Source organism: Marinomonas shanghaiensis (assembly GCF_003259175.1).
GTDB classification, from domain to species: Bacteria; Pseudomonadota; Gammaproteobacteria; order Pseudomonadales; family Marinomonadaceae; genus Marinomonas; species Marinomonas shanghaiensis.
This window is the reverse complement of the sequence record NZ_QGOK01000010.1, coordinates 1-57,671: the sequence shown is the minus strand read 5'-3', so window position 1 is coordinate 57,671 and position 57,671 is coordinate 1. Positions and strand designations below refer to the sequence as shown.

Genomic DNA, 57,671 nt, shown 5'->3' with positions numbered 1-57,671 from the left:
GAGCTTGCTCGCGAAAGGCGGTCGTTTGTTGGCCTGTGGCATTGGCTTCGGTGTGCGTATTGGCGTATAGCGGTAAGACATGTTGACGAATGGCGTCTTCGATAAAATCCAGACTGCGGCCTGATGCGGTGTAGTCGGCGTACGTTAAGGTTCTGGCGCCAAAAGGTGTTTGTATTTGCGTGTCTTTACCAATAATGCCATCACGAATACGGGCAAGCAAAGCGTCTTGCTCAAATGATGTATTGGCTTCTAGGGGCGTTGTTTTTTCTGCGGCCGTAATGGACATGTTTCTTTCCTCATTTCGTTTGCCGCACCAATCAATCTGTTATCCCATCCCTTATTTTGTCAGGGCAGGTAAAGGCAACTGAGTTGTCCACTTGATCTGCTCCATGGCGAAATTGGAAGTGACGTCAGTTAATGCGGTGGCACTAATCAATCGTTTGTAAAATTTGTCGTAAGCTGGGATGTCTTTGACCAGCACGCGTAATAAATAATCGTATTCCCCCGCCATACGATAAAATTCCACCACTTCAGGGAATTCCGCAACAACGCGAGCAAATTCATCGGCCCAATGGGCATCATGCTGATTGGTTTTCACTTGCACAAAAACCGATACACCTAGGCCAAGTTTATCTGCGTCTAACAGAGCGACACGACGTTTGATAAAACCCGCGTTTTCAAGCTTTTGAATGCGTCGCCAGCAAGGGGTTTTTGATAGGCCAACTTGTTGCGCCATCGACTCTGTAGAAATACTATCATCACTTTGAATTAAGGCAAGTAGTTGCAAATCTATCTCATCTAAGTGCATTTTGTTCTCTTTTTAGTGAATTAATTAGGAATATGTTTCTAATTGTCGTGTTTTTTTTCGCTTGCTGCAACTAGGTTCCTTGACCTTGTCTAATGGAGGAATTTGGTTTTTCACCTGATGGAAAAAAAACGCTCAAAAAGACAGATATTTTTAAAAAATGAGGCTGTTGATCGTATTCGTGAGAGAGTTTTGTGTAAGATTTCCCCGTTTTGAAGTGCGTTAATAAGTGACAGGGAATGTTCGGTTTAAAATTGCTAGGCTTGCTTTTAGTTCGATAGAGAGTTCGATAGAGGTTGCAGCGCTCGCCAATAAATCGCATAGAAAAGCCAAGAGACCCTTGAATAAATCGGGTCTCTTGGCCTGTTTGTTTTACTCGCCTTCGTTAGCCGGTTCCAAGGTTTCCATTGTCTTATGTTTTAATCGGTGAATGAGCTGATGAACATCTTCTTTTATCATCAATAATACAGGGATCAATATGAGCGTGATTACCGTGGCAAACATGATGCCGTAGGCGAGGGATACGGCAGCAGGTATGAGCATTTGCGCTTGTCTTGAGGTTTCCCACAAAATCGGAATTAAGCCCGCGAAAGTCGTAAATGACGTCAGCAATACCGCCCGTAGTCGACTACGACAGGCGAGGCTTATGGCCTTTTTGACATGGCTGGTTTCATGTCTAAGGTCATTGAAGCGTGACACCAGTAACAGACTGTCGTTGACCACCACACCGCTGAGCGCAAGAATGCCGTTTAGGGAGAAAATCCCCAACGCTAGATTGTTCATCCAATGACCAAGTAACGCACCGATAATGCCAAATGGTATCGCCATCATGATAATCAGCGGCTGCGAGTAGGATTTTAACGGTATAGCCAAGAGACCATAAATGATTAACAGGGCAATAAGGAACATTTCCGACATAGAGGATTGTGTCTTCTCCCTTTGTTCCGCTTCTCCTGAGAAGTAAATGGAAACACCAGCAAACTGGCGCAGCATTTGCGGTACCACGGCGTTTTGTAAATACTCAACCACCTCAGTAGAAGACATGATGTCTTTGTCTACCTCCGCTGAGAGGTATTGAGATCGTTTGCCATCAATACGGATAATGCGAGTCTCGGCATCTTCTTGAGAGAGCGTGGCGACAGTCGACAGTGGGACTCGGGTACCGTCTGCTAAGACGACTTTTGTGTTCATGACGGCAGCAGGGGACTCTTTCTGTTCGCTTGGGTAGCCTAAGCGCACTTCAACCTCGGAATTGTCACGTTGGTATTTTTGCACAACCTGACCGTCAAAATTACGGGCAACTTGGGTGGCTAATTCACTGGAAGATAAGCCCAGTAGTCGACCTTGATCCGTCAGTTTAAGGGTAAGGCGCGATTCGGTTGGTTCGTTATTTTGCTCGATGCCCGTTACCGCAGGCAGGGTATTCAGTTGTCTTAATAGCTCTTCCATGGCGCCATTAAGCACACTGGTATCGTTGCCACGAAGTTCTATTTTTAGAGCGTCCACGGTTTCACGCGCGCTGCGAATTCTGAGGTTTTTCACGCCTTCCGGCATACCTGATAGCTGCTGCCATTTATTGGCGAACTGTTCTGAAGTGTAAGGTCTGTCATCATCAAGTTCGATACGGATATCACCGGATTGATCATCACTTGCTGTCACTTGAATGTTTTTGATAGCCACATCGCCTTTCGGCTGCGCTGATTTTGTCGCGTTGTTTTCTCCTAGACTGGCACTGGCCGCTGTTTTTTGTTTCGGGGCTTCCTCTGCATTGGTCATAGGGCGACGGCGTTCGCTGGTTTCACTACGCAATGCAATATCGGCTTGATAAGCCTTTTCTTCCAACTCTAATAAGACCTTGTTGGTTTGTCCGTAGCTGACATCGTTATACATAGTGAGTGAACCACGGACAGTATCGCCTGGAATTTGGGGGAAGAAACTCATGCGTATGGCGCCCGTAAACGGCATGGAGATTACCAAGACAAAAATGGCGACAAATAAGAGACAGATTGCGTATCTATGGTGCAGCGAGAAGTCTATTGTCGGGCGATACACTCGTTCACTAAACCATTGCAAGCCAAAATCGGCGCCTTGTTGTACCATAGCCCAAGCCTTGGAGAGTGGATTGGTGCGAGTTGATTTCTGGGTGTTGATATGGGCAAGGTGAGCCGGCAGGATGAGTTTTGATTCAATCACTGAGAGAATGAGGCAAATAGCCACAACGGTCGCAAATTGCGAATATAACTGACCTAAACGACCTTCTATGTTGGACAACGCCCAGAATGCTGCAACCGTGGTAAATACCCCAAAGAGGGTGGGTATCGCTACTGTCATGGTGCCTTTTATGGTGTTACCAATGGTGTCACCTTCTTTAGAGCGAACGGTATAGACGCTTTCCCCCACGACAACGGCATCGTCTACCACGATTCCCAGTGCCATTATAAAGCCAAATGTAGTAAACATGTTCAGCGTTAAGCCAATGCTTTCGGTGCCCATAAAAAATAGGGTGCCAAAGAAGATAAAGGGCAGGCCCATTGCCACCCAGAAAGCGACAGTCACGTTGAGAAAAATGGCCAGTAAGATAAAAACCAATAACACGCCTGTAATGGCGTTTTCTACCATTAACTCTAGACGTTGGTTTATGGACTCACTGCGATCATACCAAGTGCCGAGTTTCACATTGGCGGGCAGTCGTCCATTGTCTTGCCAATCTTGAATCACCGCTTTAGCGCCGAGTACGGAATTAGATATGTCACTGATGCCAGTGGTGAGGACTTGAATCGCGAGGCTGTTTTCACGATTGAAACGCGATAAAACAAAGTCATCGTCATCAAAGGTGTCCCGTATGTTGGCGATGTCACCAAGCAAAAGTTTTCCGCCTTTGTCATTGGTAAGAACAGGGATGCGGGCAAATTCACTTTTTATATAGGCCTGTTCTGATGCGCTGATTGTTAAATAAATATGTTCATCGCGCAGTGTTGCCACTTGCGCGGGAGACGATTCTGCGTTGATGGCCGTGGCTATATCAGACAAGGTGAGTCCATAGGATTCGAGCTTGTTTTTGTCAATGTCTATCATGATGGTTGGGTCTAACCAACCAGAGACAGAGGTGGCACTGATGTTTTCATTGGCTAGCAAATCGGACTCCAGTTCATCCGTTAGTTTTTGCAACGTGCGTCGATCAACATCGCCATAGAGTTGAATCCAAATAGAATGTTCCTCCCGTGTGGCTTTGGTGACAACGGCTGGATCGGCTTCATCCGGAAAAGACGAAATCTGATCTACTTTGTCTTTGACGTCCGCGAGCAAGATATCTATGTCATAGCCATCTAGCATTTCGATGCTGGTGCTGGTGGCACTGGCTGTTGAAGATGTGGTGATGTTTTTGATGCCAGAAACACCTTGTAAGGCCTGTTCTAATGGAATCGCAATGCCTTCTTCGTTCTCTTTGGCCGACCCAGTGTCATTGCTAACAGAGATAGCCACGCGGTTGGGTGTTAAACTAGGGAAGGCTTCTTTATTCAAAGAGCCCATGTTTAGAATCCCTAAACTGATGACCAAAATCAGCAGTAAATTTGCCGCAACTGGGTTATTAGCAAACCAAGGAATAATGCCTTTAGGTTGATCCATTGGGCTCATGGTTGCACGCTCTTGTTGGTTGCGTTTGCAGTATCATGTGTTTTCACTAAAGTGCCCTTTAAATAACTGTTATAAGGTTGAATAAGGACCTGATAGGTTCTGTTACGCATAGACTCGGGCACTTGAATATAAACGTATTTAGTGTCGACAAAGCGCGGTGTGGTTTCAAAAGCAGCCAATCGACTGTCATCATCCACATACCAAATTTCGCTCTTTTGGCTTAACGCAGTATTAGGAAGGCGCCACAAATTGTCGAGGCGTTTGCCTTGAATAGAAACGTCAACAAAGGCCCCAGGTATCAGCGGTGGGGTTTGTTTCAAGGGATGATCAACACTGATGGTAAGGCTGCGCATTCTTGTTGTTTCATCTATATGCTGGTTGATGCTTAATACCTTACCCTGCCATGTTTCGTTGCTATCAATGCTGGATACTAAGACAGGCCAGTTTTTCAATAATGTGTTTGTATCGGGGAGCTTCAGCCAGTCGCTGTTAGAGAGATCGAGTTGGATTTCGGCTCGGTCTGTACTGTATAAAGTGGCTATTTCACTGCCTGTACTAAGGTACGAACCTGGGGACACATTTCGCGTAATGACCAAGGCATCAAAAGGGGCGATTAATTTTGTATAGGCTAATTTGGTTTGCGCATTGTCTAGGGCGGCTTTTGCGGCTTCTACTTCAGTCTTGGCGGCCGCAAGTTGAGGGGCTCTCAGTACTAAATCTGAGTCAGGTTCCCCTGCAAATCCCGCCGCTTGCCATTCGGCTTTGGCCTGTTCTCCTTGGCGAATTTCTTCTTTAAGGGCAAGCTCAGCGGCAGCTAGTGTATTTTTTGCGCTGGCGACTGAGCTATTGAGCTCACTGTTTTGCAGTTGCCCTAGCTCTTGGCCTTTTTTAATCACTTGGCCTGATTCAAATTGGTTGGAAAGACGAATGACTTCACCACTCACTTGGCTTGTCATCGTGAGTGAATATCTTGGTTTGACTAGCCCTGAAGCGTTAATGGTAGCCGCATAGCTGCCTGTCGTAGTGGTGAGAGTTGAAAGCTCTACCGCCTGTTCTGGCGCGGCTGGACGGGGTGTTTGTATTCTATTTTTTTGGGCTTCCATAGCGTGAGTTACATAAAAATAAACGCCCGCAATGGCGATGCCAGCCAGCAGTAAGGTGATCCACTGAGAAAGGTACTTCATTCCGATTTTACTCCAAGCCCAAGTGCGAGCCCTAAATCGACTCTGTTAGATAAGTGTTGGTAAATTAAATTGTCCAATTGCGCTTCTAAATCAAAGGTGGTTTCTTGGACGTTGATCAAATCGTTTAATTCAACGAGGCCAGTACGATATTTTTTCTCATACTGATTGAGGTTTTTTTGCGAGCTGGCAAGAGCGTCCTGTATATGGCGCACTTGTTGAGACAAGACGCGTTCTTGTCCTAGGGTATTTTCGACTTCATTAACCGCTGTTAACAGCGTATCGCGGTATTCTTGATAGGCTTGGGCGGTTTCTAACTTGGCGATTTCTGCGGCGGCTTTTAACTGTCCTCCTTGATAAAGCGGCTGAGTAATTTGCCCCAATAAAGACCAAATGGGAGAGCCAAATAACGCGGTTCTTGGTGAGGCTGCCGTTTCGCTCAAGGTTGCGCTGAGACTGATACTGGGCAGCATGTCTTTGTAGGCAACAGAGGTGTTTAAATCCGCTGCTTCAATGGCTAAATACGCAGACTTTAAGTCAGGCCGGCGTTGCAAGTTTTGGTTTGGGAAATCACTAAGGGTAAGATTTACCCTGGGGTAATCCGCATTTATTACAAAATCTACAGGGTCAGTACGGCCTAAATACAGCTGTAAATTACGTATTTCGATGGCCAGATTTTCTTGGTATTCCACTAGGTCTGCTTTCGACTGGGAGGCGGAAGTGCGCGATTCATCTAATGCTTCTAAATCCCCTAGACCATTTCTGAAGCGTTTTAAAATGAGTTTTTCATTGGCTTCCAACAGGGCGAGGCGTTTTTCTTCGATGGTGATGGCGTGTTGCTTTGCCGTAATCGCAAGCCAAGATTTAATAACATTGGCGACCAAGGTGTCTCGACTGGCCTGAAAAAGCGCTTCATCGCTGGCGAGGGTTTTTGCTGTGGCTTGTTCTGCTTGTGCAAGTTTTTGCCACAAGTCGGCTTCCCAGCTAATGCTCAGATCGGCCTTATAGCTGGTACTCTCGCCTTCTGACTTATTGCTTGAAAAGCCGGCTTCAACACTGGGGAGTGAATCGCCTTGTTGGCTTTTTAGGCTCCATAGACTGGCTTGCAACGTAAGCTGTGTTTTTTGTAGGCTCGGGTTGGCCTGCAGGGCTTGTTGAATTAAGCCCTCTAGTTGCGGGTCGTTGATCAGATCTGTTAAGTAACTTGCTGGCGCGATTTTGTCCATTGTTTGCCAATGGGTGGCTTTGGATTCGCTGACTGCGTCTAGATCGCTTTGTGCCAAACTCGCGAAGTCTTCACGTGTTTGTGTAGGGCTACAGGCGATCAGTGCCATGCTTAGGCAGAGTAACCCTATTATGTTCAAGCAAGGTCGAGTGATCATTCACATTCCTAGTTTCAAGAAGGCTGAGTACATAGCATTATGCTCTGTAGATGACATTAGATGAGCAAGGTATTGGATTATTGCGTTTTTACATCAAGGCTTTAAGTGTATTTGCGTTTCTTTACAAGACGATGTCGCAAACGTGGCTCGACTATTGAGTTGATATTTGTTTACTACGCAAAAGCAGGTGGATTGGTTCACCCGACTTTTGCTCGTAACTCAACGCCCTGTAAAATCGTTGCTAACGTTTTGATTGCCCATTCACGTTTTTCGGCGCTTTGTTCACTAAAGTTGAGTCGGAAACAATTGCGATATTTACCCGTAGCAGAGAAAAGTGGGCCGGGAGCAAAGCCGACGCCTTCTTCACGGCAGTGTTCTACCAATTTCATGCTATCAAGGTGGGTGTGAAGCTCTACCCATAAAATAAAGCTGCCGTCAGGGTAGCTGACTCTGGTATCACTGGGCAGATAGGTTTTAATGGCATTAAGTAGATGGTCACGTTGTTGCTCGTAGTGTTGCCTCATTTGACGTATGTGCTTGGCGTAGCCGCCTAGACGAATGAACTTCGCGATGGCGAGTTGAGGGAGTACTGGGCACATAGAGCTGCTCACGTATTTTACGTGTGTTACTTTATCTCTGTAGCGACCGGGAGCGATCCAGCCAACACGCATACCGGGAGCGATGGTTTTGGAGAAAGAAGAGCACAACAGTACTCGGCCATCGGTATCAAACGATTTGATGGTTCTAGGGCGAGGGAATTGATAAGAGATATCACCGTAGATATCGTCTTCAATAATAGCGATATCATAGCTTTGTGCTAACCGATAGAGCTGCTCCTTTTTATCCTCTGGCATGGTGTAGCCCATGGGATTGTTGCAGGTCGGGGTGACAAAAATCGCTTTGATTGGCCATTGATCTAGTGCCAATTCCAAAGCCTCTAAGCTGATGCCTGTTTCGGGATGGGTTGGGATTTCCATGGCTTTTAGGTTTGCGGCTTTAATGGCCTGCATAGAACCATAAAAGCTGGGGGATTCAATCGCGATAATATCACCGGGTTTTGTCACGGCTCTAAGGCAAACCGATAAGGCTTCTTGGCAGCCAGATGTCACCACCACGTCATCTGGGTGTAATTGGCAGCCAGAGGCGACGGCAAGCCGGCAAAGCTGAGTCCGTAGCTCTTCCGTGCCACGAATATCGGCATAACCCAAGCCAAGCTCTGGTTTTTGTTTGGCAAGATCCGCTAAGGTCTTCAGCAAGGGCTTTAATGTTGGCGCTGTCATGTCTGGCATCGCGTGCTGTAACTGTACGCCTTTGTGATTACTGCGAATCATCAGCATATTGAGTACTTCTTCCCACTGCGACACTTCTAAAGGACGCTGTGGGGGTCTAGAAACACTGGGTAAACTGTCTTTTTTGCGAGAACAGACAAAGTAACCCGATTTAGGTCGCGCCTCTACAAGGGCATCTTGTTCTAGTTGGCGATAAGCTTCTTGGACCGTAGAGATGCTTACACCATGTTCTTGAGCCAGCTGTCGGACTGATGGGAGCTTGTCACCAGGCTTATAGAAATCATGCTGTATGTGCTCTCGTAGGCGATTGGCTAAATTTTTATAGAGTATCATGGTGTGTTCCCTTTCGATGGCGACGCTTAAACTAATATACCCCTTGATTGTAGGTCTTTTTCTGTATGGATTTAACCATACAGATTGGGGTTTATTGGATCATACAGTATGCTTTCTATGTCTTCTGTATGTTTGGTTAGAGTATTTTCTGAGTCTGTATTGCTTTTATTACATGCTTTAAAGTAACTACTCATACACATACCACATTTGAATTCTACAATGTGATTAAAAAGGAGCGTGTCATGCTTATCGTTAGCCTATTGGTTTCTATTCAACACAGCGTAGTGCGTTTTAAAACACGTAAAAAGATGGCTCTCTTAACGGCTCAGCAGAGGATGGATATTGGTTTGACTGTAGAGCGTCAACAGGCAGAAATCTCGCGAGCGACTTGGCTGGGTTTTTTGAAAGATCTGCGGTTAACCATAAAAGAGAAAGGACGATCACTATGATAGACGTGTCTTTTTTCTTAGCACTTGCCATGTTTGCTTTTGTGACCTCAGTGACGCCTGGGCCGAATAATATTATGTTGTTAGCATCAGGGGCTCAGTTTGGTTTTCGCCGAACCTTGCCGCATATGTTAGGTATTGTGTTAGGGGTTGCTACGCTATTGTTGTCTACCTTGCTTGGCCTTGGAGCACTATTTACCTTGTATCCTCCTTTGTACAGTGTATTGAAATGGGTAGGCTGTGCGTATTTATTGTGGTTAGCATGGAAAATTGCCAGTGCACCAGTGGGCAATCTAGACACTAAAAAAGCGTCTTCTTCTCCGATGTCATGGTGGCAGGCTTTGCTGTTTCAATACGTCAATCCGAAAGCGTGGATGATGGCGATTGGGTGTGTGAGTACCTTTTCGATTGCGGGTGACCTGTATGCTCAGTCTGGCTTGTGGATGATTGTTTTGTTTGCTGTTGTAGGATTTCCTGCTATTGCTATGTGGGCTTGGGCGGGGGTGAGTATTCGTCGTTGGTTGACGGATCAAAAACGTCAGCGTTTGTTTAATCTTTGTATGGGCATGGCTACTGCGTCCACCTTGTTGTTGATTATTGCTCAGTAAATGCTTTTGATGGAGTGTTGACGTGACAGAAAAACAAAATGAAAACGGCCTTTTAAGAGAAAGTGAGTGGAGTCTTTATATGATAAAGACTCGTTTAAATACGCTTTACACAGGCATTAGTACGGATGTTGATCGTCGCTTCAAAGAACACTCTGGTGTCAGTAAGCGGGCCGCTCGCTATCTCAAAGGTAAGGGCCCATTGGAACTAGTGTGGCAGCAACCAGTAGGTTCAAAAAGTGAGGCGCTGGTACTGGAATATCAAGTAAAAAAGCTGAACAGACGTCAAAAGCAGAATCTTATTGACGGTGAAATGGCGCTGAAATCATTGTTGGATTAGGCATTAACACTTGTCATTGAAAGCAATCATTCGTAGCATGACAGGGTTTAATAATCGCTCAAACCATAGGGGAAGGGAGTCATGATTCAACGTTTTGATCACATTGTTTTGACTGTAGCGAACATAGAGAGAGCGGTCACTTTTTATGAAAGGGTTTTAAAAATGGAACCTATTACGTTTGGTGAAGGCCGCAGAGCCGTTCGTTTTGGTCAGCAAAAAATCAATTTTCAATTGCTTGGTCAAGAATTGCGCAATCATGCTATGGAAGGGTCTGGTGATGTTTGTCTGATTACGAGCTGGGCAATTGATAAGGTAATGGCTCATTTAAAAGCCTGCAAAGTGACTATTTTAGAAGGCCCCGTTACAAAATCTGGTGCTTTGGGGCCTATCCAATCCGTTTATTTTAATGATCCAGATAACAATCTCATTGAAGTGAGCGTATACAAAGAAAACAGCAGTACCGATTCTTAGTGCCTTTGGAATGTGTCAGCGTCAATTAGAAAGGTGCTGTTTAACGGCGTTTAATACGCTTAAATAACCTTGTTCCTCATACACACCGAACCCGCTTAGCTGGCGGGCTTTTATCTTGGTGAAGATAGGTTGTGTTAATCCAGTCAAGAAACGCGTTATTAACACGGCGGTAATGGGTGTGGTTGGGCTTTTCTTTTTAATATGCTGAACACATTCCTGAACATATTGCGCTAGGTTCTTCTGCCACTCTCGGTCATTGTTTGTCGTTGACGGCTGAAAAATGAGAACATTTCCTCGACAAACTGAGCAGTGTCCGCAATGCTCTGGCGAATTCTGATCCCCAAAATAACGTGCCAGATTGTGATTTAGGCAGCGATCTAGTTGAAAGAAACGAATCATGGTGGCGAGGCGTTCAATCTCTGCACTTTGTTTTTCTTCAACATAGTGCTGTAATTGGTTTGCCAATATTGGATGATGAAAGTGATCAGGGTGTGTTTGGAACACCTCGGTAAGCGCCTTACTTTCCAGTGTGAGAACGTGTTGGTCGGCAGCAAACTCTAAGATTTGCAAAACGTCGCTTCGAGTTAAACCCGCTTCATTAAATAGCTTTTCAAAATGGGGGGTCCCCCAGATTTTTTTGTACTGAATGCCTTTTAATATGGCCTGATAGCCGGCTTGCCATTGATTGGGTATTTGGCTAGCAAAAGCATTTCTATCGCCTTCCCATTTTAAGCGAACATCGGCGTAATAGCTGTATTTTGGGGTAATCGCGCCGCACAGTTCAAGTTGAACTAAAAGGGTTTTCAATGGCAGAGCGCGTATGTTCGTGTGCTGTGATAACCCGTACCCTTGCATTTCCCATTCGTTTTCATGGTCTTGTTCGACGGTTTGCGTTGCAATGTAATGCAGTAAGCTCTCGATTTCATGAGCTTCTGGTGTATCACCATAGACGAAGTTTTCTAAGGTGCTTAATCCTTCCAAGCTAGCAAGCAGTACACAACGGCTGGGGTTGTTGTCACGGCCCGCACGGCCGATTTCTTGACTATAGTTTTCAATGGACTTGGGCAGGTCAAAGTGTACCACGAGCCGAATATCGGCTTTGTCTATCCCCATGCCAAAGGCAATAGTGGCAACGATAATACGGGTTTTGCTCGCCATAAAATCTGATTGGATGGCGCTGCGAATCTCGCTGTCTAAACCCGCATGATAGGCGATGGCTGAGTAGCCGTCAGCTTGAAGTGCATGAGCAACTTCTTCGGCGGTTTTTTGTTGAGTGACATAAACAATACTCGCACCTTGGGTTTCATTGAGAATATTTTTTAAGGCGTTTAGCTTGTTATGGTTTTGTACTGGAATTAGATCAATGTCTAAGTTGTGTCGATAAAAGCCCGTTTGCACTATATGTTCGGGAAAAATAGCAAATTTTTGTGCCATATCTCGTTGTACTCGACGAGTTGCCGTAGCGGTTAACAGCAAGACCAATGGAATGGCGAGTTCTTGTTGATATGACGGTAATTTTAAATAGTCTGGTCGAAAGTTATGCCCCCACTCAGAAATACAATGAGCTTCATCTACTACGAGCATGGAAATGGGAATGTGTTTTATAAAGCGTCGAAAACGCTCGTTTTTAAAACGTTCAACCGAAATCATTAAAATTTTGATGGTGCCGCTGCGTACGCCCGACATGACCGCTTGGCTTTCTTCTTTGCTCTGACTAGAGTCAAGACAAGCCGCTGGAATGCCTTTGGTATTTAAAAATGCCAATTGATCGTGCATTAAGGCAATTAAGGGTGAGATGACCAATGTTAAATGGGGGAGTTGGGTCGCTGTAAATTGATAACACAGGGATTTTCCGGAGCCTGTCGGAAACACCGCAAGCGAGGAGTGTCCTGCGAGCAATTGTTCTATTGTTTGTTGTTGTCCTTCTCGGAATTCGTTGAAACCAAATACATTATGCAGTCCTTGCGCTAATGATATCATTTAGACATTTCTCCCCATTCTAGTTCACAGTTTTTCAGTTCATTAAGATGGTTTGTCCAGTACTCCTCACTGCCAAACCATGCGAAAGCCTTATTAAACGCTGGGTCATCCCAACGACTTTGTAACCAAGCCGCGTAGCTGATCACACGCGTACTTTTGAAAACATCTATTAAACTGAGTTCTCTTCTATCGAAGGGTAAATAGGTCTCATACCCTTCAATTATTTCACTCAACTGCTGTTGTGGATTTTCTGTTTGAGTGATGTGTAACCATAAATCTTGCACAGCGACGCCGTTTTGGCAATCGTCAAAGTCTAACAAATGAAATTGTTCATTGTGTAGCATCAGATTGCTGCGATGGCTATCGCCATGTATAGGTCGTAAAGATACTGGCCAGTATGCGTTTATCGTAGCTTGGCTCATATCGCGCAATTTGGCGATTTGCTGTTTGTAAATAGGCTTGAGTTTTTCAGGTAGCTGGCATTTTGTAGAAAAAGTATTCCCTACAAGAATCTGGTTGGCGGCGTTATCTATTTGCGTTAAAGGGTAAACTGTAATGCGCTCTAGAAAAGGTGATGACATGGTATGGTGTAACTGACCAATTAGCTCACCAAGCTGATACAGCTGATCCAAATTATCCGCTTCAGGATGCTGTCCAATTAACCGAGGAGACAAGCAAAAGAACATGCTGTTATGACGCAATACACTGTCGCCGTTAAATTCCAATGGAGCGACAACAGGTACCCCTGCCGCTTTTAACGTTAGTAGTGTTTGATGCTCTTCTCGAATTTGTGCTTCTGTCCAGCGTTCTGGGCGGTAAAATTTAGCAATGACAGGTGTGCCATCTTCAATGCCGATTTGATAGACACGATTTTCATAGCTGTTAAGTGGGTAAATACGCGAGTCACTCCACAATCCGGTGGATTCGACTGCGTCTAAAATGGCATCTGGCACTAAGGTCGAAAAAGAATGGGTAGCCGTCATAGTCTGCTGCTCTGGCGTAATAAAAAATGAGCGCATGACGATAACGGTGTCGCAGGATTATAGCAAGCCGAGGCGCTTTTTAAGCGTATACTTTTGAGCATCACTGAGTGGGGAAGCATGCCCAGATTTAATCAATCGATTCCACTGTTTCCAAGATTTAATGGCTTCACCTAGGTGGTCACGAGTTAGGTATTGTTGTATCTCCGCGCGGAAAGAGTTGGACACGGCCGCTGGATTGCCTTTTCCGAATGTACGTAGGCGAATGAGAGTACGTTTAAATTTATCGGCTAATTTTGAGTTATCTGCGCTGCTTGCCATCATGTTTGTTAAGCATTTTAAATAGTCGTAGTAGAACTCGACTTTTTCATTGCTGGTTTCTCGCGTTAGGCGAATGACCCGAGAGTAGGCTTGTTCAGCGCAGGGCCAATCTTCTAGCCGCATGCTTATCTGTGCAAGTCTAAGGGCTCTTTCATATGATCGGGGCGACACTTCCAAGACACTTAGCATTGCGGACTGAGCGGCTTCTAAATTGCCTAGACTTTCTTGTGCGTCAGCAAGTAGATCGTAAGCGGATAAAAAGTGTCGGCTTAAGCTGATGGTGTGTTCGAATTTTTTTATCGCCGCAGCGATCGTGCCAAGTTTTAACTCACACAAGGCGATACCAAAATGCGCCCAAGCCAAATTTTTGCTTTTTTGAGTGATCAGCATATAGTGGCTTTTTGCATCCTTGTAGCGACCCCGAGCATAGAGTGACTCACCAATGACTTTTAGGCATTGGCTCGCAAAATGCGGATATTGCACCATGACGGATTTAGCTTGAGATTCCATGGTCTCAAAATCGTTTATTTTTCGTGCGTTGTTTATACTCTCAAAAGTTTTCTTTTGCGTTTCGACCCGCTCAAAGCGGCGAAAAAAAGCAGCTGGGGGAAAGGGTTTCACCAAATAACTATCAGGTTGATATTCCAACACACTGACCACACTTTCGTAAGCGGTGTCAGCCGTAATCATAATGAAAATAGTGGAGTGATCTTGTGAATAGTTTTTACGAGAGGTCTCTAGAATTTGCTGACCATCTATGGTTCCACCTAAATTATAATCGGATAACACCACATCATAACGCTTTTCCAAAATGCGTTTTATAGCGGCCTGACCAGAGGGTTCTACATCAATATCGGAATAGCCCATTGATGTCATTAAGGATTTGAGCATCAATCGCATTTCACCAATATCTTCAATGATTAATACCCGTTTTTTGCTGGTATTTATCAGCTTTCGCTGAACGTCATTGGTGTTTTCAACGCCTAGAATGATTGCATCTGTCAAAGGGACTACCTGACTCTAATAAGCTCTGATTAAATCTGATTTTCCATTTATATCATTTGAGAAATTAAAAAACTTATAGTTATCGTAAATTATCGTTTTAATTTGTATTGATTTTAAAATTTTCCTTTTAAATCAGTATATTATGTTTTTTTAAAATTGTTACAGAATGTAATTGTATTTTTTATACATCACAATGAGGAGCGAAGCAAGCTGAGCTTTTTTCGTTAAGTTGTGTTCTTTGCGGTACCATTTTTTATAAACGAAGCTTCTTTAAAGTGACGTGCCGAAGCGCAAAAGAATATGTCTTTTGCGCTTGCGAATCAAAACAGTCCCAGTCGCTTTTTTAGTGTCAATTCTTGCTGATGAGTCATCGATGAGGCCTTCCCAGACAATATTAATTGTTTCCATTGTTTCCACGATTTTATAGCATCATTTTTTCGTTCTCTGTGAAGATGTTGCTGAACTTCGACACGAAAAGAGTTTGAAACAACAACAGGATCGTCTTTTCCTAACATGCGTAACCTTGTTAAAGAGCGTTGGAGTTTCTCAGTTGTTTGTGGTGTTGGTTCCTCATTTTCTTGCAATGCGATCAGGCATTTAAGGTGATCGTAATAAAATTCTATTTTTTCGTGCTGAGTATCCCTAGTTAAACGAATCACTCTTGAATAGGCTTGTTCTGCCGTTTGCCAGTCTTTTAGCTTTACGCTGATTTTTCCCAATCTTTTTGTTCTGGCCAGCGAGCGTGGCGTGATCTCTAGACTTGCTAAGATTGCCTTTTGAGCGGCTTTAAGATTGTTTAATTTTTCTTGCGCGTTAGCAAGTTCATCATAAGCTGGTAAAAAGTGGCGACTGATGCTGATGGTTCTTTCTAAGCTTTTCACTGCAGAAAGTGGTTGATCTAGACAGAGATCTGCCTGCGCGACACCAAAGTGTGCCCAAGACGTTTCTTGGTTATTTTTGAGTACGCGCATGTAATGGATTTTGGCCGCTTTATAGTCTTTTCTGCTGAGCAGGGATTCTCCAATCGCTTTTAGACATAAACTGATGTATTGAGGGTGTTGGGCCATTATGGCTTTGGCTTTGCTTTCCATTGCCTCAAAATCCAGATTGCTGCGATGCTCATCTACTTCGGAAAAGATGCTTTTTTGCAGTTTTATACGGCTCAATCGACGATACAGGGTGGCAGGAGTAAAAGGTTTGACCATGTAGCTGTCAGGGTGGTGTTCGATGGCACTGACTACGCTGTCGTAGCCTGTATCCGCAGTAATCATGATGAAAATAGTCGTGTGAGCAAGAATATTATTTTTCCGAGCAATCTCTAAAACTTGTTGGCCGTTAATCCGGCCACCAAGGTTGTAATCAGACAATATAATATCAAAGTGCTTAGCGGCGATACGCTTTAGCGCGCTCTGTCCTGATGCTTCCACTTCTATATTTGTATAGCCTAATGAGAGCATCATGGATCTCAACATTAGGCGCATTTCGTTCATGTCTTCAATGATCAATACGGACTTTTTACTAAGATTTTCCGTACTGTTTCTATCTTTTTCCGGTGTGGTATACGTCTTTGTCACGAAGGTCTTTCCTTGTTGACTCACAGAGTTGGTACAAAAAATTACAAATGTTTACATTTGTGCTTTATACCACGTATCCTGCTTTCCTCCATAATGCTTTTTGATTGATTTAACAAGGAAAATAAGCGTAAACCAGAGTGTTGCGTTTGCTTCGCCAGCGTTGTTAATGCACTAAATTTGCCGTAAGCACAAAAATGTCCATGTAACCTTGCTCACCATCCCTCGGCTTTATAGGCTGTGCACTGTGGAAAAATCTACGGTCATTCAAGACAACAAATTCGCCTTTATCGAAATCATGACTGATCAGGGCTGGGCTATTTTTATCGAGGTGAACATTGATGTGGCCACCATCGATATTATGTCGCTGCATTACGTAAATACCTATGCGATCAAAGCCATCTTGGTGAACGCCTTCCGGGGCGACTTCAACACTTTTATGATCTGCAAAGATTCGCAATTGATGGACTTCAATGGGGGTATTGTCGGCGACATTAGCCATTGTTTGAAAATGCTCAAACAGTTCTACGAAAGCAGGGTCGTTGACTATTTTATCGTCGATCTCTTCATAACGGCGCACAACGTTGCCTTGGAAATGATTAATGCTTTCGTCTTGAACAAACGCCTGAGACGGCAAACGCTTAATCCTATTTTGAGTGACGGTAAAACGTGAATAACGACGTAATCGAAAGGCGCCATCGGCATAGGGGTTAGGAGGAAGGTGGTCAAAAGAAGGAGTAAGGTGCTTAACGCTGTCTGCGGTTAATTGACCTAATTCTAGATAAAAAGGCGCTGGCGTGGTTTTGTTGACGATCATGATGTTGTCCTCAATGTCTTCATCGGCAGATTGTGCGCGATGATGTGATTATTTTTATAACACCTTTTGAGTGCTCTTTGAGTTTAGCTGTATTTTGATAAAAAGTGCTACATTTATAGTGTGATTATCTGAACAGGACGAGGCGGGAAAGGGCTTTTAAATAACCAAGGGGCGTTATATCAAGTTTTTGTCAATGTTATACAACTTTAGTCGTAGGCTTCTTGTTTTAAATTGATCTTTCGCAGGCATCGTTCAACACTAGCAAAAAAATAATAGTCAATAAAAGGGAAGACTGATGTTTTATCTCCGCTTAGGTAGTGTTTTAGGACTGTTTGCACTCTTTTTTTTGGGGTACGAGCAAGATGGTATTTCCTCTCCTTATCTTATTGCCGGATTATTGCTAAGCAGTGTCCTTGGTGTCTTGTTGCTATTGCAAACAAAACACTTGTCTCAAACGCCTAAGTTTGCGGCAGAATCCGATTTAACCGAGGCGTTTTCCGACGTCAGTAAAACGGTCACTCGTGCTACCTCTAAGATGGCGATGGGAGCGGCAGAGGTCTCGCATTTTGTGGACACGCTTAGCAAGGACATTCACCTTACCCGTGACGACAGCCAGCAAATTACACAAGCGGTTGGAACGCTTTCAGACACAGGATTGACTCTTTCAAATCATTTGGGGCAATTAGCTCAGACCATGAGTGTGACGGCCAAATCCAGTCAGACAGCACAGCGTGCGCTTTCACAGAGTGCGGAGCAAATCAATCAGCTCACACAAAAGGTACAGACTGCCAGTCAACAATTAGCGTTATTAACCCAAAGTGCCGATGATATTGACAGTATTACGGCGGTGATTAAAGGGGTGTCTGAACAGACCAATTTACTGGCATTAAATGCCGCTATTGAGGCCGCTCGGGCTGGTGAGCAGGGTAGGGGCTTTGCTGTCGTGGCGGATGAAGTTCGCGCATTAGCTGGTAAAAGTGCTCATGCATCGGAGCAAATCTCAAGCTTGTTAGCGGACGTACGTCGCAACAGTGAACTGACAAATCATGAAATGGCAGCGCTACAAGAGTTAACTGAATCCTTGTCCAATACCTTGCTGGGGGAAACTCAGCGTTTCCTCTCGTTAACAGAAGAGGTTCAAAATGCGTCCATGGTGTTGTCCGAAGTGGAACAAGCAGGGGAAGATCTAGGCACGACAAGTACGCAAATTAATGGTTCTATTTCACGCATTAGTCAGTCTTTACAGGATATTTCTGAACGCAGTGACCGCCTTTCAAAAGAAGCTGCTCATCTGAGTAAGGGGACGGAAGTGGTGTTTAGAGAGTTAGATAAAGTCGATCAGTCGTTGTTTTTCTCAGAATTACTTAGCGTCGGCAAGGCGTCTGCTCAAGCAATAGGTCACTTATTTGAAGACGCCATTGCTAGTGGCGAGCTGACTCAACAAGCGGTTTTTTCCACTGATTATCAACCGATACCAGGAACAAAACCTCAAAAATTTACGACGCCTTATGACAAATTTAGCGATCGCACCTTTCCTGCTATCCAAGAAGCCGTGCTAGAAAATCATAAAGAAGTCATGTTTGCTGGGGCGGTGGATATAAATGGCTATTTTCCAACTCATAATAAGAAATTCAGCCAGCCGCTCACGGGAAACTACGACAAAGATTTACTCAGTAACCGAACTAAACGAATATTTAACGACGCCACAGGGCGCCGTTGTGGCGCTCATACAGATTCTTTTCTGTTGCAAACCTACAAACGGGATACTGGCGAAATTCTACATGATCTTTCCGTGCCAATTTTTGTCAACGGTAAGCACTGGGGTGGGTTTCGAATGGGATTCAAATCCACTGCCGAGTGAATTTGAATCCAGACTTTTTGCATGATGGTTAAAATTGACCGACAAAGACTCCTCGGTAAGCGCAATAAAGTGCGCCATCCTTTATAGATAAGCCAGGCGTTTGGTAAAGCGGTTTTATTGAGTGGCTTTCTGCTGGAAATGCCACGTTGAGCGGCGTGTCGTCACTGTAAAAAACAATCCAAAAACGGCTAGACAGATCCGCTGGTATTAGAGTGAAGGCAATGAAATGTCGGCTGCCATCGGCCCAATTCTCTATTGTCATTGCTTCGCTTTGCTCATTAAGCCACTGAATTTTATCTGGGGTTGTGTGCTGATAAAGAGGATCATCCTCTAGACGAATTTCGGCCAATATTGGGTAGGTTTTGCGCAATGTCATTAAAGTAGAAAGGGTATTCTGAATGGCGTCTCTCGCAAGGCGTGTTTCCTTGTCTATATCCTGCCAAATTTGCCATGTCATGTCGTTGTCTTGGCAATAGGCGTTGTTATTGCCTTGTTGGCTATGGGATAGCTCATCCCCCCCTAGAATATGTGGTGTGCCTTGGCTCAATAGCAGTGTCGCCATAAAGCAAAGTTGCTGATTAAGGCGCTGTTGTTGAATATTTATGTCGTCGGTGTCGCCTTCTGTACCAAAATTTTGGCTAAGGTTGTTGCTGTGTCCATCACGGTTTTCTTCCATGTTGGCAAGATTATGGCGTTGGTGATAGGACACCAAATCTTTCATGGTGTAGCCGTCATGGTAAGTTATGTAATTGACTGAGGTAAGGGCGTTCTTTTGCCCTTTATGGAATAAGTCTCTCGAACCTAAAAGGCGTGTTGCAAACTCAGGCACCATACCTTTGTCTCCACGCCAAAAACGGCGAATGGTATCGCGATATTGATCGTTACATTCCAGAAAACCTCTAGGAAATTGCCCAACTTGATAGCCATTTGGGCCAATATCCCATGGTTCCATAACAAGACAAGTTTCACTTAAAATAGGGTCTTGAAGAATGGCTTGCAGCAAAGGGGCCTTGGCTGAAAAGTCGTGATCGGTGCGACCAAGGTCGACGCCCAAATCAAAACGAAAGCCATCTACGCCCATTACTTCTACCCAATAACGCATGCTGTCGCAAATAAGGCGAATGCTGTTTGGGTTGTAAGTGTCAATGCAGTTTCCACATCCTGTGTAATTCAAATATTGGCCATCTTGGTGTCGATAATAGTGAGCATTGTCTAGGCCTCGAAAACAGACGCTCGAGTGATCTAGTTCGCTTTCTGCTGTGTGGTTATAGACGACGTCTAGAATGACCTCAAATCCCGCTTCTTTTAGCCCATTGACCATTTGCTGAAACTCTACAACGGCGTCTTGTTTGGCGTAGGATGGTTCAGGCGCGAAAAAATGGATTGGGTTGTAACCCCAATAATTATTGAGCCCTAGTAACTCCAAATGACGTTCGGTCATAAAGCTAAAACAAGGCATTAATTGGATCGTGGTGATGTTAAGGCTTTTTAGATGCTCGATGCCGACGGCAGAAATAACGCCAAGGTAAGTGCCTCTAATGGCTTCGTCAATGGGAAGGTTCTTACTAAATCCTTTTACGTGCAGTTCATACAACGCGCGGCTAGAAGGTGTTACTTTGACTCTTGGTGGGCGTTTCGGGCTGGCTGTTACGCGGCGAACAATGGATTTCGGCACGCAATAAGCCGAGTCTGTGGTGTGGCGTTGACCCTCTTTGGTCATCGCTGATTGATCTTCATGCCAGACAAGCTTGTCACTAAGATCTTTGGCGTAAGGGTCTATCAGTAACTTATGTTTATTAAAAAGTCGCTGCTGTTGTGGATTGAATTCGCCATCAGCGCGTAAACCATAGTGCTGACCCTCTTTGAGGCCAAGAACTTCCATGTACCAGATGCCTTTGTGTTTATTGATAAAAGGCAGCGGTTCTTGTTCTTGCCCCTCTTGATCAAACAAACATAAATACAGCTGGCTGGCGTCCTCGGAGACGACTGCGAAATTAACACCGTTGTCGGTCACGGTCGCACCTAGAGGAAAAGAAGAGCCATTGGAAATTGGGTACGTTTGGTTCATTAGTGCCTCTAGCTGCTGTGATCGTTACTGTCTAGTGTGTAGAAGGTTAGGGTTTATCAAGCCATTTTAACAAAACGCCAGCAAGTGGCGGGACTTGTAGCTCAATGCTCTGTTCGCGACCATGACTGGCGACGGTTTGGGTCTTGTATTCTTTGATCTTGGCATAGCCACTCCCCGTATAGTCTTTATCATCCGTGTCCATGAGAATCGCATAACGGCCTGTTTTGGGTACGCCGATGCGATAGCGACCATGAGGCGTTGGTGTAAAGTTAATGACGGCAATCACATGTTCGTCGCTGTCTTTGGCTTTACGAGCAAAAGCCAAAATACTATTTGCATTGTCATCGTAGCTGATCCATTCAAAGCCTTGATAGGAATGATCATACTGTAAGCATGGCTCGTTTTTATAAAGATGGTTTAGGTCTTTTGATAAAGTTTGTTGGGCTTTGTGAAAGTCGGTTTCTAATAAATGCCAATCCAAAGATCGCTCATGACTCCATTCTTGACCTTGTGCAAATTCATTGCCCATAAAGTTGAGCTTTTTACCCGGGTGGAAGTACATATAGGCAGAGAAAGCACGTAAGTTGGCGAATTTTTGCCAAGCATCACCTGGCATCTTGGTAATCATGGAGCCCTTTCCGTGGACGACCTCATCGTGAGAAATCGGTAATACAAATTGCTCGTCAAAGGCGTACACCATACTAAAGCTGAGTTCGCCTTGATGATGCTGACGATAAATCGGATCACGTTTGATATAAGCAAGCGAGTCGTTCATCCAGCCCATATTCCATTTGAAACCAAAGCCTAGACCATTCATATAAGTCGGCTTGGACACACCCGGAAAAGCGGTGGATTCTTCGGCCACAGTGAAACAGCGTGGGTGATTCAAGTAAACGGTTTCGTTTAAGCGACGCAAGAAATCGATGGCTTCGTAATTATGGTTGCCGCCGTCCTTGTTTGGAATCCATTCACCGTCTTCGCGAGAATAATCCAAATACAGCATAGAGGCCACTGCATCCACACGAAGACCATCTATGTGGAATTCTTCTAACCAATATACCGCATTACTAATGAGGTAATTCACTACATGATCTTTACCAAAGTCGTAAATGAGCGAGTTCCATTCAGGGTGCCAGCCTTTTTTCGGGTCTGGGTATTCGTATTGCTTTGAACCATCAAAGTTTGCTAACCCATGACTGTCCGCAGGGAAATGCGCTGGAACCCAATCCATAATGACGCCAATGTTGGCCTGATGGAGTGCATCAACTAGGGCTTTAAAGTCTTCTGGTGTGCCGAAGCGCGACGTTACCGCATACAGGCCTACAGGTTGATAGCCCCATGAACCATCAAACGGGTATTCCGTAATAGGCAGTAGCTCGACATGGGTGTAACCCATTTCAATCATGTATGGCACCAGCTGGTCTTTGATCTCTAAATAAGTCAGAGGCTGGTTGTCTGCCTTGCGACGCCATGAGCCAATGTGCAATTCATAAATGCTCATGGGTTGTTCGTAGAGGTCTTCAATAGGGCGCTTAACCCAAGCATCGTCCTGCCATTGATGTTTGTCATCAAAACACGTCACGCTAGCGAAAGACGGATATTGCTCAATGCGCTGGGCATAAGGATCACTTCGATGAGGCAAGAGATCACCCGCGTTTGAGCGGATTTCGAATTTATAACGCGCACCATGGTTAACATCCGGAATGAAGAGGCGCCAGATACCGTCACCGTTGCTTGACATAGGGTGAATACGACCGTCCCAAGCATTAAAATCGCCGACCACAGACACGGAACGCGCTGCTGGCGCGTAAACTGCAAAACGAGTGCCTTGAATCGTCAGTTGATCGTTTACTTTTGCACTTGCCCGTATTGCCCCTTGGCTTTTGTAAAGGTTCGCTTGGTGGTGATCAGGATCCACAAAGGTAGTATTTGGGAATTGGTATGGATCGACCAGTGTATAAGTGCTTTTATCTTTGTAAGTTATTTCAAGTCGATAGTGGAAACGAGTACTTTCTTTTGGCCATGCCGCGTAAAACATGCCCTTGTCTTCTGTTTCCTTCATTGTGGCCAGTACTTTGTCTGAGTCGATGGCCAATACGCGAATAGAAACCGCTTCGGGTTGCCAAACAAGCAGTGACAAGCCTTTTTTAGAAGGGGATGATTGAAGTCCTAAACAGCCAAATGGGTCTGAGCAGCAAGTGCTCAATACATCATTAATTAGGGCATTTTTTATTAAATCCATTCACTTCTCCAGCATGAGTGAGCGTGTTAACTCAATGAGTGTTGGTGCTGATGACTGTGAAGTTTGCTCACGGCCCAACGCAAATATTGATTGACTTTATTTGGTGTTATTTGGGCGAAGTCATCCAGTGCCGCTTCCGCCCAGTTTTCTTCTACATGCTCTGCTTGGTGTTGTCTAGCATGGTCAAGCGCCGCTTTTGATACCAAAACAGGCAGATTAATTTCTTGTTCAAACTTACAGTGTTTGTGCTGTTTGCAGAACTGTATGAAGGCATATAAGCCTTCAAAAATAAGACTTTTATACCAACTTGGATGAATGTCTGAGGTTAAAGACTCAATCAACAAGGCAAAAGTATCTTCTCCTGGCGTCATGGAGCTCAGCGCGCGTTTACAATCCAGAGCGGTATTGCTTTTTAAGTCACCAAACACAATGGTGTTTGCATGGCTTAAACTGTCCCAAAGTTGCAGCAGCATGGACTCGGGTAGCTTAGTGATCATACCCTGCTCAGAACGCCAGTCAAACCAGTCTACGTCTTTCATCTTGCTTTGTGCGTCAGTACTGTTGTGATAACGCATGTTGTTTGCCACATGAGCAAACTCGTCGTGCTTTTGTTGCAGCACTTGTTTGAGAGATTCGTAAAGCTTGCTTGGTGACACACCGGACAAGGTTTCAAAAACAGGTGCATCATCTTCTGGGTCAAATTGACGTGCACACAACATTGCTAAGTTGTGAATGCGTATCGTGCGAACGCCAGAGAAGAACTCAGGATGAACCTTAATCAAGGTGCCAGCGATAGCAATGAGTTCATGACAAATAACCAGGCCAATCGGCGAAGATGAAACGCTTCTCAGCATCTCCAGAATAACGTCTTGGTGTAAAGGCGAACTGATGTCTATCTCTGTTTCCGGCGTTTCACCAATAACGAGCAAACGCTGACGCACCGTGATATCGGCAATATAAGTGGCGAGATCCGTAGTAGGTTTTAAAATCAGAGAATACAGTTGTCGAGCACTGTGCCAATTCTCAGAAAGTAAGGCTTGCAGATACACACTGTTCAACACTTTATAGGCCGTAACCGCTGGTGTGGAACCGGGAATAGTGTTCATTAACGCACGACGACTGCCCAATTCCATTAGGCAAGCAATGGCTTCGTTAATGCCTGGCTGTTCGTTGAAGCGAGTCAGTAAGCTATCTGTTTCGGCGTTTTTGATCGCTTGTAGATCAAAGGCTTTTGGTTTAGCGGACAGTGGCCAAGGTGTATCATGAATCGGCAGTTTGGCACCCAGCTGATTATGGTCCACAGCATTGATCATGATGGTACGACGGTTACCCGATTTAAACGCGTTTTTAGCCGATTGTGGAATGACACGAAACTCTTCGTGTTCGCGTTTTTGCAACAAGCGAATGAACTCAAACAGTTCGTCACTGCCTTTCATGTCACTGATCGCTTCGTCAATCAGTATGCTAAAAACCGCATTGGCTTGGTAATACCAATGGTCTGCAATGTTTTTTAATTCGTTACGAATGTGTGCTTGGAACAGTGCTGGGTCAATTTTTCGATAATCTTTGTCTTCGTTCTGAATCCAGGACAAACACAAGTAGCTTTCGTTGTTTATGCTGAAGGCTTGGGACGTCGCTAAACTGTTTAATGCACGGTTTGGTCGTCCGGTTAAGCCTAGGGTCTCAGAAGCCCCGAGATGTCGATAGGTAGCAACGAGCTGTTCAGCACTGATGGCTTTCAGTGGTAAAATATCCTCGAGGGTTTGGCATAGACAACCCGCATCAAGAAGTTTTTGTTTCACTTTATCATTTTGGGCCAAGATAACCATGGAGGTCGTGGCTTTGTGGGGTTTGTATTGAACGCGGTGTAAGCCCAGCGGATCAAGGTCATCGGTTTTGATTAGCTCTTCGTCGAGCATTTTCCCCACTAAAAACAGACTCTGTGCCCACACTAATGGGAGATTGTCATTGGGAACACGTTTTTGAGACCCCGGTTTTTCTTTTTCGGCCAGAATATTTTCTTGTGGCACATAGTAGAGTTCGGGAAGCAGCATTTGACCGTCTTTTTCGACCATTAGAGACTCTAGTTTGTGTCGATAAAAGTTAGCGCTTTCCCAGTCACGGGCAAACAATCGGTCAATATAAAGATACGTGAAGAACAACGGCCATTCAGACTCTATGTGTTCAAAATTAATCAGTTCATTGTACTCATAGTAGATTCGGCTTTGATCTTCTAACTCCGACTGATGTCCGTCTAATAAGAAACGTTTACAGCCATATTCGCCGCCCAGCTTGTTGATGATTTCTTTGCGAGTGCGTTTGACGAGCTTTTCATCGTTAACGGCAAATGCTGGAAAGCCAATGATGCTGAGGATCGCGCTGTCGACTTCTTTAGAACGCGATTCTTTAGGTAATAGAGACTGCAATACTGAACCAGCACGGGCAACCGCATCAGCAAAAGAGTGGACAACAGCCCATTCTGGACCCTCTTCGCCAAATAGGTTTAATCCATCCAATGCTTCCATGGCGGCTTTTGCCATACCCACAGAGCTGGCATTGATTTCGGCTTTGCCGTTATTGACTTTGTTGCCGCGTTCCCAAATACCGTAATCGGGTGTTCGATAGGTACGAGAAATATAATAAATAAGATTTTGGATGAAGTTAAATTCGTCACGGGAAAAGATCAACTTGCTGCCCGCTTTGGTCATTTGTGCCAGCATCAATAAATAAAAGCTGGTGGCATCAATTTGCAAATGCCCCCACGCGTCGTCTGCCACGGCTTCAAGGCCCGTTTTGGTGTCGTATTTGGCGTGCAAAGCGTCTTTAGGGTCCAAACTATGCTTAAATGCTTCCACTTTGTGGGATTGACGCATCATGGCAAAGAGCAGGCCACGCATCATCTTAATACAAGCAAACTCTAGCTCGTGAGCACGTTTTTGTGGATTGGAGGCACGCTTATAAGCTAAATGTAATGCCCAGACAGCTTGAATGCTGTAAACGTTATCTCGTACCCATGCGTCTGTGTAATTGCCATGATTGTTGATGCTGGTGCTGGCAGGGAAGAGTCCTGTGACTGGATGTTGGCGGGACAGAATGACCGCTTGAATGTGTTGATAAAGGGAATCTAGCTTATCTTGTGTATCAGACGCCATGTTTGATCCTTTGTGTTCGAGACTTGTTGCTTAATTTACCTTGGTTTTCATTTACCGTTAAAACCACTATACCCAAACATAATGGGAGTCTCCAAGAAGTTAAAGTAGTAAAGAGTCTTCTTTTTGACTTAATTTTTAAAAACACGCTTTTTTTCATGAAATCAGACGTCTATGCACATATTCAGAGCATAGATTGAGGCTTAAGTTTGATTTAAGAACATTGATCCCTTCACTTTTATGAAAGGAGATAGGTTTGCATTCTGTGAAAATCTAGAATCACCATGGTTCAGCACTGGCAGGGTGATTCTAGGTTGTGTGGCTACAAAGCAACAATATGAGAGAAAACTAGGTGCTAAACTGATGAACTAACTGACGTAGTCGGCTGGCGCATTCTTGTAGATTATTGACTGAGGTCTGAATGTCTGTCGAGTTATGGTTGGTTTCTTCACAGACATTGGCAATGCTGTCTAGTGTCTGGTGAACCGTTTGAGAAGACGCGTATTGACGATCTGCGGCTTGGCTAATATTGCTGTTCAATTTAGATATTGATAAAACACCGTTTGCAATTTCCGTAAAAGCTTGGCCGGCTTGTGACGTTTGCTCTGCACCTTGATTCGCCGTGTTGCGAGCTGATTCCATGACTTCTACTGTGGTCAGTGTTTGTTGCGTTAATTGATCGATAAGCCCACCAATTTCCGTTGCTGCAAGCTGTGAACGCTGGGCCAGATGACGGACCTCGTCTGCGACAACGGCAAACCCTCGTCCTTGCTCTCCTGCACGAGCGGCTTCTATGGCCGCATTGAGTGCTAATAAATTGGTTTGGTCAGCGACTTCTGCAATGATGCCTAAACGTTCGTTAATATGCGTCACGTCTTCGCGCAATTTTTGTATTTGCTGTGCAGCATCGCCGACTTCAATGGAGAGCTGTTGAATGTCTTGGTTGGCTTTGTTCATAACGCCAAGACCTTGCTTGGAGTGTTGTCCAAGTTCTTGTGTGGTGGTATTTGCTCGTTCCGCAATGGCCAGCGTTTCTTCCACAGACGTCATCACACTTTGCATCAGTTCAGCGGCTTTGCTGGTGTGAGACAATTGCTTCGCAACGCCTTGGGCGGTTTTATTCGTCGATTTATTAGTTTGTTCTACTATGCTGTCTAACGTTTCACTGGAGTGGCTAACGTTGCGAACAATCGATTGGAAATCGTTCATCATGCTGTTAAAAGCACGAGCCATTTCGCCCATTTCATCTAGGCCACTGAATTCAACGCGTTGAGTAAGATCACCGGAATGTTGAACCGATGTCATGGTTTTACACAGTGAAGTGACTCGACTGGTGACTAAATGAATAATGTAGAGCGCGGTGCCACCGACTAACACAGTTAAAACGCCGACTAAAATGGCATAGTCTACTAATGCTCTTAAGAAAAAGCTCATCACAGCGTCCATTGATGCGGTAGCGACGATAGTGATATTCCAAGGGGTGAAGGTTGAGACACTGGCAATCATTCTATGGGCAATGCCATCATTGCCTTGATACTCAAACTCAGTAGACTGATACTTCTTTTTATCCAACAAAGAGGTTGTGTTTAGCGCTCCGCTAAGAGAGTTAGGGAGAGTACTGCTTTGATAAGTGGTTGGTGCGTTCATCAAAGTGCGATTATTTTTGTCAATGATCCACAGTTCTTGCTGGTCACCATAGGTGAGATTCGATAGAAGAGTGATGCCTTGTTGTTTTGCTTGTTCGGCTGTCAGTTCGCCTGATTGTTGCTGTTGGTAAATCGTGGACAGTGTTGTGTTGGCGATGTCTAAAATATCTTGTGTGCGATCTTTTCGGGCATCAACGTGACTGTTAAATAAAGAGGTCAGAGATACGAGAATAAGTGCCGTGGTTCCCATGGACATCAGACCAATAATGGCCCACAACTTATAACGAATTTTTATATCATTGATGCGATCCAGCATGTCGCCTCCGTTTAGATGTTTTGGCATTATTGAATAGTGTTTATATACATTAATCAACTCAGTCGTTATTTAATGTATTAGGCAAAAAAGAATCGGTTGTTTTGTTTGTGTAAAAGTTCAGCACTATTTCTAGAGTAAATGTTTTTCTAGACATTGCCTAGTCTATAAAAATGAGTTATGTCATTGTTTTTTGATTTAGTGAATAAATTTTTCTTATAAATTAGGTATAGAGACGCATTGTTGGATTATTTTTTTGTTTTTATGGTTTCCTTTTTATCGGCTACCATCTTGCCTTTGGGATCTGAAGGTTTGTTGCTTTACTATGCTAATGATGCCTTGCTGTCAGTGTTTTTTTTGTGGTTTTGGGCCAGCTTAGGTAATACATTAGGGGGCGTGACAAATTGGTGGCTGGGGCGTTATTTAGTTCGATATGAGCACAAAAAATGGTTTCCAGTAAGCGCCAACGCTCGGCAAAAAGCAGAACGATTTTTTAATCGCTATGGTGTTTGGAGCTTATTATTTACTTGGCTTCCTGTTGTTGGTGATGGGATTGCTTTAGTATCAGGCGTATTGCGAACGCCTCTTAGGTATTTTTTACCGTTAGTTTTAGTTGGCAAAGCGGCACGTTATGCCTTAATTTTGTGGGGGCAACACTTATTTCTGACTATATAGAAGGGCTGAGAGCTGGTACGCAGGCGAGTGCGTTCTTTTGTTTAAGAATGAGACAAATCGTCTACTTCGTACTTTGGTCAGAGTCGTAAGTGAAAACTCTTAATGACGTACATGGAGATGAGAATAATGGAAATATCCAAAAAGCTAGTCGTTGTTATGGCTGGATTATCACTAGGTGCTTGTTCATCTATGGACGAAAAGAATACTTTTATGACCTATACGGACTTGCAAGATAAGGTTCGTATGCATGAAGAACAGTGGCAAACTGTGCAGCCAAAGCTGGACCGCATTGACGAGTTGGAAGCTGAAATTGCAGCCTTAAAGCAAGGTAAGCCATTGGCATCAAAAACCAATGTTAGAGCAAATAATAGCGTTAATAACAGTATGACGACCGATGAAAGTTTTATGGGAGAAAGTGTTTCAGCGGTAAATGTTGCACCTATGGTTGTGCCGACACCTTTTGATGATTCTACTTCGTCAGCGGAAAGTATGTCGATGGATCAAGAGGCTATGCCGCTTACTTCGTCTAGAGCGACAGGAGATGGGCAAGACTATGGCGTTCAAGTCGCTTCTTATGGCAACCCTGATGAGGCGGCTCGTGGTTGGCGAGTGCTTTTAAAATCATATCCAACATCTTTTGATGGTTTAGTGCCGTTAGTGAACCAAAAAACTGTAAATGGTCGTACCATGTACCAATTAAAAGTGGGACCATTTGTCAATAAATCCTTTAGCGCCGATTTTTGTAGAATGCTCAAAGAAAGTGGCAGAGATTGCTTGCTAACGGAATACAACGGGGACGCTATCCCAAATAGCTAAACAGATTTCAATGACACATTTGTGTGGTCATGTTGATCGGTTTGTTGCTGGGGTACTTTCTATCGTATTCCATTGATGGCATTAGAACGTGAACTGATATTGCAGTTTGATATGAAAAAAGGCGCGTCTTGTTTCTGCTGGGCAGAACATAAGAGGCGCCTTTTTGTTTCACGTAATGAATTCTTTTAGACGTTACATCAAGGGAAAGCTGAGATCAAATACCTTACCTTGACCATTTTCTATGTGGATCTCACTTTTGTATTTAGTGTTCTCTAACCGAATAAGGCCTTGTTGTACTAAGCCCTCAACAAGCATCAATGCTTGCTGCTTTACTTCCGGCGCATTCAGCGGTGCACGCATTTGACTGGCGATAAAGCGTTCCGTTAGTTTGCTCACTAGGCGCTGATCTGCTTCTATTTCTGCCATGACTATGGTGTTGTATAACCAAAATTCCGGTGTCGTCAGTGCTTCTATTGTAGGAGTGCTGATGTCCGCTAATGTACTTGTTAGCGTTGCATTAAAGCGGCCTTCAGGAAAACTCGCACTGAATTTTGGTATATTAAATTCTGGTTTTGCGGCCAGCAATTCATCTAGGTTTTCTTGCATGAAAACCAATAATGTCTCATAGGTCTCATCAAATGAGGGATTTTCCGTTGAGAAAGTATCAAAGAAGTTTTTATAATCAATAAAGAACTGGTTGTTAAGATTATCCAGTTCCGTTATTAAAATAAGATCGTTGGCTTTAAAACTGCCAGAGATAATCTCGTTAATAAGGTAACTGACTTCTATATGGCCGAGCTGAGTTACTGGGTTTAAATTAGATCCCATTTCAATATTTAGTCCAGAAAGTTGGGTGTCAGTGCCCATACTAAGTGTATTCAAACTAAAATCGGTGGTGCTGTCGTAGAAGCCGCCCTGCATAATCGTCTCTAGGCTGGCATTCAGTTCTACTGACACATAAAAACCTTCGGCTTTTAATGGTGAATAAGCATCAACAACGTGAATACTTTCCAAGTTACCTTCATAACTGAAACCTGAAGTGGTCAGTTCCCCCTGGCCACTGTAACCGCTAAATTGGAAGGTGTTGTCTATGTTGCTAAAGGGAGGAACCTTGTCTGCGACATTTATGTTCCCCATAAAGCGACCCAAAACAGACAGTTGATAGAGTGGGGTGCTTTCATCCCAATTTAAAGCCTTCCTTTGCTCGTTGCCTTCAATCTTAATCGTCGTTGCATAAAGGCCGAACAACCCTTGGTTAGAAAACAACAAGGGGCCATAATGCGTATCGAGCACAAGCTCAATGTCAATATTTTGAGCTTGCAGAGATGGGTCCACTTGAGCCATGTCCAAAGTGAACAAGACTTTATTCTCAGAGCCGAACCAAGCCAAATCCGTGGAAATAATTTCGGCCGAGTAGCCAGGCGTTTTATTAATTTTACCAATTAGCCCAACGACGGTTTCTTGATGTTTTGGTGCAATAAACTTGGGGGCAATCAGGCAAGCAGCGACAAGTATGAAAACCAGTACAGCAAGGGTCTTTTTCACTAGAAGTTCCTTTTCATTGAATGGATTTTAGGAGCGCGTATATTACAGGCTAAGCGCAGTGAAATAAAGGATACATCGCCATCGTAAATCCGTATTCTTTACCTAATAATCTCATTATTTTATAAAGGCTTAATATCGTATGGTTTTTGAAGAATATGTTCAGTCACTGGAAGCATTTCCGCATCAGGCATCATTATCGCTCACAGAGACTTTCGACGCAGTGTGTGCAGCCCAAGACGATCTTATTGCTAAGATAGTCGAGAAGGGGGCCACGATTGCGGGTTGGAAAATTGTCGACAAAGACGAGGTGATTATCCTTTCTCCTATTTTTGATTTTCAGGTATTTGCTAACCTGGGCGACAGCATTGCTCATCATGCGTGCCGCGGGACCGAATTGGAAATCGCCTTTCAACTTACTGTGCCAAGCAAGACGGATGAGGTCAATCCGCTCGTTGCTGAGTTGTTACCTCGTGCCGCCGTTGAACTGATTCGACCAGCGATTCACCCGACCAATCATTCTGCCTGTGACTTCTATTTTAATTACGGAGTGTTCGTATCATCAAAAGCCGTGTCAGGCGAACTGGTGTTTGAAGGCGGCAGTCAAGGTTATGTCTTCAAGGCGGATGTGGCGTCACTGCTCGAAGCCAAGAAAGAAGTGGTCAAAAAAGGCATACTCCAATGTATTCAACGCGGTTATGGCAATACAGACTATTTTTTTATTACTGGCACGTTAAATGGGTTAGTGCCAGCGGCCGAGTCTTTAGGGGTGAATCGCGTGATAAACCAAGGCGAAGTGCTTGTGCAGTTTAGTCTAGTACCATAAAAACAGGCATGTTGATTGAAAAAAAACGGGAAGATTAGCGTATCAATCTTCCCGTTTTTTATCTCAATTTGCAGCTTTACTATTGATGCTCAATGCCATGGCTTCGGCGATTTTGATGCCGTCGATAGCGGCAGACATGATGCCGCCAGCGTAGCCTGCGCCTTCTCCCGCTGGGTATAAGCCTTTGGTGTTGATGCTTTCTAGGCTGTCGTTATCACGTTTGATATTGATCGGTGCTGAGGTACGTGTTTCTACTCCGGTTAACAGAGCATCGTCGAAGGCAAAGCCTTTGATTTTTCTGTTAAAGGCAGGAATGGCTTCGCGGATGGCTTCGATACAAAAATCTGGCAAGGCATCGGCAAGGTTGGTGAGTTTAATGCCAGGCTTGAAAGATGGTTCTACTGTACCGAGTTTTTCTGGTGTTTCATTACGCAAAAAGGCACCTACGGTTTGCGCGGGCGCATCGTAATTGCTGCCACCTAGCTCATAAGCAAGGCTTTCTAGTTTGCGTTGGAATTCGATGCCAGCGAGTGGTCCACCCGGATAATCGGAAGGATCAATGCCTACCACGATAGCGCTGTTGGCGTTACGTTCGTTACGAGAATATTGGCTCATGCCGTTGGTCACGACGCGATGCTCTTCAGAGGTCGCAGCCACGACAGTGCCACCTGGGCACATACAGAAGCTGTAAACCGAACGCCCATTTTTACAATGGTGAACCAGTTTGTAATCAGCAGCACCAAGAATTTCATTGCCGGCATTGGGGCCAAAGCGGGCTTTATCGATAGCAGACTGCTCGTGTTCGATACGAAAGCCAACGGAAAAAGGTTTGGCTTCGATGTATACGCCTTTGTTGTGTAGCATCTCGAACGTATCACGAGCACTGTGGCCAATGGCGATAGCAATGTGTTTTGAATAGAGTTTTTCACCGTCTGCTAATGTCACACCGGTGATTTGCCCGTTTTCAATGTGCAGATCGTCGACACGGCAGCTAAAACGAATTTCGCCACCAAGTTCTATAATCTGCGCGCGCATTTTTTCGACCATGGCAACCAGTTTAAAGGTACCTATGTGTGGTTTGCTCACGTAGAGGATTTCGTCTGGTGCACCTGCCGCAACAAATTCATTCAGCACTTTTCGGCTGTATTGTTTTGGGTCTTTGACTTGGCTGTAGAGCTTACCGTCAGAGAAGGTGCCTGCTCCGCCTTCACCAAATTGCACGTTGGATTCGGTATTGAGGATTTTTTTGCGCCAGAAACCAAAGGTATCTTTGGTGCGTTCGCGAACTTCTTTCCCACGTTCAAGTACGATGGGCTTGTAACCCATCTGAGCCAAAACCAAAGCCGCTAATAAACCACAAGGACCAAAGCCAATCACGATAGGACGCTCTGTCAGAGTAGCCGGTGCCTGCGCAACCGGATGATAGTCTAGATCAGGGGCGATTTTAATCTGTTGATGATCGGCAAATTGGCTTAATAGTGCTTGATCGCAGGTGGTTTCAACATCGATAGTGTAGATGAGAAAAATATTGGTTTTTTTTCTGGCATCGTAACCACGGCGAAAGACAGTAAAGCGAACAAGTTTTTCAGCTGAAATGTTCAGCAAGGACAAAATGGCGTTTTCTATCGCGTCGGCGTCATGATCAAGAGGAAGTTGGATATTGGACAGTCGTATCATAGGAATCAATTGTATAAATGCTGGGTAAATGGCTAATAGCGGGGATAATACGATATTTTCGCTCAAAAAGCTGTTATCAAATAGAATCGACTTAGGCTTTTTCTTTGCTGGCTATTTTGTAAGAATGCCGTATTCGATTATTTGCGATATTAAGGAGCGGTGTCATGTTGCCATTGAGTTTTCGAGCCCTAGCTTTATCTTCGGCTCTTTTCATGGGAGGTTTTGCGTTTTCAGCATTTGCCCATGAATCAGACTATTCAGATAAAGCGTTGAATGAACAGCTGGTTATGTCGACCGTATGGATGCAGGCTTCGGCTGAGTACAAAGCCTTGTCTTATCAGGCGTTTAATTTGGCAAAAATGCAGTTTGACCACTACCTTAGTCAGCATACTGGAAGCAAGAAAATCGCCGTGGTGGTCGATGCCGATGAGACGGTTATTGATAATACAGCCTATCAGGCGTGGTTGATTGGCAAAGATTTTGGCTACTCAAACGACTCTTGGCAAGCCTGGATGGACGCTGCCGAGGCGAAAGCCATGCCAGGTGCCACCGAGTTTTTGAATTACGTGGCGAGCAAGGGTGGGGAGGTATTTTACATCACTAACCGCAAAGAATCCGGTTTAGACGGTACACGGAAAAACTTAAAAGCCTTAGGGTTCCCCAATATAGATGATGAACACCTAATGCTGAATACTTCCACTAGCAACAAAGAGCCTCGTCGTCAGAAAGTCGCAGAAAACTACGATATTGCGCTTTTTATGGGGGATAACCTTAACGACTTCTCAAATGACTTTAGAACCAAAGGTTTGGCGGAAAGCGATGCGGCAGTAGAGAAAAATAAAGCCTTGTTTGGTACGACTTTTATTATGTTGCCAAACCCTGCTTATGGCGATTGGGAAGGTAAAGTGTATGAGGGTAATTGGGGCGCATCGGCTGCTGAAAAAGACCAAATGCGCAAATCAAAACTGCACGTTTGGCAGCCTGCTCAGTAAACGAGTGATCAAGTAGCCTTGGTGAAAAAGCCGCTTAGTGAAATAGATAAGCGGCTTTTCTGTTGAGCGACTAAGTCTTTTCCTTAAAACATACCCAAAGCGTACCACCAGAGAAAATTCAACGGCAGCAGTATTAGACTGGTCAGTACAAAAGTGGCTAAACATACCTTGGTGACTGCACCGATGGATAAGTTTCCCAGTGCAATGGCCGTTATCAATGGTGGTGCCTGATAAGGCAACAAAACGTTAGAAAAGGCCAACACTTGTGTCATTAGCACGGCATGATTAGAAAGTCCTGTTATGTTGGCAAGATGTTCTGCCATCGGCGTCATAATCGCAGGCACACCGGCTAAGTTAGTGACCACGGCCACACAGGTAGAAATAAAGGTCAGCAAGCTAAGATTTAATAATGGCGCATTGGCAGAGAAGGGAATGATATCGGTGAGATACGTCACCAATATACGGCCAAGCCCCGAGTAAGCAATAATCGCACTTAAACCAATAATGCCGGCAGCGAACAGAAGTGTACCGTACTGAATGTCTTTATCTATGCTGTTTTTGGTCATTAATCCCAAGCTTGGCCAGAGGCAAACTAACGCTGCAATAAGTCCAATCCAACCTGCGGAAATATGATGCAGTGAGTCTGTAAACCAAAACGCAAAACAAGCACAGAGAACCATCAATAGGCGAGTTTCAACTTTTGTCATCGTTGACTTTTCTATGCTTGCTTGTATGGCTTGGTTTGGGGCTTTATCTGGAAATAACCACAAAATGACGCCGATGGTCATGATCAACTTTCCGAACCCTAAGATAGGAAAGTGCAACAATAGATATTCCCCATAGGATAAGGGCGCGTCATACAAGGCTTCTGTCATTCCTGACAGCAACATGTTAGGAGCGTTGGCAGGTAAAATGGAAAAGGCGGGTAAAAATGTCCCGAACGCCGCGGCTAATAACATGCCCTTTCGGCCATTAGAATCTGGGCCATAACCAAAATGATCCGCAAGAGAAACAACAATAGGAATCAATAGGACAACTCGGCTTACGCCAGATGGGATTAAAAACGCTAATCCCATGGCAAACAGAGCAATCTTAATAATGGTGCCCTGATAGCTGTTGCCAAGAATCAGCATCAGCAAACGGGTAGCACGTGAATTGATCCCCGTATGATTAATAGCGGCACCAAAAACCATGCCACTGAACAGCAACCAAAATGTCGACGATTGGAAGCCGGAAAATATCACCTGTGTTGGCGCCAGCTGTGTGGCGGTTGCAAACGCAAATAACCCTAGTGCAGGCCAATAAGCTGGTACTAAAGACGTCGCCCAAAAGGCAATGCAAATGAACAGCAGTCCCGCCGTGAGGGATTGTTGAAGTGTTAGAAATTGATAAGAAACTGTGCTGATGACCAGTGTCATCGTCAAAATCAAATAAAGCGGCCAAGCGGATAGATTTATTTTTTTTAGTGACGGGCTGGGTTGTTGCGCATGACGTTGTGAAGGGTTGTTTTTATTATTCATTTGAAACTCTAAGGTCAAATTCCGCCTTCTAAGAACCATCAAAGAAGGCGGAATAAAGTGACTAGCGTAGATTTACCGCAATGTCTTCAGCAAATCCCAACATGATGTTGAGGTTTTGCACGGCCGCACCAGAGGCGCCTTTGCCTAGGTTATCGAGTTTGGCAACCAAGATACCGGATTTATTACCCGGTTCACTGAGAACGGATAACTCGATTTGGTTGGTGTCTTCAAGCCCATGAGGCGTCAAGAAAGGCGCCGCATTATCGACTACTAGGTTAAAGCCATTCACGGTGACAAACGTGTCATTAGCATACACTTCTGCCAATTTAGCCTGCAGTTGTTCCATGGTGACATCGTCTTTTAAATGAATGGGCAAGAAGGTCAGCATGCCTTGGCGGAAGTTGCCCACACTAGGAACAAAAATAGGTGCCTTGTCTAAGCCTGACCATTTTTTCATTTCAGCCAGATGTTTGTGGTTGAAAGACAGGCCGTAAGCGCCAAAAATAGGAGAATTGGTGGCACTTTCGTAACGGTCGATCATGGCGTTACCGCCACCACTGTAGCCGGATACAGCGTTGATCGAATAATCATAAGATGCTGGCAGTAAACCCGCTTCAATTAAGGGCTTTAACAGTAAAATTGCGCCTGTTGGGTAGCAGCCAGGATTTGATACAAACTGTGCAGCTTGGATTTTTTCGCGCTGTGTGACGTCCAGTTCAGGCAAACCGTACACCCAACCTTCTGCAACACGGTGAACGGAGCTGGCGTCCAAAATACGACAGCCTTCTTCTTTGGCCAACATAACGCTGTCTTTCGCAGCGTCATCAGGCAGACAAAGAACCGTGACATCGGCTTCTTTCATCAAGCGACGCTTTTCTTCCACATCACGTTTTTTGTCTGGGTCGATACTGATGATTTCAATGTGCGGATGATTCACTAGGCGATCTTTTACTTGAAGGCCTGTGGTGCCTGTTTCGCCATCAATAAATACTTTTTTCACAGTGTGATTCCTTACTGGATGTCTTAAATCAAAGCAGAAGCAGACGTTCTTGATGTGTATGCTGCTTCTATCGAGTGTTCTGAGGATGTGTTCTTGTTATCAAATAGTGTAATGCATCGAGAAGCGACTGAATAGTTGATCGAAACGCTTAATGTTCAAAAAAACATGTTATCTTAATTCAGTGTCTAGCAACCTAATGCCGTCATCGTTTGCCGTTTTGGTGTGAATTCTACGGCGGGCGCCCCTTTGTCTTGTTAATTTCGTTGTGAGTTGTTGTGAAAAAATCGGATAAAAAAATAGAAAATGCCATTCGTGAGGCGCTAACTAACGTGTGTGACGCTGCGTTGGAATCGGTCGATGGATTTGTTTGGCTAACCCACGTCGTGAATTACAGTGCGTTTCCGAACTCATTAAAAATCGTTTGTGTTTTTGAAACAGACGAGTCTTTGTCAAACGCTCTTGACGCTAAGCAAGAAGACTATTTTTATCAGCGTATTAACGAGGCGCTTAATGACGTTGGTATTAAGCTCAACCAGCCTAGTCGACAGGTGAGCTTTGATACCGAAGAAGCGTGTGAACGTTTCCATAATGGAAAATGGAATGAACGACTTGCTAGGTTGCAAAGCAGCGTGACTTTGCATTAGCTTCATACATAAGGCCCGTTGCCGTTTAGTCGTCTGGTTGGGCTTGAATGTCTTGCATGGCTTTTTGGAGTTGCGGATTTTTCTCTTCTAGGTATTTTCTCAGACGAGCAACAAAGACTTTGTTTTCGTGGGCTGGTACGCCGATCTGGTGAGCATCGGCGACTTCCACCATAGACACCTTGTCATGTTGGTTAAAGATGTTAATCATTTGCTCTGCCTTGTTATGAGAAATGCCCAAAGCCTCAAAAGCGGAACGCCCCATGCGCAAGCTGCTGTCGTAGTTTTCTCGAATAATGTCTCGACAACCAGAGGCCCATAAATCGTAAACGTGATTGTTGTCAAAGGCCCTCGCAATGACATGTAGATTTGGATAATGCTCCCGAACATATTTGACCAGCTTGGTGGCTTGTTCGGCATCATCAATGGTAATAATGAACAACGATGCTTCATTTATACCCGCGGCTTCCAATAAATCGGGTCGAGTGGCGTCGCCAAAGTAGTTTTTAACACCAAAGTTCTGCAATGCTCTTAAGCGCTTAACACTAAAATCAATCACGGTTGAGTGATAACCTGCGAGTCGTAAAAGATTGTCTATAGTGCTGCCCATGCGTCCAGAGCCCGCAATAATGATTTTGTTGTCATCGGGCAGTTCATCGTGTGTGCCTGAGGTTTTATCGGCAGCGTAACGGGGTGCGATAACTCGGTCATACAGAATGAACAGCATAGGGGTAAGCAGCATGGATAAGGCCACGACCAGTAGTAGAATATCGGCGACTTCTTGCGATATCACAGCATTGCTGACGGTAAAAGACAATAAAACAAAGCCAAACTCTCCTGCTTGAGCAAGACCCAAAGCAAACAGCCATTTGTTTGAACCGCGAATACTGAAGAGGCGACCTAGTAGAAACAGCGTAGTGGCTTTTATCATAATCAACCCAACCGTGAGGCCAAGGATGGATGGAAAATGACTGAACAACAGTGAAAAATTAATGCCAGCGCCGACCGTCATAAAGAACAGCCCAAGTAATAATCCTTTAAATGGCGCTATATCACTTTCTAATTCATGTCGATAAGGAGAATTGGCTAAAACCACACCCGCGAGGAAGGTACCAAGGGCGGGAGACAGCCCAACCAATGACATCAACAAAGTGGTGCCAATAACGAACATCAGCGCCGCGGCAATAAACAGTTCTCTGAGTTGTGCGACAGCAATATAACGGAAAATAGGCGTGACTAAAAAGCGACCACTCAAAATAACAATGGCAATGGCGCCTATGGTGACGAAAGCGGTTTGCCACGCCTCTAATCCTGTGACCAGAGAGACAGTGTCGGCATGGTTACCGGTCGTGCTGGTATTGGACGCATGGTTGAGAGCTTCGATTAGCTCTGGTGTGGCGAGCAAAGGAATAAAAGCCAGCATAGGAATGACAACAATGTCTTGTGCCAATAATACCGCGAAAGAAGACTGACCACCGTCTGATTTCATTAGACCTTTTTCGGTTAAGGTTTGAATCACGATGGCCGTTGAAGAGAGCGCAAGCACCAAACCTATGGCGAGACTGGTTCGCCATTCTTGTTCAAGCAGCATGCCTGCCGCCATAATAAGAAGGGCGGTTAATACAATTTGTCCGCCCCCTAAGCCCAATAACTTAGATTTTAATGCCCATAATTTTTTAGGGTTTAACTCAAGCCCAACTAAAAACAACATTAAGACAACACCTAATTCAGCAAAGTGTTGAATGGACACAATGTCCACGTCAAATAGGCCCAGTAATGGACTGATAATAATGCCCGCTAACAAATAACCTAATACGGAACCTAGCCCTAAACGTGATGCAATAGGAACCGAAATGACGCCTGCGACTAGAAAAACAAAGGTTAACAGCAGCGCATCGGTCATTTTTTGGGGTCCTTATAAGCGTAAAAGTAAATGCGTTATCACGTTGTCTTTTTTATTGGCCTAAGACATATCACAGACGGCTTGAGCAAAGCGATCAACACTCTGCCAATCGGTAAATTCCATGTTGGTTTTTGGGTCAGTTGGTCCTTTGGTCATCCACATGATAAAACGAATCATATTACGATCGATAAAGCCGTATTTAGGGTAATTGAGCTTTCCTGCAAAGACGCCTTGTAAACTGGGTTGCCAATTGAGCTGTGCTAAAAATTTAATGATATACGGGTTTGTGTCAGGCTGGCATTTTTCAGGTTTGCGAGCAACGAGATTCACCGTATAAAACGCGCTGGGTTGGCTGTCGAGCTGAGCTTTATTCTGCGTAATAAAATCTGCGACGATTTTTTGATGTTTGCCATAACGAATGCTAGCGCCAATGACCACTTTGTCATGATGTGCAAGTGTCTGTGCTGTGGCATCTTCTACCGCAACGAGCGTGACGATATGACCTTGGCTTTCGATAAAGGATTGCATTTTTTGGCTGATCTTTTTTGTGTGACCGTCTGTGGTGGAATAAATCAGTACAATATTAGACATGGTGATTCAGAAAAGCTGCCTCAGTTGGTTTGGCTTAGGAAAAGATAGTGAGTGCGTTGTTATAAACACTCAAGAGCGTGCTGTAAAGGGGATGGTGTTGTTATTGCAGGACACATAAAAAAAGCGGCTCATAGTGAATGGCCGCTTTCTGTATTGCAAATCGTCAATTATTCCGCAGAACTGTGTTTTCGCGCGCGTATGTCTGATTGTGCGCTGCGATAGAACTTTTCCTGTGGTTTAGATTTAGTGACTTGGTCGTCATCACTGTCTTCGTTACGCAACAATAGGAAATCCGCTACGCGTTGGGCGTCTAAGCGATTGGCTTTCACCGCCGCTTTGATCGCACAACCAGGTTCGCCTTCATGTTGGCAATCGCTGAATCGACACTGTTTTTCAAGTGCAATGATGTCCGCAAAGTTGGCAATGGCACTGCTATCGAACTGCGCAAGCTGGAGTTCACGCATGCCCTTGGTATCAAGCAAAATGGCGCCAGAAGGCATGATTTTTAACGCGCCAGACTGACCTATGTTTCTTTGTGCTTTGCCACTTTCTGCAGGTTGCATCAAGGTATTAACCAAAGCCGATTTCCCAGAACCTGCTGCACCTAGTAGAGCGATCGTTTTGCCTTTTTTCAGGAAAGGAGATAAACAGCGTAAGCTATTGGCATCCAAGGCGTTTACGGTTTCGACAATGAGTAACGGATCCAGTTTTTCAACCTGAGCGCGTTTTTCCGCCGTATCGTCACAAATGTCTGCTTTTGTGAGTACGACGACCGCGTCAGCTTGAGCTTCATGGGTGATTTCTAAATAACGTTTGATCAGTGCTAGATTGAAATCTTGATTCAGTGCGCAAATTAAAAACACAGTATCTATGTTTGAGGCAATACCCTCGAATATAGAGCTAGGTTCTAATAGGCGTAAGAAATGATGGTTTGTATCAGTGATGATCCAGTCGCCCACTGTCATGTTGGGCATATCTGGATGGCTATCCAAAGTGAATAAGCCGAACTCACTAACAATCTCGTATTGACTGCCTTGCTGAGCGCTGATGCGTGCAATACGATTCGATTCTAAATCATCCAATGATAACTGTTGTTGAAAATAAGCCTGCCAGCCTAACTCCAATAAAGTAAACGTGGAATCCATTAATATTACCCCAAGCGAAATACGCCATCGTAAATAAGAAGCAATTTGCTTCAATTAGTACAACCGAACATAAATGCATTTTATGTTCTAGCCAGAAAATTACACTAACACTAGCGTGTTATGAACCATTTATACACTGTGCTAATTTACGAGATTAGCACAGTGTGAGAGCACCACAAACAGAAATATTGTCGTCATAAAAAAGCATTATGCTGATTATTTTTAGGCGGTGATATTCCCTACAACATAGCTAACAAAATATTACTTTTCGAGACAATATAAATACGCAATAAGCCATTATATGGATTGCTTTTTAGGGACTTGTTGAGTAATGCAGTGAATGTTTCCGCCGCCAAGTAATATGTTTCTCGCAGGCACGCCGATCACTTGGTGATGAGGAAAGGCATTTTGCAAAATCTGTTTGGCTTGTGCATCTGTTTTTTCATCCAGTAATGGAAAAACGATACCGCCGTTACAGATTAGAAAATTGGCGTAAGACGCCGCCAGACGTTCACCGACTTGGCGATTCATATAAGGGCTTTCAGTGAGGTTTTTGGCCTCGTCTGCTGAGACAAATAGGGGGCCGGGCATAGGCAGCTTTATAATGTCCAGTTTACGTCCTTGGGCATCGCGAGTTTGGCTTAGTACCTCAAACGCCGCTTTGCTAATGGCGTATTGCGGATCCGTTGGGTCCTCGCAATCCGTTAAGGCGACAACACCAGGGCGAATAACATGCATGATATTATCAACATGGCCATTGGTCTCGTCATTATAAAGACCGTCTTTTAACCAAATAATTTTGTCCACACTCAAATAAACCTTAAGCAAGTCTTCAATATCGGTTTTGCTTAGGTCTGGATTGCGGCTTGGATGCAGCAAACATTCTTCTGTGGTGTATAAAGTGCCTTCACCATCCACGTGGATGGAGCCGCCTTCCAAAATTAAGGGCGCTTGATAAACGTGATCACCCGTGCTGGCCGCCATTTTTTCCGCCACAGCGTTATCTTGTTCCCAAGAGTCATATAAGCCGTCTAATTCGCCTCCCCAAGCGTTAAATTGCCAGCTATTTGCTCGGCGTTCGCCTTGATCGTTAACAACATAGGTTGCGCCGATGTCACGCATCCAGCAGTCGTCGGAAGGAATGTCAATCAGCGTAATGTGTGCAGGTAACGCTGCACGGGCTTGTTCAAAATGCGCTTTGTCGACGATGAAGGTCACCGGAGTAAACTGGGCAATCGCGTTGGCGACACCAATAAACTCCTGTTGAGCATACTTGCCTTGTTCTCGCCAGTTGTCTTCTCGGGTTGGCCAAGCCATCCAAACTTGTTCTTGGGGCTCATGTTCCGCTGGCATGCGAAAGCCATCGAGTCTTGGTGAGGTATACAGTGTGGTGCTCATAAGCTGTCCTTAATCGTGTTCTTTATCAAGCAAGGGCGTTGTGCCAATTCATTGAAAGTTGCGCCAATTCTAGGGCAGATACGCAAACATTCAAGGGGATTTTTGTCTATTTCAGTACAAGACTTGTGTTCTGTATGGCGGGGCTGGATGGGGCGTTGCCACATTGTTTGCGTCTTTACAATTCCTCGACGGAAATTGTTACCGAGGTATTTTGTAAAAACTACTTGATGGCGCTGGGAAATACACCGGCTAGCCATTGTTGAATGTATAGAAAAACCATAATTATCAATGGTTTATGTGATTTTTGAAAAGTTGGCACGGGCTTCGCAATAGTCTAAGGGAAATCAATAACCTAATGCAGAAATCTGTTTCTGTTCTCGTGTTATTGAGTTGATTATTTGAAAGCGAGGTCATCAGACCTTTATTGCTTTCTGTATTTTAAAAGACTAAATGGAGGTTACCATTATGAATATTAAACGCACTCTACTAAACACGGCTTTGGTTCTTGTTACAGCCGCAACGTTAGCAGCATGTGGTCAAGATGCTGAAGAAAACAAAGTAGAAGATGCTATGTCCAATACTGGTGAAGCAATTGAGCAAACCATGGACAATGCCGGTGACGCTTTGAATAACGCTGGTAACGCTATCGAAGATACCATGACAGATTCTAGCAATGCCGTTGAAGACACTATGAACGATGCTGGCAATGCTGTTGAAGACACCATGACAGACACAGGCAACGCGATCGAAGATGCGTGCGAAGAAGTAAAAGAAGGTGTCGAAGCGAAAGACACTGATTGCTAAGCTGAATAGAAAAAAGGCCGACATTATCGGCCTTTTTTCTAGGTTTTATCTGGCTATTTAGACGTTATTTATGGTGTTTTGATCAAGGTAATAGTGTGTTGCTAAGCGCTTTTCATAAAAAATCGACGGGTTCATATTTGTCGAGTTTGTTGTAAAGGGTCTTAATGCTAATACCCAGTTGATTAGCGGTATCGGTTTTGTTGCCGTCGTTCTTTTTCAGTGTTTTGAGTATGGCGATTTTTTCCATATCGTCTAAACGCATACCTGTAGGGACACCATAGGTTTCATCGTGTTTCGTCTGGTCGTTGAAATCGTTAGTAATAAGATGTTCTGGAAGAATGATATCGTCAGCGAGTATGTAAGCCCGTTCAATCGCGTGTTTCAGTTCTCTGACGTTACCAGGCCAAGTATAACGACTGATTTTTTCGAGACTTTGCGCGCAAAGCTGTTTACGTTGGCCATCTTGAGAGTTGCGATAGGCTAAAAAATGTTGCGCAAGGCCGCAGGCATCTCCTTCACGGTCTCTGAGTCTTGGGGCCATGATAGGAAATTGTGCTAAACGAAAGTAGAGGTCTTCACGAAAAATTTCGTCGCGAATGGCGTCTTTTGGCGTGCGGTTGGTTGCCGAAATAATTCGAACATTGGCTATTTTTACTTGTTGAGCGCCAACGGGTTTGTATTCGCCGCTTTCGAGCACTCTGAGTAGTTTTACTTGTTGCTCGTAGGGCATTTCGGTCACTTCATCTAGAAATAAAGTGCCGCCTTCTGCTTGCTCGAAAACACCTTGGTGGTCTTTATGGGCGCCAGTAAAAGCGCCTTTAACATGACCGAATAGTTCGCTGTCAATGAGTTCTGGGCTGAGTGCTCCACAGTTGATGGCCACAAAAGGACCTTCGGCCCGTTGACTAAAAACGTGCAGTGTATTGGCTATAAGCTCTTTGCCTGTGCCGCTTTCACCAACAATGAACGCATTGGCTTTGGTCGCTGCGACCTTACGAATGGTGCGATAAAGTGAATGCATGGCAGCAGAAGAGCCGACTAACAAACCAAATTGGTCCAGATAACTGGTTTGTGTGCTGATCTTCTCAACGGAACGATTCAGCTCACAAAAGACTTCCTCAAGTGAAGACTGGATCAGCTTAATATTAAAAGGGGCGCGATAGTGAAACCCAGCGCCTTTGCGCATGAGGCAATCCAGTATTGGATCGGGCGTTCCTCGGCTAAAGAACAAGAACTCTGTTTTGTACAGAATGGGACTATCAACCAGAGCTTTTAGCGCGACGTCATGCAAAGAATTGACTTCGATAAGCGCCACATCACACTGAGCGGTAGTGAGCTGGTCTAGCCAGTTTTCACCCTGTTGACTGATGTTAAGCTCATATTGTCTAACGCTCTGTAGCGAAAGTAGGTTTGAAGCTAATAATGGATCTTGAATATGCATAAATAGCTTTGGGGAAGACATTATTATTTACCTGAATAGACCTTAAAAAATTTATGTGGCAATACAATCATAGGGCAGAGGCTTGCGATAGCGTCCCTTATGAAACTTTGCAGTAAACACGACCTTAATCATCCTTATTTGCACAAAGCTCACCCTTTTTTGAAAGGAAACAGAGAATGCTTGATGACCCATTTTTCTCAAAAGAGCCACACCAAAATGCGGATCTACGCATCTTGTGTGACATATTTTCTATGTGCTTTGATGGATTTTTTGCCAATTCCGCATTATGCGGTCGTGTCGGTAATACCTTGGATAAGCATGTTTTTAAAAAAGTATCGTCTTTGTATCGTCGTTTGGCCGAACGCCTGATGCATAACGTAGGTTCTTTACCAGAAGACACAGGCACAATGAACCCTGAGCCTGGTTACGTAGCAACCGCTTATTTGGCCGCGCTTAATGCGCCCGATAGATATGCTCCTAGTCGGATTATGTTGGTGAATTGGCAGGTGGTAAAACGTATTGGTAAGCTGGTGAGACGACTCGAAAATAAGGTATTTGCTAACACAATAATCGACTATTTAGCCTATATTCAAGTTGTATTAGACAATACAGAACATAGACGAAAAACAGCAAAATTGATTGGTTAGTAGACTCGAGTCGTCAAAAAAGCCTAGCGGTTTTTGTTAAATCACTAGACTGTTTCCAATTATTTGTTGTCTACAAGGCGATAGTCTAATTTGCCAACAATTTTGCCTATATTGTTGTGTGTGGCAACATTGAAGCCAGCACTGTTTTTCATTTTATTCGGATTGATGATGGATATAACATCACCATTGATGATCAACTGATAGGTTTCTGAAAATGTCACATGCAAATCTTCAGACATTGGGCTCTCGAATAAAATGCTGTCTTTTAAGCGAATGACTCGGCTTTCCCCGCGTACCCACTGACCGACTAGCGGCTGTGCTTTAAAAGTGACATTGTCATGAGATACCGTGGCTTCAGATAAGAAGAGTTGTATTATGTCTCCGCGCGCCATGGTTTTCTCACGCTCGTTAACTCGAGCGTTAAGTAATGCCAGTTCTGTACTGGTTTTACTAATGTAGGTACGTAACGACTGAATCGCGGTATTAAGTTCTTTTGATTTTAGCGTTTCCACTGGGCCAAATGTTGGCAGATCCGGTGCTTGTCCAACGCGGTTTTTCAGTTCTGTATAATGTTTGCTCGCGATTTGTGTTTGAGTGTTGAATTGCTCAATCAGCGTGTTCTTCGCAGCGTTATTTTGTGCACCATTCTCTTTTGGTTTTTTATCGACGCCAGTTTGAGCGCTATCCGCTTTTACTTGCGCTGTGGTATCTGTGTTTGCTTTTTGTCCCTGAGGGATACTTTTTTCAGCATTTTTAGGGGGTAGGTCTTGTAGAATTGGCATCGAGCAAGCGCTAAGAACAAGCGTCGCAAGTAAAAGGCCAGTACGAAATATAGACATGAAATAATCCTAGGATTAGAGACGAAAAATAAGCTACCAAGTATGCGGTATGGTGAATAGTATGTCGAGCTGAGAGCGAGAGTATTTAAGGCATCATGGCAAATATGATCACTTTAAAGAATACTCCCGCCATCTTACCCCTTGTTGCAGGATAGTTCTGTGCAGCGTTTTTGATTATGCCGACTTTTGAGAGCGGTTCCACAAGATGCATTCGTCTAGCGTAATGCCTTGGCCACCAAAAATATCCAAGGCACTGCCTATGGTTAAATCGACGTTACCATCAGACAATTCGTGAACGCGTTTAAGATCCGCCAAAGATCGCGCTCCACCTGCGTAGGTCACGGCGACAGGGCAACCTTGGCCAAGAAGCTTGACCAAGTCTTCATCGATGCCCGCTTGTAAACCTTCTACATCGGCTGCATGAATGAGAAACTCATCGCAATGATTAGCCAGCTCAATCAAGTTTTCATGATTGACTTGTGTTGAGGTAACAGTTTGCCAGCGATCCGTCGCAATATACCAGCCGTCTTTTGTGCGTCGGCAGCTCAGATCCAGCACTAAACGATCTGTACCGGTTTCACGTTTGATTTTATCTAAACGGTCCCATGAGAACTCACCGTTTTCAAATAAGTAGGATGTTACGATAACGTGAGAGGCGCCAGCCTCTAAATAGCTGGCAGCATTGTTGTCTTTTACGCCACCACCAAACTGTAAACCATTAGGATAAGCGCGAAGTGCGCTTAACGCCTCTTCTTGATTGCCTTTTCCCAGTGCAATCACATGTCCGCCAACAAGGCCGTGATCGCGGTACATGCGTGCGTAGTGTTCTGCGTTATATTCACTGATAAAGTTCTCTGTGGCGCCTTTGTCATTTAGACTTCCACCGACAATTTGCTTAACCTTGCCTTGGTGCAGATCGATACAAGGACGGAACTGGGTCACAAAAAACTCCTACTACTATTAGTTTGAATAAAAAAAACGTTTGAATAAAAAAGCGTTTTAACTAAGAAAAACGATTGTAACCGATAATTTATCGATAAACGATGCGTCAAAGCATATAGTTGTTAAGCCTGTTATAATGCTGTTTCATTAAAATTGACAGATATATTAAGCAATCATTATGCTACAAATTACCCTCGCCGTGGCGATCCCAGACCACGAAATTGAACTTACCGCTATCCGAGCACAAGGCGCAGGCGGTCAGAACGTCAACAAAGTCTCTTCTGCCATTCATCTGAGGTTTAATGTTGCCCATTCTTCTTTGCCTGAATTTTACAAAGAACGCTTGCTGGCGCTCAACGACTCTCGTCTGACCAACGATGGAGACATTATCATTAAAGCCCAGCAACACCGGACCCAAGAATTAAATCGAGAAGACGCATTAGCAAGGCTTAAAGCGCTTATTTTAGAGGCGGTTCGTGTGCAAAAGCCCCGTCGTCCCACCAAACCAACACGCTCTTCGCAGAAAAAACGCATTGATCAGAAAAAGCAAAAAGGCCAAATCAAAAGTTTGCGACGCAGCAATTGGGATTAAAAATATATCTAACGTTATAAGCAATACTTGTTTTTCTAACGATCAATAGCCTTGTAATATGACGGGGTTACTTTCTTTGGAATAATAAAAATAGGTTTGCTTACCATGAAATTAGAGTCTCTTGCATTGCATCACGGTTACACATCTGAATTGACAACTAAAGCGGCGGCCGTGCCGATTTATCAAACGACCTCTTATACCTTCGATGACACCCAACATGGTGCAGATTTATTTGATCTGAAAGTGAAGGGTAATATTTATACTCGCATCATGAACCCAACTACGGATGTTTTAGAACAGCGTGTTGCGGCAATGGAGGGCGGCATCGCGGCGCTGGCGGTGGCGTCTGGTATGGCAGCGATTACTTATGCGCTGCAATGTATTTGTGACGTAGGTTCTAATATTGTCAGTACCAGCCAACTTTATGGTGGTACTTATAATTTATTTGCTCACAGTTTCCCAAGGCAAGGCATTGAAACTCGCATGGTCTCTGCGGACGATCTAGCGGGATTTGAAGCCGCTATTGATGACAATACTCGTGCTATTTTCTGTGAATCCATCGGTAACCCAGCCGGCAACATTGTCGATATCGAAGCGCTTGCTGTCATTGCGAATAAACATGGCATCCCGCTTATCGTGGATAACACTGTTGCGACGCCATTCCTGTGTCGTCCTTTTGAGTTGGGCGCACACATCGTCGTGCATTCGTTAACCAAATACATTGGCGGTCACGGTACTACTGTTGGTGGCATTATTGTTGATTCTGGTAAATTTGATTGGGTCGCGAATAAAAAACGTTTCCCCATGTTGAATGAACCTGACCCTTCTTATCATGATGTTGTTTATACAGAAGCACTAGGTGAAGCGGCTTATATTGGGCGTTGTCGTGTCGTTCCTCTGCGTAATACCGGGGCCGCGTTGTCGCCACACAGTGCTTTTTTAATCATGCAGGGGTTAGAAACATTGGGCCTAAGGATGGAGCGTCATTGTTCTAATGCGGAGAAACTAGCGGCTTTTTTACAGAATCACGATAAAGTGAATTGGGTGAATTATGCCGCCTTGCCAAATAATAAGTACAATGAAATGAGCCATCGAATTACCAGTGGTAAAGCGTCGGGCGTGTTAAGTTTTGGAATCAAAGGTGGGATCGAGGCGGGGACACAGTTTATTGATGCACTACAAATGGTGCTGCGCCTTGTTAATATTGGTGATGCTAAATCTCTCGCTTGCCATCCTGCGTCCACCACGCATCGTCAGTTGAATGATGAAGAGTTAGCCAAAGCGGGCGTAAGTCGTGATCTGGTCCGTATTTCGGTTGGTATTGAAAACATTGACGATATCATTGCGGATATTCAGCAAGCGTTAGACAAAGTAAGGGTGTAAGCCTTGAATTAAGTTCGCTTAAGGGGCTGCGTTTGGCGTAGCCTCTTATTTGGCGTAAAACTAAGGGATATAAAACCATGTCAATAAATCATGAAACGGATCAGATCATAAAAAGCCCTTGTATCCGTCAGTGCTGTCTTGATAGTGAAGACGTGTGTGTGGGCTGTTATCGTACGATTAATGAAATACTAATGTGGCAGGCGGCAACCAACGAGCAAAAAGTCGAGATGTTGGGCAACGCATCGCGTCGAAAAAATAAACTGTCTGATTGTCCTTAAAAGCATCATTCAACTCAATCAATGTAAAGTCTCTGTTTTTTTACCTACTTATTTTTTTCACTCTCTTTCTCTTGATCTAACGCAATGTTTTAAATCGAAACTGCACTCATAATCTGGCCTTATAGTAAGCCTCAAAAGGTTTGAGGCTACGGTGGGCGTTGGATAATAAGAGCACGGCAAAATGTTAAGTGTCTGCAAGCGCCTTTTTCTCAATCAAATGAATGGGTTGAAGTCATATGATTAATGAAGCTGTAGTGGAATTATCACGCTTTCAGTTTGCTTTCACAGCTCTGTACCACTATTTGTTTGTCCCTCTCACGTTGGGGATGTCTTTTTTACTTGCCATCATGGAATCTGTCTATGTGATTACAGGTAAGCAAGTCTACAAAGATATGGTGAAGTTCTGGGGTAAATTGTTTGGTATTAACTTTGCGTTAGGTGTCACAACAGGTTTGACGATGGAGTTCCAATTCGGAACCAACTGGTCTTACTACTCACATTATGTTGGTGATATTTTTGGTGCTCCTTTGGCCATCGAAGGCCTGATGGCTTTCTTCCTTGAATCTACGCTAGTGGGTTTGTTTTTCTTTGGTTGGGATCGCCTCAGCAAAGTAAAACACTTAATGGTGACATGGGGTGTTGCATTAGGCTCTAACCTGTCGGCGTTATGGATCTTGATCGCCAATGGCTGGATGCAAAACCCGGTTGGTTCAGAGTTTAATTATGAAACCATGCGTATGGAGCTGGTGGATTTTGGTGCTTTGATTCTAAACCCAGTGGCTCAGGTAAAATTTGTTCACACTGTCTCAGCAGGTTACACCACCGGTGCCATGTTTGTGTTGGTGATCTCAAGCTACTACTTATTAAAAGGTCGTGATCTGGCTTTTGCTCGTCGCTCCTTTGCTATCGCTTCTGCCTTTGGTTTGGCCTCTATTTTGAGCGTTATTCTGTTAGGTGACGAGTCTGGTTATGAGCTAGGCGAAGTGCAAAAAGTGAAATTAGCGGCTGTAGAAGCGGAATGGGAAACCCAAGAAGCACCGGCAGATTTCACCTTGATCGGCTTTCCGAATCAGGAACTTCAAGAAACCGAGTTTGCCATTAAAATTCCTGGCCTAATGGGATTAATCGCGACACGTTCTCTTGACAAAGAAGTGGCGGGTATCAAAGAGCTGAAAGAGCATAACCGTCAGCGCATCATTAACGGTATCTACGCGAACCAACTGCTTGAACAGTTACGCAGCGGTTCAACGGATCCCTTGGTGAAAACCAACTTTGAAAAAGTCAAAGACGATCTAGGTTACGGTTTATTAGTAACCGCGTTTAACGAAGACATGAACAAAGTGACCTCTGAAGAGATCGATCAGGCTGTGGAGTATTCCATTCCTCAAGTAGCACCTTTGTTCTTTGCCTTCCGCATCATGGTGGGTTGTGGTTTCTTGATGTTGTTTGTTTTTGCGGTGGCTTTCTATCAAAACGCGCGTCGTCGTATTGGTAAGAATCCTCTGTTCCTGAAACTTATTATGTTGTGCTTGCCATTGCCATGGATTGCGAATGAAGCGGGTTGGTTTGTTGCCGAATATGGTCGTCAGCCATGGGCGATTGGTGAAATTTTACCGGTTCATGTTGCGGTGTCGAGCTTAACAGCAACTGAGATTTGGATAACGATCGCCGGTTTTGCTGTGTTGTATACCTCGTTCTTGATTGCCGAGATGTATTTGATGATCCGTTTTGCGAAACAGGGGCCTTCCAGCTTACACACAGGTCGCTATTCACTAGAACAAGAAACCGCTCAGCTAAAGCAAGGGGTGTAATATGGATTACGAATTATTAAAAGTCATTTGGTGGGTTTTGATTGGTGTTTTACTCATCGGCTTCTCAGTCACCGACGGTTTTGATATGGGGGTGGGAAGCTTACTGAAAGTGATTGGTGGTACGGACTCTGAGCGCCGCATCATGATCAACTCGATTGCCCCCCACTGGGACGGCAACCAAGTTTGGTTCATCACGGCAGGTGGTGCGTTATTTGCGGCTTGGCCAGTGGTTTATGCCACGTCGTTCTCTGGGTTTTATTTTGCAATGATGCTTGTATTGGCGGCCTTGTTCTTCCGTCCAATCGGCTTTGATTATCGCTCTAAACTAGAGAACTCTAAATGGCGCACTAGCTGGGATTGGGGAATCGTATTTGGTTCTGCGGTTCCGCCAATTATTTTCGGTGTGGCCTTTGGTAACTTGTTGCAAGGCGTACCATTTGAATTTGACCAATTTCTACGTGTGACGTACACCGGCTCATTCTTTGGCTTGTTGAACCCTTTTGCGATTTTGTGTGGTTTGGTGAGTTTGATGATGCTGATGACACAAGGTGGCGCTTGGTTGCAAATGAAAACAGACGGTAATCTGCATCGTAAAGCCTGCATAGCCACCACAGTCACAGCGACGTTAGCGGCCGTCTTCTTTATTATCGCGGGTATCTGGTTGGCATACGGTATTGATGGTTATGTGTTAACGAGCGTGATTGACGGTAATAAAGCCATGACACCTTTGATGAAAACCGCAGAAGTGCAAGCCGGTGCTTGGTTGGCTAACTACGATAAAGTGCCCGCATTAATGTTAGCGCCGATTGTGGGGATTGCTGGGATGTTGGTGGCCGCATTGGCGGGTGTGATGAAAAAAGGGGCTTTGGCATTCTTGAGCTCATCACTGGGTATTGCCGGTATTATTGTGACGGCTGGCGGATCTATGTTCCCCTTCCTGATGCCGTCTTCAAGCTACCCAAGCATGAGTTTGACCATGTGGGATGCCACATCAAGCCATAACACCATGATGATTATGTTTGTTGTTGCTTGTATTTTTGTCCCTATCGTTTTGGGTTATACATTGTGGAGTTACTTCGTCATGTATGGTCGTTTGACGAAGAAACACATAGAAGAAAATACACACTCATTGTATTAATCATGGGTAAGCGATAGAGCTCTTTGAGCTCTATCCTTGAATACTAAATAGAGGAATCAGTTATGTGGTATTTCGCTTGGATTTTGGGCATTTTGTTAGCCTGTTCGTTTGGTATTATCAATGCCGTTTGGTTGGAGTTTAGTGGCTACGAAGGTGAAGAGGAGCAGAAGTAAGCCTTATGACGAGAGAGAAGGGGACACAAAAGGCGCGTCGACCTAGTCGAATCAAAACGCCAGAAGCGATATTCTTGGGGCAATTAGCGACTCAACAGTCTTCAAAATATCGTGTGGCACAAGGTTTTGCTGTGTTGTTTGCGGTGTCTTTGGTGTTGCAGGCTTGGGCGTTAGCGAATGTGTTTTCGGATATGGCGCTGCATCAATCCTTTTCTATTTCTCTTTTAGTTGTCGGTTTATTGGCTTTACTAATTCGTGCCTTGGCAAACTTTGGCCGAGAGCGTATTTGCACCAGCGCAAGCCGTGACATTCGTTACGGCTTGCGTCGTCAATTGGTGTCTCATCTGACGGAACTTGGGCCAGCGCGCACAAGAATCGAAGAAGATGCGGCATTATCCACACGTGTTTACGAGCAAGTTGATGCGCTCGATGATTTTTTTAGTCGCTATAAACCACAAGTCTTTATGGTGACGCTCATTCCTTGTGTGATCCTGCTTTCCGTTGTTTCTATTTCTTGGATCGCCTTTTTTGTTTTTATGCTGACGGCACCTTTGGTCATTATCTTTATGATTTTTGTCGGTCACAAAGCCGCACAAGCTAACCGACGTCAATTCAATGTCTTGGCCATGCTGTCTAATCAATTTATGGATCTAAACCAAGGGCTTGCGGAGCTCAAACGCCTTAATAGAACCACAGAGGCACGAGGGCGTTTGTCTGATAGCGCAACGGCTTATCAGAAAACCACCATGGGCGTCTTGGTATTGGCCTTTCTGTCTACTGCCACTCTTGAACTCTTTGCATCACTATCAATCGCCATGATTGCCTTATATTTAGGGCTTGGTTTATTGGAGATTTTGCCATGGCAAGTTGGATCGGCTCCCGTTACCTTAACGCAAGCCATGTTTCTTTTATTGCTTGCCCCAGAATTTTATTTGCCTTTGCGCCAGCTTGGAAACGACTACCATGCCAAACAAAAAGCCGAAGCTGCCGCGACAGATTTATTAGAAATTTTAGACGCGCGTGCTCATGCCACGGCAGCAGAAGAGCGTGAGCCTGTTGCCCAATCAAACCTTGCTTCTATGGTTGATCAACTCACGTCCATCCGCTTTCACAACCTCAGTTGGTGTGAAGACGGGCGATACCGGTTTTCGCCCATTAGTGCAGTTATTCATCAAGGGCAGCGCATTTGGTTGAGTGGTGAATCTGGCGTTGGTAAATCCAGTCTTTTGCACCTTTTATTGGGATTTGAAGAAGACTATCAAGGCCAGCTGTTGGTCAATGGCAAACCCTTTCATGAAGTGAGTTTAGCCGCATGGCGAGCAAAACTGGCTTGGCTCCCGCAAACACCGGAATGGGTAAACGGCAGTATTCGCCGTAATCTACTTTTGGGGATTGAAACGCCAAGTGAAGAGACCTTGCAGGCGGCGTTAGTTGAAAGCCAATGCGATGCCTTTATCCGGCAACTCCCCGCGGGGTTAGACACCAAACTCACTGAACTGGGCGCAGGCCTATCGGGTGGGCAAATGCAGCGTCTTTCTATCGCCAGAGCCTTACTGTCAAAAGCCAATATATGGCTGCTCGATGAGCCGTGTTCTGGGCTTGATAAAGAGACAGCACAAGCTGTTTTAGCGACGCTAAAACGGGTATCTAAAGGCAAAACCTTACTCATTGTTAGCCATGACACCCACCCCATACTTTGGGCTGACAAACATTGGGTCCTCAACAAAGGAGGTTTGCATGAGCAACCTATCCAAGCTATCGCTTAAACGGCTCATATTGGCTAATCCGTGGGGGATTCTTATCCCCGTGATTACCGGTATAGCGGCTACGTTAGCAGGCGTTGCCTTGCTCGGCATTTCAGGCTGGTTCATCTCCGCCGCTGGATTAGCAACGGCCATGGGCGTGGGGATTGTTTTTAACTACCTGACACCCGGTGCTATTGTGCGTGGTATGTCTATCCTCAGAACGGCTGGTCGCTACGGTGAGCAAGTGACCGCTCATAACCACTTACTGGGATTGTTACGCACTTTGCGCCTTTGGGTGTGGGATCAGCGCGTCGCAAAAGACGCGGCCAATTTGCACGAACAAAGCCGAGGTGACTTGTTACAGCGCTTAGTGAGCGACCTTGACCAGATTATTCGCTGGCCATTGGTGGTGTTTTTGCCTTGGATATACGCTTTATCCGCCTACTTAGCCGTGTCTGTTTTTGCCTACTTCATCACGCCTGTTTTGCTCTGGCCCATCGCCATCGCAGCCGTACTACAGATTTTGCTCGTGCCCTATGTATGTGACCGCTTTGCCAGTCATGCAGTGCATGTTGGACAGATTTTGGGTGTACACCGCCGCAGTCGCTTTGTTAGCCTGTTTTCTGCCTTGATCACCTTAACCATTCGCGGTCATTGGAAAGAATATGCGCAACGTCTGGGGGAATTGGATGAACGCCAGCGCCGTATGGAAATTCGCATACAACAAGCCGTTAGTACGGGGCGTTTATTGTCTTATGGGGTGACCATTTTACTCATCGCCAGCAGTTTTTATCTACTTTGCATCTACACCCCAGAGACCCAACGCTGGACGTTACTAGACGGCGTACAAGGTACTTGGGTCGTGGGGTATGTTTTATCTTTATTGGCCGTGAATGAATTGGTATTGCCACTGGTGCAATCCTTCGTCGCACAAGGCCAGTCTCAGGTTGGTTTACGCCGTTTAAACCAACTGCACCAAGACGCCCAAGCACAGCCAGAAGGCAAAATAGAGCGCATTCAACAGATGGTATTCAAGCACTGGCGCGGCTTTCACCCGTCAAGCGGCATGGGTAACAACGCCATCGACTTTCGTGTGGACGAAGGTGAATCTATCTGGCTACGTGGTGCCAGTGGATCAGGGAAATCCACATTACTGGCCGCCATCGCCGGTGACTGTCTGTCATCGGGTGAAGCCATTATTAACAATGAAAAATGCGACCTGTACAGTAACCAAACGTACCAAATACACATTAGCTATTTGCCACAATCACCGCATATTTTTCAACAAAGCATCGCCGCCAACTTATACCTAGGCAACCCTAATGCCAGCGACGAACAACTCTGGGATGTCCTCAACGCCGTCGGCCTAGCCGACTGGGCAAAAAACCTACCAAACGGACTGGAAACCTTACTCAGCTCCCAAGGCCGTAACTTATCTGGCGGACAACGCAAACGCCTCGCCTTAGCGCGTCTCTTACTGAGACAAACACCCGTTCTGCTACTAGACGAACCCTTCGACGGACTCGACAAAGCCACCATAGAAAGGATTTGTCACTCACTGGAAAACCACTACAAACCAGACATCTTGATCCTCGTCAGCCACGTTGGTAGCCGCCTCGGCGACAACGCGAGAGTGATAGAGCTGTAGCTCTATCGCTCCCTAGCTAATCGTAGGGCATCATAAGCGCAGCGTAATGTGCCGGTTGTTGTAGGTCGCGGCTTCAGCCCGACGCGGAATTTAGGTTGCGTTCAAACGCTTTATTTTATAGTTTGAGAAGTATAAAAGTCTTGCGCGTTTGTACTGGCAGAAAGTAAGAAAGTCTTTTAGTATCAATGGGTAAAAATATCTGCAGATGAAATAACGCGCATGCGCACTCTTAAAATGTATATGGAGATCGAAGTGAATAAGACGGAAGCCGAAGAACTAAGTATTTTATTAATGCAAGTTTCAGGAAAGCTTGACCAAAGCGTGCGTTTCGTTATGGATAAGGATACAAAAGAAAATTTTGAATCCTATCGATCAAGCGCAGGGAAAGTTATGGGAGAGCTTTTCTTAGAGATGCTACAGCCTTTATGGGTACGTTATCCTGAGCTTAGGCCAAAAGAAATGGATGGAATCTACGAGGTGAATCCTCAAATACACGAACCACATTTTTATCAGCCAGATGAAAATACATAACAAGCACATGAAAAATCGCCCACAAAAAAGCGTGGGTTGTATTCGCTACCGCTTCGACGAGACCGACTGCGCCTGTTTAATTTGACTGACATAAACAAGCCACCCACGTTTAAACATTTTCTCTGGAAAACCACTACAAACCAGACATCTTGATCCTCGTCAGCCACATTGGCAGCCGCCTCGGCGACAACGCCAGAGTGATAGAGCTGTAGCTCTATCACTCCCTAGCTAATCGTAGGGCATCATAAGCGCAGCGTAATGTGCCGTTGAAAGCGAAGCTTTCATTGTAGGTCGCGGCTTCAGCCCGACGCGGAATTTATAATTTAGGGTCTATAATTTAGGGTCTATAATTTAGGGTCAGATGAAAAATAGGGTGATGAGTTTGTTTTTGGGCCTTACACTAAGTAAGCGTTTCTTGATGTTCAGCGGGCATTGTCATTGCCTCAGTTAGATGTTGAGTAGACCCTTATTTGCCGACAAAGAACGCATTATGAGAAGTCGCGTTTTGACGGCCTGAAGGCCGACCTACAAA

General features: G+C 44.7%; 47 protein-coding genes (1 of these 47 running past the window's edge). 21 read left to right on the top strand and 26 right to left on the bottom strand.

Annotation, left to right across the window (positions count from 1 at the left end):
- From DKT73_RS09035 to DKT73_RS09010, 6 genes are all read right to left on the bottom strand, one after another.
- Positions 1-286, bottom strand: the beginning of a protein-coding gene (locus DKT73_RS09035; RefSeq protein ID WP_111638233.1) for an aminotransferase class V-fold PLP-dependent enzyme. The gene continues 1,388 nt to the left of window position 1, outside the view; only the first 286 of its 1,674 coding nucleotides appear in the window; the start codon lies at positions 284-286; the stop codon falls past the left edge of the window.
- Between the two features lie 51 nt (positions 287-337).
- Positions 338-808, bottom strand: a complete 471-nt coding sequence (locus tag DKT73_RS09030; RefSeq protein ID WP_111638232.1) for an Lrp/AsnC family transcriptional regulator — start codon at positions 806-808, stop codon at positions 338-340.
- A 369-nt stretch (positions 809-1,177) separates the two neighbouring features.
- Positions 1,178-4,441 carry an efflux RND transporter permease subunit gene (locus tag DKT73_RS09025; RefSeq protein WP_111638231.1) on the bottom strand — a complete coding sequence of 1,088 codons (3,264 nt, stop codon included), beginning with the start codon at positions 4,439-4,441 and terminating at the stop codon, positions 1,178-1,180.
- Positions 4,438-5,625, bottom strand: a complete 1,188-nt coding sequence (locus DKT73_RS09020; RefSeq protein WP_111638230.1) for an efflux RND transporter periplasmic adaptor subunit — start codon at positions 5,623-5,625, stop codon at positions 4,438-4,440. Before DKT73_RS09020 ends, DKT73_RS09025 begins: the two co-directional genes overlap by 4 nt.
- Entirely contained in the window at positions 5,622-7,004 is a 1,383-nt protein-coding gene (locus DKT73_RS09015; protein ID WP_111638229.1) for a TolC family protein, read from the bottom strand. Before DKT73_RS09015 ends, DKT73_RS09020 begins: the two co-directional genes overlap by 4 nt.
- A 197-nt stretch (positions 7,005-7,201) precedes the next feature.
- On the bottom strand, positions 7,202-8,626 hold the full coding sequence (locus DKT73_RS09010) for an aminotransferase-like domain-containing protein (protein WP_111638228.1): 1,425 nt from the start codon (positions 8,624-8,626) through the stop codon (positions 7,202-7,204).
- Between the two features lie 242 nt (positions 8,627-8,868).
- Between DKT73_RS09010 and DKT73_RS09005 the strand changes: the two genes are divergently transcribed.
- The 4 genes from DKT73_RS09005 to DKT73_RS08990 all read left to right on the top strand — a co-directional run bounded on the left by DKT73_RS09005 (position 8,869) and on the right by DKT73_RS08990 (position 10,488).
- Positions 8,869-9,075, top strand: coding sequence for a hypothetical protein (locus DKT73_RS09005; RefSeq protein WP_111638227.1), 207 nt, complete (start codon positions 8,869-8,871; stop codon positions 9,073-9,075).
- Entirely contained in the window at positions 9,072-9,680 is a 609-nt protein-coding gene (locus tag DKT73_RS09000; protein WP_111638226.1) for a LysE family translocator, read from the top strand. Before DKT73_RS09005 ends, DKT73_RS09000 begins: the two co-directional genes overlap by 4 nt.
- Before the next feature lie 79 nt (positions 9,681-9,759).
- Positions 9,760-10,017, top strand: coding sequence for a GIY-YIG nuclease family protein (locus DKT73_RS08995; RefSeq protein WP_111638348.1), 258 nt, complete (start codon positions 9,760-9,762; stop codon positions 10,015-10,017).
- Positions 10,018-10,098: 81 nt separating this feature from the next.
- Positions 10,099-10,488, top strand: a complete 390-nt coding sequence (locus DKT73_RS08990; RefSeq protein WP_111638225.1) for a VOC family protein — start codon at positions 10,099-10,101, stop codon at positions 10,486-10,488.
- A gap of 21 nt (positions 10,489-10,509) precedes the next feature.
- Here DKT73_RS08990 and DKT73_RS08985 read toward each other — a convergent pair whose 3' ends face one another.
- From DKT73_RS08985 to DKT73_RS08965, 5 genes are all read right to left on the bottom strand, one after another.
- Complete coding sequence (locus DKT73_RS08985; RefSeq protein WP_111638224.1) at positions 10,510-12,468, bottom strand: RecQ family ATP-dependent DNA helicase; 1,959 nt, start codon at positions 12,466-12,468, stop codon at positions 10,510-10,512.
- On the bottom strand, positions 12,465-13,451 hold the full coding sequence (locus tag DKT73_RS08980; RefSeq protein ID WP_111638223.1) for a serine/threonine protein kinase: 987 nt from the start codon (positions 13,449-13,451) through the stop codon (positions 12,465-12,467). The genes DKT73_RS08985 and DKT73_RS08980 overlap by 4 nt, the downstream gene beginning before the upstream one ends.
- Positions 13,452-13,508: 57 nt before the next feature.
- Positions 13,509-14,774, bottom strand: coding sequence for a response regulator (locus DKT73_RS08975; RefSeq protein ID WP_111638222.1), 1,266 nt, complete (start codon positions 14,772-14,774; stop codon positions 13,509-13,511).
- Positions 14,775-15,094: 320 nt separating this feature from the next.
- Entirely contained in the window at positions 15,095-16,348 is a 1,254-nt protein-coding gene (locus DKT73_RS08970) for a response regulator (protein ID WP_232827828.1), read from the bottom strand.
- A gap of 163 nt (positions 16,349-16,511) precedes the next feature.
- The gene (locus tag DKT73_RS08965; protein WP_111638221.1) at positions 16,512-17,162 is read right to left on the bottom strand and encodes a 2OG-Fe dioxygenase family protein; all 651 of its coding nucleotides are present in this window, start codon (positions 17,160-17,162) and stop codon (positions 16,512-16,514) included.
- 295 nt (positions 17,163-17,457) lie between these two features.
- Here DKT73_RS08965 and DKT73_RS08960 point away from each other — a divergent pair, with 295 nt between their 5' ends.
- Positions 17,458-19,023 (top strand): methyl-accepting chemotaxis protein, encoded by a 1,566-nt coding sequence (locus tag DKT73_RS08960; protein WP_111638220.1) that lies wholly within the window; start codon positions 17,458-17,460, stop codon positions 19,021-19,023.
- A 28-nt stretch (positions 19,024-19,051) separates the two neighbouring features.
- On the opposite strand, the gene glgX is transcribed toward DKT73_RS08960, so the two are convergent.
- From glgX to DKT73_RS08940, 4 genes are all read right to left on the bottom strand, one after another.
- Complete coding sequence (gene glgX / locus DKT73_RS08955) at positions 19,052-21,091, bottom strand: glycogen debranching protein GlgX (protein ID WP_111638219.1); 2,040 nt, start codon at positions 21,089-21,091, stop codon at positions 19,052-19,054.
- Between the two features lie 46 nt (positions 21,092-21,137).
- Positions 21,138-23,333 carry a 1,4-alpha-glucan branching protein GlgB gene (glgB, locus tag DKT73_RS08950; RefSeq protein ID WP_111638218.1) on the bottom strand — a complete coding sequence of 732 codons (2,196 nt, stop codon included), beginning with the start codon at positions 23,331-23,333 and terminating at the stop codon, positions 21,138-21,140.
- Between the two features lie 26 nt (positions 23,334-23,359).
- The gene (locus DKT73_RS08945; protein ID WP_111638217.1) at positions 23,360-26,485 is read right to left on the bottom strand and encodes a phosphorylase b kinase regulatory subunit alpha/beta; all 3,126 of its coding nucleotides are present in this window, start codon (positions 26,483-26,485) and stop codon (positions 23,360-23,362) included.
- Positions 26,486-26,830: 345 nt separating this feature from the next.
- On the bottom strand, positions 26,831-28,444 hold the full coding sequence (locus DKT73_RS08940) for a methyl-accepting chemotaxis protein (RefSeq protein WP_111638216.1): 1,614 nt from the start codon (positions 28,442-28,444) through the stop codon (positions 26,831-26,833).
- A gap of 237 nt (positions 28,445-28,681) precedes the next feature.
- On the opposite strand from DKT73_RS08940, the gene DKT73_RS08935 reads away from it, so the two are divergent.
- Positions 28,682-29,116, top strand: coding sequence for a YqaA family protein (locus DKT73_RS08935; RefSeq protein WP_111638215.1), 435 nt, complete (start codon positions 28,682-28,684; stop codon positions 29,114-29,116).
- Positions 29,117-29,242: 126 nt separating this feature from the next.
- Complete coding sequence (locus tag DKT73_RS08930) at positions 29,243-29,932, top strand: SPOR domain-containing protein (protein WP_111638214.1); 690 nt, start codon at positions 29,243-29,245, stop codon at positions 29,930-29,932.
- A 192-nt stretch (positions 29,933-30,124) separates the two neighbouring features.
- Here DKT73_RS08930 and DKT73_RS08925 read toward each other — a convergent pair whose 3' ends face one another.
- On the bottom strand, positions 30,125-31,477 hold the full coding sequence (locus DKT73_RS08925; RefSeq protein WP_111638213.1) for a YdgA family protein: 1,353 nt from the start codon (positions 31,475-31,477) through the stop codon (positions 30,125-30,127).
- A gap of 139 nt (positions 31,478-31,616) precedes the next feature.
- Between DKT73_RS08925 and DKT73_RS08920 the strand changes: the two genes are divergently transcribed.
- Positions 31,617-32,300, top strand: a complete 684-nt coding sequence (locus tag DKT73_RS08920) for a hypothetical protein (RefSeq protein ID WP_111638212.1) — start codon at positions 31,617-31,619, stop codon at positions 32,298-32,300.
- A gap of 63 nt (positions 32,301-32,363) precedes the next feature.
- On the opposite strand, the gene DKT73_RS08915 is transcribed toward DKT73_RS08920, so the two are convergent.
- Positions 32,364-33,977 carry an NAD(P)/FAD-dependent oxidoreductase gene (locus DKT73_RS08915; protein WP_111638346.1) on the bottom strand — a complete coding sequence of 538 codons (1,614 nt, stop codon included), beginning with the start codon at positions 33,975-33,977 and terminating at the stop codon, positions 32,364-32,366.
- Between the two features lie 164 nt (positions 33,978-34,141).
- On the opposite strand from DKT73_RS08915, the gene DKT73_RS08910 reads away from it, so the two are divergent.
- Complete coding sequence (locus DKT73_RS08910) at positions 34,142-34,969, top strand: 5'-nucleotidase, lipoprotein e(P4) family (RefSeq protein WP_111638211.1); 828 nt, start codon at positions 34,142-34,144, stop codon at positions 34,967-34,969.
- Positions 34,970-35,052: 83 nt separating this feature from the next.
- Here the strand turns inward: DKT73_RS08910 and DKT73_RS08905 are convergent, their stop codons facing one another.
- Both DKT73_RS08905 and argC read right to left on the bottom strand, forming a co-directional pair.
- Complete coding sequence (locus tag DKT73_RS08905) at positions 35,053-36,489, bottom strand: SLC13 family permease (protein ID WP_232827827.1); 1,437 nt, start codon at positions 36,487-36,489, stop codon at positions 35,053-35,055.
- Between the two features lie 61 nt (positions 36,490-36,550).
- Complete coding sequence (gene argC, locus DKT73_RS08900; protein WP_111638210.1) at positions 36,551-37,489, bottom strand: N-acetyl-gamma-glutamyl-phosphate reductase; 939 nt, start codon at positions 37,487-37,489, stop codon at positions 36,551-36,553.
- 275 nt (positions 37,490-37,764) lie between these two features.
- On the opposite strand from argC, the gene DKT73_RS08895 reads away from it, so the two are divergent.
- Positions 37,765-38,133 (top strand): Fis family transcriptional regulator, encoded by a 369-nt coding sequence (locus tag DKT73_RS08895; RefSeq protein WP_111638209.1) that lies wholly within the window; start codon positions 37,765-37,767, stop codon positions 38,131-38,133.
- Positions 38,134-38,158: 25 nt separating this feature from the next.
- Here the strand turns inward: DKT73_RS08895 and DKT73_RS08890 are convergent, their stop codons facing one another.
- From DKT73_RS08890 to aguA, 4 genes are all read right to left on the bottom strand, one after another.
- On the bottom strand, positions 38,159-40,033 hold the full coding sequence (locus DKT73_RS08890) for a cation:proton antiporter domain-containing protein (RefSeq protein ID WP_111638208.1): 1,875 nt from the start codon (positions 40,031-40,033) through the stop codon (positions 38,159-38,161).
- 60 nt (positions 40,034-40,093) lie between these two features.
- The gene (gene hemG, locus DKT73_RS08885) at positions 40,094-40,624 is read right to left on the bottom strand and encodes a menaquinone-dependent protoporphyrinogen IX dehydrogenase (protein ID WP_111638207.1); all 531 of its coding nucleotides are present in this window, start codon (positions 40,622-40,624) and stop codon (positions 40,094-40,096) included.
- Positions 40,625-40,791: 167 nt separating this feature from the next.
- Entirely contained in the window at positions 40,792-41,769 is a 978-nt protein-coding gene (gene rsgA / locus DKT73_RS08880) for a GTPase RsgA (RefSeq protein WP_111638206.1), read from the bottom strand.
- Between the two features lie 297 nt (positions 41,770-42,066).
- Entirely contained in the window at positions 42,067-43,167 is a 1,101-nt protein-coding gene (aguA, locus tag DKT73_RS08875) for an agmatine deiminase (RefSeq protein WP_111638205.1), read from the bottom strand.
- A 465-nt stretch (positions 43,168-43,632) separates the two neighbouring features.
- Between aguA and DKT73_RS08870 the strand changes: the two genes are divergently transcribed.
- Entirely contained in the window at positions 43,633-43,971 is a 339-nt protein-coding gene (locus tag DKT73_RS08870) for a hypothetical protein (protein ID WP_111638204.1), read from the top strand.
- 112 nt (positions 43,972-44,083) lie between these two features.
- Here the strand turns inward: DKT73_RS08870 and DKT73_RS08865 are convergent, their stop codons facing one another.
- Positions 44,084-45,433, bottom strand: a complete 1,350-nt coding sequence (locus tag DKT73_RS08865; protein WP_111638203.1) for a sigma-54 interaction domain-containing protein — start codon at positions 45,431-45,433, stop codon at positions 44,084-44,086.
- 155 nt (positions 45,434-45,588) lie between these two features.
- On the opposite strand from DKT73_RS08865, the gene DKT73_RS08860 reads away from it, so the two are divergent.
- Positions 45,589-46,059, top strand: a complete 471-nt coding sequence (locus DKT73_RS08860) for a hypothetical protein (RefSeq protein ID WP_111638202.1) — start codon at positions 45,589-45,591, stop codon at positions 46,057-46,059.
- A 59-nt stretch (positions 46,060-46,118) separates the two neighbouring features.
- Here the strand turns inward: DKT73_RS08860 and DKT73_RS08855 are convergent, their stop codons facing one another.
- Together DKT73_RS08855 and hisA are read right to left on the bottom strand one after the other, a co-directional pair.
- Positions 46,119-46,898: a hypothetical protein gene (locus DKT73_RS08855; protein ID WP_111638201.1), complete on the bottom strand. Its 780-nt coding sequence runs from the start codon at positions 46,896-46,898 to the stop codon at positions 46,119-46,121.
- 174 nt (positions 46,899-47,072) lie between these two features.
- A complete protein-coding gene (hisA, locus tag DKT73_RS08850) occupies positions 47,073-47,840 on the bottom strand; it encodes a phosphoribosylformimino-5-aminoimidazole carboxamide ribotide isomerase (RefSeq protein ID WP_111638200.1) in 768 nt (255 codons plus the stop codon).
- Positions 47,841-48,018: 178 nt separating this feature from the next.
- On the opposite strand from hisA, the gene arfB reads away from it, so the two are divergent.
- The 9 genes from arfB (at position 48,019) to DKT73_RS08805 (ending at position 57,139) form a co-directional block, all read left to right on the top strand.
- Positions 48,019-48,432 carry an alternative ribosome rescue aminoacyl-tRNA hydrolase ArfB gene (gene arfB, locus DKT73_RS08845; RefSeq protein ID WP_111638199.1) on the top strand — a complete coding sequence of 138 codons (414 nt, stop codon included), beginning with the start codon at positions 48,019-48,021 and terminating at the stop codon, positions 48,430-48,432.
- Between the two features lie 105 nt (positions 48,433-48,537).
- Positions 48,538-49,815, top strand: a complete 1,278-nt coding sequence (locus tag DKT73_RS08840) for an O-acetylhomoserine aminocarboxypropyltransferase/cysteine synthase family protein (RefSeq protein ID WP_111638198.1) — start codon at positions 48,538-48,540, stop codon at positions 49,813-49,815.
- A 77-nt stretch (positions 49,816-49,892) separates the two neighbouring features.
- Entirely contained in the window at positions 49,893-50,093 is a 201-nt protein-coding gene (locus tag DKT73_RS08835; RefSeq protein WP_111638197.1) for a DUF1289 domain-containing protein, read from the top strand.
- 236 nt (positions 50,094-50,329) lie between these two features.
- Positions 50,330-51,904, top strand: a complete 1,575-nt coding sequence (locus DKT73_RS08830; RefSeq protein ID WP_111638196.1) for a cytochrome ubiquinol oxidase subunit I — start codon at positions 50,330-50,332, stop codon at positions 51,902-51,904.
- Position 51,905: 1 nt separating this feature from the next.
- Complete coding sequence (cydB, locus tag DKT73_RS08825) at positions 51,906-53,042, top strand: cytochrome d ubiquinol oxidase subunit II (protein WP_111638195.1); 1,137 nt, start codon at positions 51,906-51,908, stop codon at positions 53,040-53,042.
- 62 nt (positions 53,043-53,104) lie between these two features.
- A complete protein-coding gene (cydX, locus tag DKT73_RS08820; protein ID WP_111606907.1) occupies positions 53,105-53,215 on the top strand; it encodes a cytochrome bd-I oxidase subunit CydX in 111 nt (36 codons plus the stop codon).
- Between the two features lie 5 nt (positions 53,216-53,220).
- Positions 53,221-54,981: a thiol reductant ABC exporter subunit CydD gene (gene cydD / locus DKT73_RS08815; protein ID WP_111638194.1), complete on the top strand. Its 1,761-nt coding sequence runs from the start codon at positions 53,221-53,223 to the stop codon at positions 54,979-54,981.
- Positions 54,953-56,608, top strand: coding sequence for an amino acid ABC transporter ATP-binding/permease protein (locus DKT73_RS08810; protein ID WP_198666576.1), 1,656 nt, complete (start codon positions 54,953-54,955; stop codon positions 56,606-56,608). Before cydD ends, DKT73_RS08810 begins: the two co-directional genes overlap by 29 nt.
- Before the next feature lie 252 nt (positions 56,609-56,860).
- The gene (locus tag DKT73_RS08805) at positions 56,861-57,139 is read left to right on the top strand and encodes a hypothetical protein (RefSeq protein WP_157959166.1); all 279 of its coding nucleotides are present in this window, start codon (positions 56,861-56,863) and stop codon (positions 57,137-57,139) included.
- Positions 57,140-57,671 lie beyond the last annotated feature (532 nt).

Bases quoted from the DNA above. Each gene is read 5' to 3' on its own strand.
- DKT73_RS09030 (WP_111638232.1), bottom strand. From the start codon at position 808: ATGCACTTAGATGAGATAGATTTGCAACTACTTGCCTTAATTCAAAGT.
- DKT73_RS09025 (WP_111638231.1), bottom strand. From the start codon at position 4,441: ATGAGCCCAATGGATCAACCTAAAGGCATTATTCCTTGGTTTGCTAAT.
- DKT73_RS09020 (WP_111638230.1), bottom strand. From the start codon at position 5,625: ATGAAGTACCTTTCTCAGTGGATCACCTTACTGCTGGCTGGCATCGCC.
- DKT73_RS09015 (WP_111638229.1), bottom strand. From the start codon at position 7,004: ATGATCACTCGACCTTGCTTGAACATAATAGGGTTACTCTGCCTAAGC.
- DKT73_RS09010 (WP_111638228.1), bottom strand. From the start codon at position 8,626: ATGATACTCTATAAAAATTTAGCCAATCGCCTACGAGAGCACATACAG.
- DKT73_RS09005 (WP_111638227.1), top strand. From the start codon at position 8,869: ATGCTTATCGTTAGCCTATTGGTTTCTATTCAACACAGCGTAGTGCGT.
- DKT73_RS09000 (WP_111638226.1), top strand. From the start codon at position 9,072: ATGATAGACGTGTCTTTTTTCTTAGCACTTGCCATGTTTGCTTTTGTG.
- DKT73_RS08995 (WP_111638348.1), top strand. From the start codon at position 9,760: ATGATAAAGACTCGTTTAAATACGCTTTACACAGGCATTAGTACGGAT.
- DKT73_RS08990 (WP_111638225.1), top strand. From the start codon at position 10,099: ATGATTCAACGTTTTGATCACATTGTTTTGACTGTAGCGAACATAGAG.
- DKT73_RS08985 (WP_111638224.1), bottom strand. From the start codon at position 12,468: ATGATATCATTAGCGCAAGGACTGCATAATGTATTTGGTTTCAACGAA.
- DKT73_RS08980 (WP_111638223.1), bottom strand. From the start codon at position 13,451: ATGACGGCTACCCATTCTTTTTCGACCTTAGTGCCAGATGCCATTTTA.
- DKT73_RS08965 (WP_111638221.1), bottom strand. From the start codon at position 17,162: ATGATCGTCAACAAAACCACGCCAGCGCCTTTTTATCTAGAATTAGGT.
- DKT73_RS08960 (WP_111638220.1), top strand. From the start codon at position 17,458: ATGTTTTATCTCCGCTTAGGTAGTGTTTTAGGACTGTTTGCACTCTTT.
- glgX (WP_111638219.1), bottom strand. From the start codon at position 21,091: ATGAACCAAACGTACCCAATTTCCAATGGCTCTTCTTTTCCTCTAGGT.
- glgB (WP_111638218.1), bottom strand. From the start codon at position 23,333: ATGGATTTAATAAAAAATGCCCTAATTAATGATGTATTGAGCACTTGC.
- DKT73_RS08945 (WP_111638217.1), bottom strand. From the start codon at position 26,485: ATGGCGTCTGATACACAAGATAAGCTAGATTCCCTTTATCAACACATT.
- DKT73_RS08940 (WP_111638216.1), bottom strand. From the start codon at position 28,444: ATGCTGGATCGCATCAATGATATAAAAATTCGTTATAAGTTGTGGGCC.
- DKT73_RS08930 (WP_111638214.1), top strand. From the start codon at position 29,243: ATGGAAATATCCAAAAAGCTAGTCGTTGTTATGGCTGGATTATCACTA.
- DKT73_RS08920 (WP_111638212.1), top strand. From the start codon at position 31,617: ATGGTTTTTGAAGAATATGTTCAGTCACTGGAAGCATTTCCGCATCAG.
- DKT73_RS08915 (WP_111638346.1), bottom strand. From the start codon at position 33,977: ATGATACGACTGTCCAATATCCAACTTCCTCTTGATCATGACGCCGAC.
- DKT73_RS08910 (WP_111638211.1), top strand. From the start codon at position 34,142: ATGTTGCCATTGAGTTTTCGAGCCCTAGCTTTATCTTCGGCTCTTTTC.
- DKT73_RS08905 (WP_232827827.1), bottom strand. From the start codon at position 36,489: ATGAATAATAAAAACAACCCTTCACAACGTCATGCGCAACAACCCAGC.
- DKT73_RS08890 (WP_111638208.1), bottom strand. From the start codon at position 40,033: ATGACCGATGCGCTGCTGTTAACCTTTGTTTTTCTAGTCGCAGGCGTC.
- hemG (WP_111638207.1), bottom strand. From the start codon at position 40,624: ATGTCTAATATTGTACTGATTTATTCCACCACAGACGGTCACACAAAA.
- rsgA (WP_111638206.1), bottom strand. From the start codon at position 41,769: ATGGATTCCACGTTTACTTTATTGGAGTTAGGCTGGCAGGCTTATTTT.
- aguA (WP_111638205.1), bottom strand. From the start codon at position 43,167: ATGAGCACCACACTGTATACCTCACCAAGACTCGATGGCTTTCGCATG.
- DKT73_RS08870 (WP_111638204.1), top strand. From the start codon at position 43,633: ATGAATATTAAACGCACTCTACTAAACACGGCTTTGGTTCTTGTTACA.
- DKT73_RS08865 (WP_111638203.1), bottom strand. From the start codon at position 45,433: ATGTCTTCCCCAAAGCTATTTATGCATATTCAAGATCCATTATTAGCT.
- DKT73_RS08860 (WP_111638202.1), top strand. From the start codon at position 45,589: ATGCTTGATGACCCATTTTTCTCAAAAGAGCCACACCAAAATGCGGAT.
- DKT73_RS08855 (WP_111638201.1), bottom strand. From the start codon at position 46,898: ATGTCTATATTTCGTACTGGCCTTTTACTTGCGACGCTTGTTCTTAGC.
- arfB (WP_111638199.1), top strand. From the start codon at position 48,019: ATGCTACAAATTACCCTCGCCGTGGCGATCCCAGACCACGAAATTGAA.
- DKT73_RS08840 (WP_111638198.1), top strand. From the start codon at position 48,538: ATGAAATTAGAGTCTCTTGCATTGCATCACGGTTACACATCTGAATTG.
- DKT73_RS08835 (WP_111638197.1), top strand. From the start codon at position 49,893: ATGTCAATAAATCATGAAACGGATCAGATCATAAAAAGCCCTTGTATC.
- DKT73_RS08830 (WP_111638196.1), top strand. From the start codon at position 50,330: ATGATTAATGAAGCTGTAGTGGAATTATCACGCTTTCAGTTTGCTTTC.
- cydB (WP_111638195.1), top strand. From the start codon at position 51,906: ATGGATTACGAATTATTAAAAGTCATTTGGTGGGTTTTGATTGGTGTT.
- cydX (WP_111606907.1), top strand. From the start codon at position 53,105: ATGTGGTATTTCGCTTGGATTTTGGGCATTTTGTTAGCCTGTTCGTTT.
- cydD (WP_111638194.1), top strand. From the start codon at position 53,221: ATGACGAGAGAGAAGGGGACACAAAAGGCGCGTCGACCTAGTCGAATC.
- DKT73_RS08810 (WP_198666576.1), top strand. From the start codon at position 54,953: ATGAGCAACCTATCCAAGCTATCGCTTAAACGGCTCATATTGGCTAAT.